Source organism: Pseudomonas sp. GW456-E7, from assembly GCF_059424105.1.
The window spans coordinates 230,340-283,642 of the sequence record NZ_JBWKZB010000003.1; the positions used below are offsets into that span (position 1 = coordinate 230,340).

The 53,303-nt window shown below is 60.6% G+C and carries 48 protein-coding genes and 1 other RNA gene (1 of these 49 only partly in view); 20 read left to right on the top strand and 29 right to left on the bottom strand.

Features of this window, described 5'->3' with window-relative positions; translation table 11 throughout:
* The 8 genes from AC07YV_RS03920 to AC07YV_RS03955 all read left to right on the top strand — a co-directional run.
* Positions 1 to 692, top strand: the 3' portion of a protein-coding gene (locus AC07YV_RS03920) for a mannuronate-specific alginate lyase (protein ID WP_102698501.1). 430 nt of this gene lie to the left of the window's left edge; the window shows 692 of its 1,122 coding nt (coding positions 431–1,122); its start codon lies off the left edge, out of view; its stop codon occupies positions 690 to 692.
* Between the two features lie 209 nt (positions 693 to 901).
* Positions 902 to 2,467, top strand: coding sequence for an MBOAT family O-acyltransferase (locus tag AC07YV_RS03925; RefSeq protein ID WP_102698502.1), 1,566 nt, complete (start codon positions 902 to 904; stop codon positions 2,465 to 2,467).
* Between the two features lie 11 nt (positions 2,468 to 2,478).
* Positions 2,479 to 3,654: an alginate O-acetyltransferase gene (locus AC07YV_RS03930; protein ID WP_102698503.1), complete on the top strand. Its 1,176-nt coding sequence runs from the start codon at positions 2,479 to 2,481 to the stop codon at positions 3,652 to 3,654.
* A 14-nt stretch (positions 3,655 to 3,668) separates the two neighbouring features.
* On the top strand, positions 3,669 to 4,325 hold the full coding sequence (locus AC07YV_RS03935; RefSeq protein ID WP_102698504.1) for an alginate O-acetyltransferase AlgF: 657 nt from the start codon (positions 3,669 to 3,671) through the stop codon (positions 4,323 to 4,325).
* A gap of 212 nt (positions 4,326 to 4,537) precedes the next feature.
* On the top strand, positions 4,538 to 5,989 hold the full coding sequence (locus tag AC07YV_RS03940) for a mannose-1-phosphate guanylyltransferase/mannose-6-phosphate isomerase (RefSeq protein ID WP_102698506.1): 1,452 nt from the start codon (positions 4,538 to 4,540) through the stop codon (positions 5,987 to 5,989).
* Between the two features lie 293 nt (positions 5,990 to 6,282).
* Positions 6,283 to 6,747, top strand: coding sequence for a multidrug transporter (locus tag AC07YV_RS03945; RefSeq protein WP_102698507.1), 465 nt, complete (start codon positions 6,283 to 6,285; stop codon positions 6,745 to 6,747).
* A gap of 33 nt (positions 6,748 to 6,780) precedes the next feature.
* A complete protein-coding gene (locus tag AC07YV_RS03950) occupies positions 6,781 to 7,605 on the top strand; it encodes an SDR family oxidoreductase (protein ID WP_102698508.1) in 825 nt (274 codons plus the stop codon).
* Positions 7,606 to 7,740: 135 nt separating this feature from the next.
* Positions 7,741 to 8,130 (top strand): DUF4440 domain-containing protein, encoded by a 390-nt coding sequence (locus tag AC07YV_RS03955; protein WP_102698509.1) that lies wholly within the window; start codon positions 7,741 to 7,743, stop codon positions 8,128 to 8,130.
* A gap of 121 nt (positions 8,131 to 8,251) precedes the next feature.
* Here the strand turns inward: AC07YV_RS03955 and AC07YV_RS03960 are convergent, their stop codons facing one another.
* From AC07YV_RS03960 to AC07YV_RS03975, 4 genes are all read right to left on the bottom strand, one after another.
* Positions 8,252 to 9,115, bottom strand: coding sequence for an efflux RND transporter periplasmic adaptor subunit (locus tag AC07YV_RS03960; protein ID WP_102698510.1), 864 nt, complete (start codon positions 9,113 to 9,115; stop codon positions 8,252 to 8,254).
* Positions 9,116 to 9,139: 24 nt separating this feature from the next.
* Positions 9,140 to 9,340, bottom strand: a complete 201-nt coding sequence (locus AC07YV_RS03965; RefSeq protein WP_015096751.1) for a DUF1656 domain-containing protein — start codon at positions 9,338 to 9,340, stop codon at positions 9,140 to 9,142.
* A complete protein-coding gene (locus tag AC07YV_RS03970; RefSeq protein ID WP_102698511.1) occupies positions 9,330 to 11,522 on the bottom strand; it encodes an FUSC family protein in 2,193 nt (730 codons plus the stop codon). Before AC07YV_RS03970 ends, AC07YV_RS03965 begins: the two co-directional genes overlap by 11 nt.
* A gap of 140 nt (positions 11,523 to 11,662) precedes the next feature.
* Positions 11,663 to 13,162 carry an efflux transporter outer membrane subunit gene (locus AC07YV_RS03975; protein WP_102698512.1) on the bottom strand — a complete coding sequence of 500 codons (1,500 nt, stop codon included), beginning with the start codon at positions 13,160 to 13,162 and terminating at the stop codon, positions 11,663 to 11,665.
* Positions 13,163 to 13,455: 293 nt separating this feature from the next.
* Between AC07YV_RS03975 and AC07YV_RS03980 the strand changes: the two genes are divergently transcribed.
* From AC07YV_RS03980 to AC07YV_RS04010, 7 genes are all read left to right on the top strand, one after another.
* Positions 13,456 to 14,424 (top strand): LysR family transcriptional regulator, encoded by a 969-nt coding sequence (locus AC07YV_RS03980; protein ID WP_102698513.1) that lies wholly within the window; start codon positions 13,456 to 13,458, stop codon positions 14,422 to 14,424.
* A gap of 625 nt (positions 14,425 to 15,049) precedes the next feature.
* Positions 15,050 to 16,210, top strand: a complete 1,161-nt coding sequence (locus tag AC07YV_RS03985; protein WP_102698514.1) for an efflux RND transporter periplasmic adaptor subunit — start codon at positions 15,050 to 15,052, stop codon at positions 16,208 to 16,210.
* Entirely contained in the window at positions 16,207 to 19,308 is a 3,102-nt protein-coding gene (locus AC07YV_RS03990) for a multidrug efflux RND transporter permease subunit (protein WP_102698515.1), read from the top strand. Before AC07YV_RS03985 ends, AC07YV_RS03990 begins: the two co-directional genes overlap by 4 nt.
* 9 nt (positions 19,309 to 19,317) lie before the next feature.
* Positions 19,318 to 19,995: a heavy metal response regulator transcription factor gene (locus AC07YV_RS03995; protein WP_102698516.1), complete on the top strand. Its 678-nt coding sequence runs from the start codon at positions 19,318 to 19,320 to the stop codon at positions 19,993 to 19,995.
* Positions 19,985 to 21,349 (top strand): heavy metal sensor histidine kinase, encoded by a 1,365-nt coding sequence (locus AC07YV_RS04000; protein ID WP_102698517.1) that lies wholly within the window; start codon positions 19,985 to 19,987, stop codon positions 21,347 to 21,349. Before AC07YV_RS03995 ends, AC07YV_RS04000 begins: the two co-directional genes overlap by 11 nt.
* A gap of 249 nt (positions 21,350 to 21,598) precedes the next feature.
* Positions 21,599 to 21,823: a hypothetical protein gene (locus AC07YV_RS04005; protein WP_102698518.1), complete on the top strand. Its 225-nt coding sequence runs from the start codon at positions 21,599 to 21,601 to the stop codon at positions 21,821 to 21,823.
* A 248-nt stretch (positions 21,824 to 22,071) separates the two neighbouring features.
* Positions 22,072 to 23,574, top strand: a complete 1,503-nt coding sequence (locus AC07YV_RS04010) for a sensor domain-containing diguanylate cyclase (protein ID WP_102698519.1) — start codon at positions 22,072 to 22,074, stop codon at positions 23,572 to 23,574.
* A gap of 173 nt (positions 23,575 to 23,747) precedes the next feature.
* Here the strand turns inward: AC07YV_RS04010 and lpxC are convergent, their stop codons facing one another.
* From lpxC to rsmI, 18 genes are all read right to left on the bottom strand, one after another.
* A complete protein-coding gene (gene lpxC / locus AC07YV_RS04015; RefSeq protein WP_007939852.1) occupies positions 23,748 to 24,659 on the bottom strand; it encodes a UDP-3-O-acyl-N-acetylglucosamine deacetylase in 912 nt (303 codons plus the stop codon).
* A gap of 112 nt (positions 24,660 to 24,771) precedes the next feature.
* Positions 24,772 to 25,965 (bottom strand): cell division protein FtsZ, encoded by a 1,194-nt coding sequence (gene ftsZ, locus AC07YV_RS04020; RefSeq protein WP_007972612.1) that lies wholly within the window; start codon positions 25,963 to 25,965, stop codon positions 24,772 to 24,774.
* Between the two features lie 73 nt (positions 25,966 to 26,038).
* Positions 26,039 to 27,298: a cell division protein FtsA gene (gene ftsA, locus AC07YV_RS04025; RefSeq protein ID WP_007972611.1), complete on the bottom strand. Its 1,260-nt coding sequence runs from the start codon at positions 27,296 to 27,298 to the stop codon at positions 26,039 to 26,041.
* 15 nt (positions 27,299 to 27,313) lie between these two features.
* Positions 27,314 to 28,183: a cell division protein FtsQ/DivIB gene (locus AC07YV_RS04030; protein ID WP_102698520.1), complete on the bottom strand. Its 870-nt coding sequence runs from the start codon at positions 28,181 to 28,183 to the stop codon at positions 27,314 to 27,316.
* Between the two features lie 4 nt (positions 28,184 to 28,187).
* Complete coding sequence (locus AC07YV_RS04035) at positions 28,188 to 29,171, bottom strand: D-alanine--D-alanine ligase (protein ID WP_102698521.1); 984 nt, start codon at positions 29,169 to 29,171, stop codon at positions 28,188 to 28,190.
* The gene (gene murC, locus AC07YV_RS04040) at positions 29,168 to 30,628 is read right to left on the bottom strand and encodes a UDP-N-acetylmuramate--L-alanine ligase (protein ID WP_102698522.1); all 1,461 of its coding nucleotides are present in this window, start codon (positions 30,626 to 30,628) and stop codon (positions 29,168 to 29,170) included. Before murC ends, AC07YV_RS04035 begins: the two co-directional genes overlap by 4 nt.
* A complete protein-coding gene (gene murG / locus AC07YV_RS04045) occupies positions 30,621 to 31,691 on the bottom strand; it encodes an undecaprenyldiphospho-muramoylpentapeptide beta-N-acetylglucosaminyltransferase (RefSeq protein ID WP_046041926.1) in 1,071 nt (356 codons plus the stop codon). Before murG ends, murC begins: the two co-directional genes overlap by 8 nt.
* Positions 31,681 to 32,898: a putative lipid II flippase FtsW gene (ftsW, locus tag AC07YV_RS04050; protein ID WP_007972603.1), complete on the bottom strand. Its 1,218-nt coding sequence runs from the start codon at positions 32,896 to 32,898 to the stop codon at positions 31,681 to 31,683. The genes murG and ftsW overlap by 11 nt, the downstream gene beginning before the upstream one ends.
* On the bottom strand, positions 32,895 to 34,241 hold the full coding sequence (murD, locus tag AC07YV_RS04055; RefSeq protein ID WP_102698523.1) for a UDP-N-acetylmuramoyl-L-alanine--D-glutamate ligase: 1,347 nt from the start codon (positions 34,239 to 34,241) through the stop codon (positions 32,895 to 32,897). Before murD ends, ftsW begins: the two co-directional genes overlap by 4 nt.
* A 6-nt stretch (positions 34,242 to 34,247) precedes the next feature.
* Positions 34,248 to 35,330 carry a phospho-N-acetylmuramoyl-pentapeptide-transferase gene (gene mraY / locus AC07YV_RS04060; RefSeq protein ID WP_008016698.1) on the bottom strand — a complete coding sequence of 361 codons (1,083 nt, stop codon included), beginning with the start codon at positions 35,328 to 35,330 and terminating at the stop codon, positions 34,248 to 34,250.
* A complete protein-coding gene (locus AC07YV_RS04065) occupies positions 35,330 to 36,697 on the bottom strand; it encodes a UDP-N-acetylmuramoyl-tripeptide--D-alanyl-D-alanine ligase (protein WP_102698524.1) in 1,368 nt (455 codons plus the stop codon). Before AC07YV_RS04065 ends, mraY begins: the two co-directional genes overlap by 1 nt.
* A complete protein-coding gene (locus tag AC07YV_RS04070) occupies positions 36,690 to 38,153 on the bottom strand; it encodes a UDP-N-acetylmuramoyl-L-alanyl-D-glutamate--2,6-diaminopimelate ligase (RefSeq protein ID WP_102698525.1) in 1,464 nt (487 codons plus the stop codon). The genes AC07YV_RS04065 and AC07YV_RS04070 overlap by 8 nt, the downstream gene beginning before the upstream one ends.
* Positions 38,153 to 39,892, bottom strand: a complete 1,740-nt coding sequence (locus AC07YV_RS04075; protein WP_173900782.1) for a peptidoglycan D,D-transpeptidase FtsI family protein — start codon at positions 39,890 to 39,892, stop codon at positions 38,153 to 38,155. The genes AC07YV_RS04070 and AC07YV_RS04075 overlap by 1 nt, the downstream gene beginning before the upstream one ends.
* Entirely contained in the window at positions 39,892 to 40,185 is a 294-nt protein-coding gene (ftsL, locus tag AC07YV_RS04080) for a cell division protein FtsL (RefSeq protein ID WP_007998257.1), read from the bottom strand. Before ftsL ends, AC07YV_RS04075 begins: the two co-directional genes overlap by 1 nt.
* Positions 40,182 to 41,129, bottom strand: a complete 948-nt coding sequence (gene rsmH / locus AC07YV_RS04085; protein WP_007972589.1) for a 16S rRNA (cytosine(1402)-N(4))-methyltransferase RsmH — start codon at positions 41,127 to 41,129, stop codon at positions 40,182 to 40,184. Before rsmH ends, ftsL begins: the two co-directional genes overlap by 4 nt.
* A complete protein-coding gene (gene mraZ / locus AC07YV_RS04090) occupies positions 41,126 to 41,581 on the bottom strand; it encodes a division/cell wall cluster transcriptional repressor MraZ (RefSeq protein ID WP_007917012.1) in 456 nt (151 codons plus the stop codon). Before mraZ ends, rsmH begins: the two co-directional genes overlap by 4 nt.
* A 356-nt stretch (positions 41,582 to 41,937) precedes the next feature.
* Positions 41,938 to 42,291, bottom strand: an RNA gene (gene rnpB, locus AC07YV_RS04095) — RNase P RNA component class A.
* Between the two features lie 75 nt (positions 42,292 to 42,366).
* Positions 42,367 to 43,272, bottom strand: a complete 906-nt coding sequence (gene rsmI / locus AC07YV_RS04100) for a 16S rRNA (cytidine(1402)-2'-O)-methyltransferase (protein ID WP_173900780.1) — start codon at positions 43,270 to 43,272, stop codon at positions 42,367 to 42,369.
* 177 nt (positions 43,273 to 43,449) lie between these two features.
* Between rsmI and AC07YV_RS04105 the strand changes: the two genes are divergently transcribed.
* The 4 genes from AC07YV_RS04105 to AC07YV_RS04120 all read left to right on the top strand — a co-directional run bounded on the left by AC07YV_RS04105 (position 43,450) and on the right by AC07YV_RS04120 (position 46,896).
* On the top strand, positions 43,450 to 45,261 hold the full coding sequence (locus AC07YV_RS04105; RefSeq protein ID WP_102698527.1) for a penicillin-binding protein activator: 1,812 nt from the start codon (positions 43,450 to 43,452) through the stop codon (positions 45,259 to 45,261).
* Positions 45,261 to 45,623 (top strand): YraN family protein, encoded by a 363-nt coding sequence (locus tag AC07YV_RS04110; RefSeq protein ID WP_095965538.1) that lies wholly within the window; start codon positions 45,261 to 45,263, stop codon positions 45,621 to 45,623. Before AC07YV_RS04105 ends, AC07YV_RS04110 begins: the two co-directional genes overlap by 1 nt.
* 104 nt (positions 45,624 to 45,727) lie before the next feature.
* Positions 45,728 to 46,321, top strand: coding sequence for a phosphoheptose isomerase (locus tag AC07YV_RS04115; protein ID WP_007972584.1), 594 nt, complete (start codon positions 45,728 to 45,730; stop codon positions 46,319 to 46,321).
* Positions 46,318 to 46,896, top strand: coding sequence for a BON domain-containing protein (locus AC07YV_RS04120; RefSeq protein ID WP_102698528.1), 579 nt, complete (start codon positions 46,318 to 46,320; stop codon positions 46,894 to 46,896). The genes AC07YV_RS04115 and AC07YV_RS04120 overlap by 4 nt, the downstream gene beginning before the upstream one ends.
* 165 nt (positions 46,897 to 47,061) lie before the next feature.
* Here the strand turns inward: AC07YV_RS04120 and AC07YV_RS04125 are convergent, their stop codons facing one another.
* The 7 genes from AC07YV_RS04125 to rplM all read right to left on the bottom strand — a co-directional run bounded on the left by AC07YV_RS04125 (position 47,062) and on the right by rplM (position 51,950).
* A complete protein-coding gene (locus AC07YV_RS04125; RefSeq protein WP_007972582.1) occupies positions 47,062 to 47,475 on the bottom strand; it encodes a ClpXP protease specificity-enhancing factor in 414 nt (137 codons plus the stop codon).
* 16 nt (positions 47,476 to 47,491) lie between these two features.
* Entirely contained in the window at positions 47,492 to 48,109 is a 618-nt protein-coding gene (locus AC07YV_RS04130; protein ID WP_007972581.1) for a glutathione S-transferase N-terminal domain-containing protein, read from the bottom strand.
* Positions 48,110 to 48,259: 150 nt separating this feature from the next.
* Positions 48,260 to 49,042 (bottom strand): cytochrome c1, encoded by a 783-nt coding sequence (locus tag AC07YV_RS04135; RefSeq protein ID WP_102698529.1) that lies wholly within the window; start codon positions 49,040 to 49,042, stop codon positions 48,260 to 48,262.
* Positions 49,042 to 50,253, bottom strand: coding sequence for a cytochrome b (locus AC07YV_RS04140; protein WP_034149536.1), 1,212 nt, complete (start codon positions 50,251 to 50,253; stop codon positions 49,042 to 49,044). The genes AC07YV_RS04135 and AC07YV_RS04140 overlap by 1 nt, the downstream gene beginning before the upstream one ends.
* The gene (gene petA, locus AC07YV_RS04145; RefSeq protein WP_007972576.1) at positions 50,253 to 50,846 is read right to left on the bottom strand and encodes a ubiquinol-cytochrome c reductase iron-sulfur subunit; all 594 of its coding nucleotides are present in this window, start codon (positions 50,844 to 50,846) and stop codon (positions 50,253 to 50,255) included. Before petA ends, AC07YV_RS04140 begins: the two co-directional genes overlap by 1 nt.
* Positions 50,847 to 51,114: 268 nt before the next feature.
* On the bottom strand, positions 51,115 to 51,507 hold the full coding sequence (rpsI, locus tag AC07YV_RS04150; RefSeq protein WP_003228056.1) for a 30S ribosomal protein S9: 393 nt from the start codon (positions 51,505 to 51,507) through the stop codon (positions 51,115 to 51,117).
* 14 nt (positions 51,508 to 51,521) lie between these two features.
* On the bottom strand, positions 51,522 to 51,950 hold the full coding sequence (gene rplM / locus AC07YV_RS04155; protein WP_007917032.1) for a 50S ribosomal protein L13: 429 nt from the start codon (positions 51,948 to 51,950) through the stop codon (positions 51,522 to 51,524).
* A gap of 246 nt (positions 51,951 to 52,196) precedes the next feature.
* On the opposite strand from rplM, the gene AC07YV_RS04160 reads away from it, so the two are divergent.
* Complete coding sequence (locus AC07YV_RS04160) at positions 52,197 to 53,237, top strand: NADP(H)-dependent aldo-keto reductase (protein ID WP_102698530.1); 1,041 nt, start codon at positions 52,197 to 52,199, stop codon at positions 53,235 to 53,237.
* Positions 53,238 to 53,303 lie beyond the last annotated feature (66 nt).

The window sequence follows — 53,303 nt, forward strand, 5'->3', positions numbered from 1 at the left end:
CGATGCGTAAATGGGCGTTGGGCAGCATGGCGTCTTCATACATTCGCCTGAAGTTTTCCGACTCCCGTCCGCTGGCCAACCATCAGCAAGAGTCGCAGTTGATCGAAGCCTGGTTCAGCAAGATGGCCGACCAGGTGGTCAGCGACTGGGACAACCTGCCGCTCGAGCAGACCAACAATCACTCGTACTGGGCCGCCTGGTCGGTGATGGCCACTTCCGTCGCCACCAACCGCCGCGACCTGTTCGACTGGGCCGTGAAGGAATTCAAGGTCGGCGCCAACCAGGTCGACGCCAACGGTTATCTGCCCAACGAACTCAAGCGTGAACAACGGGCGCTGGCGTACCACAACTACGCCCTGCCGCCGCTGGCGATGATCGCCAGTTTCGCCCAGGTCAACGGAGTGGACTTGCGTCAGGAAAACAATGGCGCACTCAAACGCCTGGGTGACCGGGTGCTGTCCGGGGTGAAAGACCCGGATGAGTTCGAGAAAAAGAACGGCAAGGAACAGGACATGACCGACCTTAAGGTCGACTCGAAATTTGCCTGGCTCGAACCGTACTGCTCGCTCTACACCTGCTCGCCCGAGGTGCTGGCGAAGAAACACAAGATGCAACCGTTCAAGACCTTCCGCCTCGGCGGTGACCTGACCAAGGTCTACGACCCGGCCAATGAAAAGGGCAAGGGTTCCTAGACCAGACACAACCCCCTGTAGGAGCTGCCGAAGGCTGCGATCTTTTGATCTTGCTTTTAAAGATCAAGATCAAAAGATCGCAGCCTTCGGCAGCTCCTACAGAGTCAGCGTCTGGTGTGAGTTTTTTGTGTGTTGCCCTCCAGGTTTTCTTGGGGGGTTTGGGGGGGCCGTTGGCCCTTGACTGTTGGTTCAAACAAGGAGAGATCGGGATGGTTTTTTCGTCCAACGTGTTCCTGTTTTTGTTCTTGCCGATCTTCCTCGGCTTGTACTACCTGAGCGGGCAACGCTATCGCAATCTGCTGCTGCTGATTGCCAGTTACGTGTTCTACGCCTGGTGGCGTGTGGACTTCCTCGCGCTGTTCGCCGGCGTCACGCTGTGGAACTACTGGATCGGCCTGAAAGTCGGTGCCGCCGGAGTCAAGACCAAACCGGCGCAGCGCTGGCTGCTGCTCGGCGTGGCCGTCGACCTGTGCATCCTCGGCTACTTCAAATACGCCAACTTCGGCGTCGACAGCATCAACGCGATGATGACGTCGGTGGGCCTGGAGCCTTTCATCCTGACCCACGTGCTGCTGCCGATCGGGATCTCGTTCTACGTCTTCGAGTCCATCAGCTACATCATCGACGTCTACCGTGGTGACACTCCAGCGACCCGCAACCTGATCGACTTCGCGGCGTTCGTGGCGATCTTCCCGCACTTGATCGCCGGTCCCGTGTTGCGTTTTCGCGACCTGGCCGACCAGTTCAACAACCGCACCCACACCCTCGACAAGTTCTCCGAGGGCTGCACGCGGTTCATGCAGGGTTTCATCAAGAAAGTCTTCATCGCCGACACCCTCGCGGTGGTGGCCGACCACTGCTTCGCCCTGCAAAACCCGACCACGGGCGATGCCTGGCTCGGCGCCCTGGCGTACACCGCACAGCTGTATTTCGACTTCTCCGGTTACAGCGACATGGCCATCGGCCTGGGCCTGATGATGGGTTTCCGTTTCATGGAAAACTTCAAGCAGCCGTATATCAGCCAGTCGATCACCGAGTTCTGGCGGCGCTGGCACATCAGCCTCTCGACCTGGCTGCGTGACTATCTGTACATCACCCTGGGCGGCAACCGCAAAGGCACGCTGATGACCTATCGCAACCTGTTCCTGACCATGCTGCTCGGTGGTCTGTGGCACGGCGCGAACATCACCTACATCGTCTGGGGTGCATGGCACGGCATGTGGCTGGCGATTGAAAAAGCCATCGGCCTGAATACTTCACCACGCAGCTTCAACCCGATCCGCTGGGTGCTGACCTTCCTGCTGGTGGTGATGGGCTGGGTGATCTTCCGTGCGGAAAACCTGCACGTCGCCGGGCGCATGTACGGCGCGATGTTCAGCTTCAGCGACTGGTCGCTGTCGGAACTCAACCAGGCCAGCCTCACCGGCCTGCAAGTGGCAACGCTGATCGTGGCCTACGTGACCCTGGCGTTCTTCGGCCTGCGGGATTTCTACACCAATCAGCCGCCGGTGAAGACCAAGCCTGCAGTGAACGTCGACGCCGACGGCCCGGCCGCGGCGACACCGGGAACGATCAAGGCCGTGCCTGGGGAGAACCCGGCGAGCATCCACCAGCCTGGCTACACCGTCGGCGTCGAAGCCCAGGTGCAACCAGCCTACTGGACCGCTGACTGGTCACGCTACGTGATGCGTGCGCTGGTGCTGCTGCTGTTCATCGCCTCGATTCTCAAACTCTCGGCGCAAAGCTTCTCGCCGTTCCTTTACTTCCAGTTCTGAGGGATCTGACCATGACCCGCTCATTACGCATTTTCTACATCGCGCTGTTCCTGGTGACCTTGCTGGTGCTCGGTCTGTGGTCGGTGCGCAGCTTCTTCGGCTTCAGCACCAACGCCGATGCGACGGTGCTCAACGGTCGCTGGTCCAAGGCCGTGGAAACCCACTACGACGACGAGTTCCCGATCAAGCGCCTGGGCACCAATCTCTGGGCCGCGCTGGATTTCAAACTGTTCAACGAAGGTCGTCCGGGCGTGGTGCTCGGTCGCGACCAATGGCTGTACAGCGATGAAGAATTCCACCCGGTGGTCAACGAAGAGCTGAACCTGCAAGGCAACTACGCGCTGGTCGAAGGCGTGCGCCAGACCTTGAAAGAGAAAGGCGTGCAACTGGTGATGGCAGTGGTGCCGGCCAAGGTGCGCCTGTACCCGGAACACCTCGGTGAGGTGAAACCGGCGAGCATCCACGCCAACCTCTACAAGGACTTCCACCAGCGCTTGGCCGCCGACCGGATTCCGGCCCCTGACCTGCTCGGCCCGCTGCAACAGGCCAAGCAGAACGGCCAGCAAGTGTTCCTGCGCACCGACACCCACTGGACCCCGGAAGGCGCCGAGATCGCCGCCAACCGTCTGGCCAGGACCATCGCCGACAAATACCCGCTGAGCGGCGAACCGCAGCGCTTTGTCACCGAACCTGCCGAAACCGTCACCCACAAGGGCGACCTGCGTCTGTTCCTGCCACTGGACCCGCTGTTCGAAAACCTGATGCCCAAGCAGGAAACCTTGCACAAGCGCAATACGGTCGCTGCTGAAGATCAGCCCGCCGGCGACGACGCCCTGTTCGCCAACACCGAAGTGCCGGTGGCCCTGATCGGCACCAGCTACAGCGCCAACCCCAGCTGGAATTTTGTGGGAGCGCTCAAGCAGGCGCTGCACAGCGACGTAGTCAATTACGCCGAAGACGGTCACGGCCCGATTCTGCCGATGCTCAGCTACCTGAAAAGCGATGCCTTCAAGAACAGCCCGCCACAGGTGCTGATCTGGGAGTTCCCTGAACGATATCTGCCTGTGAACAACGAAATCGGCGACGCCGACCCGCAGTGGGTCGCAGAGCTTAAACAAGCCGGCGCCCGCCAACAAAACGTAGCTGCAAACACTAAATCCGAGACGCCCGACCGGGCGCAAAACTGAAAGAGAGGTACACCATGACTTTCACTACTACTCCTCGTCGTCTCGCCAAACGCCTTGCCCTGGTTGCCGGCCTCAGCGTGCTGTCGGTACAGGCTTTCGCCGCTGGCGACGCCGCCCTGTACGGCCCGACCGCACCGAAAGGCTCGACCTTCGTGCGTATCTACAACGCCAGCAACGCCGAAGTCAGCGCCACCGTCGGCAGCACCAACCTGAGCGATGTCGCGCCACTGTCGAGCAGTGACTTCAGCTTCATGCCGGGCGGCGACTACAGCGCCAAGGTCGGTAGCCAGTCCCTGCCGGTGAAACTGGCCGGCGACCACTATTACACCCTGGTCAACAACGCCAGCGGCGCACCGCAACTGATCGAAGAGCCGCCGTTCAAGAACAAGCAGAAGTCCCTGGTCCGAGTGCAAAACCTCAGCGACAAGGCGCTGACCCTGAAAACCGCCGATGGCAAGACCGACGTGGTCCCGAACGTTGCACCCAAGGGTCGCGGCGAGCGTGAAATCAACCCGGTGAAGGTCAGCCTGGCGCTCTATGACGGCACCACCAAAGTCGGCGACGTGAAACCGGTCGCCCTGGAACGCGGTGAAGCCGCGGTGCTGTACGTCACCGGCAGCGGCAGCAGCCTGTCGCCGGTCTGGGTGAAACGCCCGGTATCGACGCGCTAATGAATTAACCGAAAGGCCGGCATTGATCCGTGTAGGAGCTGCCGCAGGCTGCGATCTTTTGATCTTGATTTTTTGCGCTCTTCAGGACGCCAAAGATCAAAAGATCGCAGCCTTCGGCAGCTCCTACAGCAGCCTTTCGGCACGGAACAAAAACAAGAGTGAAACGACAGAACGCAGTAGCTCTAACCAATCGATATTCAAGGAGTAACAACATGATTCCGGTGATCTTGTCAGGTGGTAGTGGCTCACGTCTTTGGCCGCTTTCCCGCAAACAATTCCCTAAACAGTTCCTGGCCCTGACCGGCGAACACACCCTGTTCCAGCAAACCCTGGAACGCCTGGTGTTCGAAGGCATGGACACGCCCATCGTGGTCTGCAACAAGGACCACCGCTTCATCGTCAACGAGCAATTAGCGGCACGCAAACTGGAGTCCCAGCGCATCCTGATGGAGCCGTTCGGTCGCAACACTGCGCCGGCCGTGGCCCTGACCGCGATGATGCTGGTCAATGAAGGTCGCGACGAACTGATGCTGGTATTGCCGGCCGACCACGTCCTGGAAGACCAGAAAGCCCTGCAACGCGCCCTGGCCCTGGCCACAGTGGCCGCCGAAAACGGTGAAATGGTGCTGTTCGGCGTACCGGCGACCAAGCCGGAAACCGGTTATGGCTACATCAAGTCGACCAACGACTCGCTGCTGCCAGAAGGCGTCAGCCGCGTCTCGCACTTCGTCGAAAAACCCGACGTGAAACGTGCCACCGAGTTCGTCCAGTCCGGCGGTTACTTCTGGAACAGCGGCATGTTCCTGTTCCGCGCCAGCCGCTTCCTCGAAGAGCTGAAAAAGCACGATCCGGACATCTACGACACCTGCCTGCTGACCCTGGAACGCAGCCAACAGGACGCCGACACCATCACCTTCGACGAAGCCACCTTCGCCTGCTGCCCGGACAATTCCATCGACTACTCGGTGATGGAAAAAACCCAACGCGCCTGCGTCGTGCCGCTGACCGCCGGCTGGAGCGATGTCGGTTGCTGGTCGTCGCTGTGGGAAGTGAATGCGAAAGACGCCAACGGCAACGTCACCAAAGGCGACGTGGTGATCCAGGACAGCAAAAACTGCATGATCCACGGCAACGGCAAACTGGTGTCGGTGATCGGCCTGGAAAACATCGTCGTGGTCGAAACCAAAGACGCCATGATGATCGCCCACAAGGACAAGGTCCAAGGCGTCAAACAGATGGTCAACACCCTCAACGAACAGGGCCGTAGCGAAACCCAGAACCACTGCGAAGTCTACCGTCCGTGGGGTTCCTACGACTCGGTGGACATGGGCGGCCGCTTCCAGGTCAAGCACATCTCGGTCAAACCGGGCGCCTGCCTGTCGCTGCAAATGCACCACCACCGCGCTGAGCACTGGATCGTGGTCAGCGGCACGGCGGAAGTGACCTGTGACGAGAACGTGTTCCTGCTGACCGAGAACCAGTCGACCTACATTCCGATTGCTTCGGTGCATCGTTTGCGTAATCCGGGGAAGATTCCGCTTGAGATCATCGAGGTGCAATCGGGGAGTTATCTGGGCGAGGACGATATCGAGCGGTTTGAAGATATCTACGGGCGCTCGACGCCGGTTGAGCGTGGGGTTGCGGTGAAGACGATCGCGCAGTAAGCCTCTGTAAACCTTGAGCCCCCGATCCACCTGCTGCGTTCCCTATCCGCAGCGGGTGGTTCGGGGGCTTTTTTTGTACTGGTTTTTTGTAGTGCCTCGACTGGCCTCTTCGCGGGCAAGCCCGCTCCCACAGTGGACCGGGTGGAACACAACATTCGTGAACAACCAGAAAACCTGTGGGAGCGGGCTTGCCCGCGAAGGGGCCCCCACAGTCACCGCGAAAATCTCTCCCATCGCCAATCGCACCTACCCTTAGGTAGGATGCACTTCTCTGCTCCCGAGGTTTGCGCGTCATGTTCATCGGCGTCCTGCTGGTCATCACCTGGCTGATCCTGCTGCTGCGCTACCCGGCCAAGGCTTTGCCCGTATCCGTGGCCGCCGCCGTGGGGCTGGGCATCGTCGCGACCTGGGTCATCTGGATGGACCACCGCGAACTCAAGCAACTGCAACGCCTGGAGTTGCGTATCAGCTATGCGCCCGGGCACTGCCCGACCGACCGACCGCTGAAACTGACGATGAACAATGGCAATGACGTGCCGCTGACCGAGTTGCGCTGGCGGGTTGCGGCCTATGCGCCGGGCGATACGGTGAACCTCGCCGACAACCAATACTCCGCCCCGCGTTATCGCGGTCCCGGCGAATTGCAGGCCGGTGGCAATTGGGAAGATTGCTTGCCCCTGCCGCCATTGCGCCCTGGCTACCGGCCGGAAACCCTGGAGTTTCGCGCCGAGCGATTGCAGGGTAGTTTTTCCGACTGATCCCTCCCCCATTTTTTGCACAAGGAATGCGCCATGCCCGTTGCGTTGATTACCGGTTGCTCCAGCGGCATTGGCCGTGCCCTTGCCGATGCGTTCAAGGTCGCCGGCTATGAAGTCTGGGCCAGTGCCCGCAAGGCCGAAGATGTCGCGGCACTCACTGCTGCGGGTTTCACCGCCGTGCAACTGGATGTCAACGACGCCGTGGCGCTCGAAACCTTGAGCGAGCGAATCAACCAGCAAACCGGCGGCCTCGATGTGCTGATCAACAACGCGGGTTATGGCGCCATGGGGCCGTTGCTCGATGGTGGCGTACCGGCCATGCAGCGCCAGTTCGAAACCAATGTGTTCGCCATCGTCGGCGTCACCCGCGCCTTGTTCCCGGTGCTGCGTCGGGCCAAGGGGCTGGTGGTGAATATCGGTAGCGTGTCCGGCGTACTGGTCACGCCATTCGCCGGTGCCTACTGCGCCTCGAAAGCCGCCGTGCATGCCTTGAGCGATGCCTTGCGCATGGAACTGGCGCCGTTCGGCGTGCGGGTCATGGAGGTGCAGCCGGGGGCCATCGCTTCCAGCTTCGCCAAGAATGCCGGGCATGAAGCCGAGCAATTGATCAGCGAGCAATCGCCGTGGTTTCCGCTGCGTGAAGGCATACGCGCCCGGGCCAGGGCTTCCCAGGACAGACCGACCCCGGCCAGTGAGTTTGCTGCCGGATTGCTCAAGGCCGCGCAGCAAGCCAAACCGCCACGGCTGATCCGCCTGGGCAATGGCAGCCGCGCGTTGCCGCTGATGGCCAGTTTGCTGCCCAAGGGTTTGCTCGAATCCGGGCTGATGAAGCGGTTCGGGTTGCGTGGGCAGCTCTGACACCGCGTCATCGTTCTTCGCGGGCAAGCCCGCTCCCACAGGTCATGCGCAGATTTTGAAATAGCGCTAATCCTGTGGGAGCGGGCTTGCCCGCGAAGGCGTCAGAACAGACACCACAGAATTTCAGGAAACACCATGACCGACTACACCGAATACTTCGACGAAGTGATCCAGGCCCACGTGGCCATCGAACAATGGCTGGCCGAGGAGCGCGACGCGTCCGAGCTGGAAAAACTGCTGACGCGCTTTTCGCCGCAGTTCTCCATGGTCTCTCCGCTCGGCCGGGTACTGGACTTTGACGCGCTGAACGAACTGTTCACGCTGGCGGGTGGCAAGAAACTCGGGTTCCGCATCGAGCTCAGCGAGTTGCGTGGCATTGCGTTATACGACGGTGGCGCCACCGTGAGTTACCGCGAGCAACAGACCGATGCGACCGGGCTGCACTCGGATCGTCGTTCCACGGTTGTGTTCGAGAAGGTAGATGACAGGATTCTTTGGCGGCATTTGCAAGAGACCTTCTGCTGAACACGACGACGATCGACTGTAGGAGCGAGCCCGCTCGCGATGGACGTCAACGATAACGCGTGCATTCTGAATACACGCGGCGCGCTCTGGTTCATCGCGAGCAAGCTCGCTCCTACAAGTGTTAAGCACCATCGCCTTGCTTCACCACCACCGTACAGGTAATCCCCGCCGCCAACACCACCCCCTCCGGCACTTCATCGATGTGAATGCGTACCGGCACTCGTTGCGCCAGGCGTACCCAGTTGAAGGTCGGGTTGACGTCGGCGATCAGTTCGCGACTCTCCGGGTTGTCGCGGTCGTAGATGCCGCGCGAAATGCTTTCCACATGGCCCTTGAGCACTTCGCCGCTCATCAGTTGCATGTCGGCCTTATCACCGACGCGTACTCGGGGCAGCTTGGTTTCTTCGAAGAAGCCGTAGACCCAGAACGAGTTCATGTCGACCACGGCCATTTTCGCCTCGCCGATGCGCGCGTAGTCGCCGCGATGCACATTGAGGTTGGTGACGTAGCCGTCCACCGCGGCGCGCACTTCAGTGCGTTTGAGGTTGAGTTCGGCGGCCTCCAGTTGCGCCTGCGCCTGCTGGTAATCAGCCAGGGCCGAGTCGGCGAGGTTACTGGCGTCGTCGCGGTTTTCCCGGGAGATCACCAGGTTGTCCATATCGGCTCGACGATGGGCGTTGACCTTGCGCATCTCCCAGGTCGCCTTGCGTGATGCCACCAGACTCTGCGCTTGCTTGACCGCCAGGCGGTAGTGCTCGGGGTCGATCTGCATCAGCAAATCGCCTTTTTTCACCAGCTGGTTGTCACGCACCGGCACGTCCATCACTTCGCCGGTGACGTCGGCGGCGACGTTGATGATGTCGGCGCGCACGCGGCCGTCGCGGGTCCACGGCGTGTTCATGTAGTGCTCCCACAGGGTGCGGCCGACCCACAGCGCGAGGGCCAGCACCAGCAGGGTCGCGAGCAGGCTGAAAAACTTTTTCATCAGGGCATTCTCAGTGATAGAGAGTCAACGGTAGACAGTCAGCGCCATGGCACCGAACAGACAGGTAAACAGACTCAGGCGCAGCAACGCCGGGTGCCAGAAAAAACGGTACAGGTCGAACCCGGACAGGAACCGGTCCAGCGCCCAGGCCAGGGCCGCCGCGATGAAAAACATCAGGGTCATGGTCGGCATGTACACGCCGTGGAAGGCGATTTCACGAGGCATGTTCTAGTCCTTTTGGCTGGCTGCTTGTGAAGGCCGCGAGCGGTGATTGCGGATCGAGCAGCGAGGTGCGGATGAAGTGCAGGTAGCTCTTCACCCGGCGCAACGCCGAGGTATCGAAATGCGGGGCGAAAGGTTCGTCGGTGGACTGCACACGACTGATCGCGTGATCGACCGCGATCAGCGCGCGTTCGAGGTTGCTGCTGTTCGGTTGCAAAAACAGCCGCACCAGCGCACGCCCCATCACCCGGATCGCCTGGCGCCATGGCTGGGATTCGGCATAGGCCGGGTGCACCGGCAGAATCGCCTGTTCCTTGCGCAATTCGATGATCGCGTGGCCGACTTCCAGCACCACGAACATCCAGCGCAGCAAGTCCCGCTGCACCTGCGGTTGGCCCGCCGCGAAGCCGTAGGCCTGATGCACCAGGTCGCGAGTGCGGCTTTCGAAACTCGACGCCAGGCCCTTGAGCTTGCCGCTGATGGCGTATACCACCTGACCGCGCAGGTCCTGCTCCAGGCGACGCCACAACCAGCGGCTGTTGGGCGGCAGAATGATCGCTCCGGCCGCTGCGCACACCAGCATGCCCAGCACCATGGCGATGTAGTCGTTGATGAAGGTGTAGGGGTTGTAGACCGTGAGGTTGTCCGGCACTGAACCTGTGCTGAAGAAGATCAGCAAGCCCAGGCCGACGCCCACGTATTGCGGCCGCGAGGTCAGGAACGAGCCGAGTACGATCACCGGTGCGAGCATCACGCACAGCAACGGAAATCCGTCGATCCACGGGAAAATGAAAAACATCTCGACAAAGCCGATCAGCGCCCCGAGCAATGTCCCGCACGCCATCTGAAAGGCCATGCGTTTCGGGTTCGGGGTGGCGGCGGACAGGCCCACGGTCGCGGCGGCAATCAGGGTCATGGTCGCGCCGCTCGGCCAGGCGGTTGCCACCCAATAGCTGCCCAATACCACCAGAATGAATGCCGCGCGTATCCCCGATGCCGCCGCTGCCATCCAGTTGGTTTGCGGGGTGAACGGCTCGTCCCAGCGCTCCCGTTCGTGACTGTGATCAGCCAGCGACGCGTGGGTCTGTGCATAACTGTGCAAGTCGTCGACAAAGCGATAGAGCAGTTCGTAGGCGGTGTGGAAATCCAGTTGCCCGGCATCGCTCGGATTGCTCTGCTGGAACGTCGCCCGCAGACAGCGCACCCGCGCCGGCAACCCTTCCTTGTAGGCGCTCAGCACCGTGACCAGACGCGCTGCATCGGCGCTGGTCAGGGCACGCCCGCTGAAGCCGTCGAGCAGCTCGGCGAGGTCCTGCAAGCCGGGTTTGATCGCCTCCACCACCTGGTCCGCCGCGCTGCTGCGCAGGCGTTCGAGCAACTGGTGCAAGGCGTTGAAGCGCGTGGTGATGCCCATGAATTCGCTGTTCAGGCGACTGAGCCGGCCATTGCGTCGACGCATGTGCGAGTCTTCGAAAACAGTGACGCTGCGCAAGCCTTCCAGACCCACGGCTTCGGCGATGAAACGCACGTTGCCGGCCTCGAACGCCTCGCGCTGACTGCGACCGCGCAAGCCGTCGGTGACGAACAGGGCGAACACGCCGAAGCGCTGGTACAAGGCATTGCGCATCGCCGCGCTGGCCGATTGCGGCAGGATCGCCGCACTGACCAGGGTCGAACAGAGAATGCCCAACGAGATCTCCAGCACCCGCCAGACCGCCGCCATGAACGCGCCATCCGGATGGGCCAGCGCGGGCAAACCGACCATCGCGGCGGTGTATCCGGCGAGGACAAATCCATAGGCGCGGAAATTGCGGCAGCGCGCGGCACCGGCCGTGCAGATACCAACCCAGATCGCCAGCGAACCGAGGAACAGTTCAGTGTTCTGGGCAAACAGGGCGATCAGGGCAACCATCACCGCCGACCCGGCCAGGGTGCCGAGAAAACGATAGAAGCTCTTGGCGAACACCTGGCCGCTCTGCGGCTGCATGACGATGAACACGGTGATCATCGCCGTGCGCGGTTGCGGCAGTTCCAGGCGCATGGCCAGCCAAAGCGTCAGGAATGCCGCGAACAGCACCTTGAAGATGTAGACCCAGGTCACGCCGTCGCTGCGTGCCCAGTCGAAGAAACCCCGGCGCCATTCAAGGGAGTACAGCCAGCGCAAGGGTGCGGGCAAGGGAGTCATCAAATCCTGCTCAGTGAAAATTCAGCCAAAACTCGGAACCTGTGGGAGCGGGCTTGCTCGCGAAGAGGGAGTGTCAGGCAACAACAGTGTCATCAGACACACCGCCTTCGCGAGCAAGCCCGCTCCCACAGGTTTTGTGTTCAACGCAAAAGGCTCGGGGTTTTCGGCGCCTGGGTCTGACTGTCGTTCGGCACGTCGTTACCGGCACCGAGACCACCGCCCAACGCCGTCACCAATTGCGCATGGGCACTCAATCGCGCCGCCTGGACCTGCTGCTGCACTTGCTGCTGCTTGAACAGCAGAGTCTGGGCGTTGAGCACGTTGAGGTAGTCGGTCAGTCCACGCTGATAAGCGATCATCGCGATGTCGTAGGTCTTCTGCGCGGTGGCCACCGACTCGGCGGCGAACGCCTGCTGCTTGTCCATGGACTCGCGGCGGATCAACTGGTCGGAGATATTCTTCAGGGCATTGACCAGGGTCTGGTTGTACTTGGCCACGGCGATGTCATACCCGGCCGAGGCTTCGCCCAACTCGGCACGCAAACGCCCGCCATCAAAAATCGGCAACGAAATCGCCGGCCCCACGCTGTAGTTGAGCTTCTTGCCGGTCAGGAACTCCAGGGCCCCGCCGCCGGTAGCCATATAGCCGAGGCTGCCGACCAGATCGACGTTGGGATAAAACCCGGCATGGGCGACATCGATGCCCCGCGCCTGCGCCGCCACTTGCCAGCGACTGGCGACCACGTCCGGGCGCTGGCCGAGCAATTGCGCCGGCAGCGTCGACGGCAGTTTCAGTGGCGCCTCCAGCGACAGCGTTGGCCGCTGCAGCTGCGCGCCTGCACCCGGCCCCTTGCCGGCGAGGGCGGCGAGCTGGTTGCGGCTCAAGGCGATTTCTTCGTCGAGGGCATCGAGCTGGCGATGGGTTTCCGGCAACGGCGTCTCGGCCTGGCTGACTTCGAAATGGGTGCCGATGCCGCCCTTCAAACGCTTCTGCGCCAGCTCAAGGATCTGCTGTTGCTGCTTCAAGGTTGCATCCACGATGTCCCGTTGCGCGTAATGCAGCGAGAGTTCGATGTAGACGCGCACGATGTTGTCCTGCAATTCGAGCTGGGCCTGACGCGCTTCAGCGACCGTCATGTGCGCCATGTCCACGGCGCGCTCGGTGGCATTGCTTTCACGGCCCCAGAGGTCGAGGGCATAACTGAAACCCAGCGCCGCGTTGTTGTCCCAGGTGGTGCTGTTGGCCAGCTCGCCGGGGCCATAGAACTGATCGGTAGGCCAGTTGTGACGCTTGAGGGTCGAGTCCCCATTGATTTGCAGCGACTCGGCCGCTTGCGCCACGCCAGCCATGGACCTGGCCTGACGCACCCGGGCGGCGGCCATTGCCAGGCTCGGGCTGCCTTGCAGTGCGAGGTCGATCCAGCGGTTCAGTTGCGGGTCGCCATAGGCTTGCCACCATTGCGCGGTGGGCCAATTCGCGTCTTGCGCGGCGCTCTGGATGGCTTCGTCGGTGGCCAGTGAATTGGCCTCCAGCGCCTTGCCCTGCGGGGCAATACCTCCGGTTCCGATGCAGCCGCTGATTGCCAGGGTTAAAGCCAAAACACTGAGCGGCTGAAGCGCTCTGCTGATGCGACGCGGCACTGCTGAAAATTCCTGAGGTGAGGGAGATCCCATGTCTGGACCGTAAATACGGTCCCCTATAGGAGCTGCCGAAGGCTGCGATCTTTTCAGATGGTTACTGTTTTTCCAGCAGCCACTTCGGCAGCTCCTACAGAGGTGGGCGCAATTCTAGGGGGGGGCTTTGACGGCGATAAGCTGGGATTCCTGTGAATCTTTGTTACCGTTAACGCGATAATCCGTAAGTCGATCTTTAGTCGCCTGTAAATAAACAGAAACTTCGTGTCACAATTTGTCATTCGACGAGAGAGCACCCCATGGACACTTTGCAAAACATGCGCGCCTTCAGTTACGTGGCCGAAGCCGGCAGCTTCACCGCCGCCGCCGTGCAACTGGACACCACCACGGCCAACGTCTCGCGCGCGGTCTCCAACCTGGAAGCCCACCTGCAAACCCGCCTGCTCAACCGAACGACCCGCCGCATCGCCCTGACCGAAGCCGGCAAGCGTTACCTGTTGCGCTGCGAACAGATCCTGGCCTACGTCGAAGAAGCCGAAGCCGAGGCCAGCGACGCCCACGCACGCCCGGCCGGGCAACTTAAAGTGCACACCATGACCGGCATCGGCCAGCACTTCGTGATCGACGCCATCGCCCGCTACCGCAAGACCCACCCGGACGTGACCTTCGACCTGACCATGGCCAACCGCGTGCCGGACCTGCTCGACGAGGGTTACGACGTGTCCATCGTCCTCGCCCGCGAACTGCCGGACTCGGGTTTCGTCTCCCAGCGCCTGGGCATCACCTACAGCATCGTTTGCGCCTCGCCGGCCTACGTCAAAGCCAACGGCTGCGCACAAAAACCCAGCGACCTGCTCAACCACGCCTGCCTGCGCCTGGTCAGCCCGGTGATCCCGCTGGAAAAATGGGCCTTCGACGGCCCTGATGGCCAGGAAATGGTCACCATCAACAGCTCACCGTTCCTGGTGAACTCCGCCGACGCGATGAAATCCGCGATCATCAGTGGCATGGGCGTTGGCGTCCTGCCGCTGTACGCCGCCATTGAAGGCCTGCGCAACGGCACGCTGGTGAGGGTGATGCCCAAATACCGCTCGCAGGAACTGAACCTGTATGCGATCTACCCTTCGCGCCAGTACCTGGATGCGAAGATCAAGACCTGGGTCGAGTATTTGCGTGGATCGCTGCCGGAGTTGCTGGCGGCGCATCAGGCGGAATTGGCGGCTTATGAATTGAGCGGGAGTCTGGGTGGAGTTCGGCTGGCGAATTGAGCCAAATCCTGACCCTGTAGGAGCTGCCGAAGGCTGCGATCTTTTGACTTTGATTTTTAAGAGCGGAAGATCAAGATCAAAAGATCGCAGCCTTCGGCAGCTCCTACAGGGGGCGTGCGTTTAGCCGAACGGTGTACACAAACGCTCTTCACCACTCAACAGGCCGAGCGTTAGCTCGCCTGCAGCTTTTGATCTACCCGCCCCCTCGGAAGGCTGAGCGCAGGCGTTCATCCGGGGATTGGCGCGCAGCGCCGTTCGACGCAGTCGAACTCATTGCATGTAGGTCGAAGCGAAGCCGACCGGAGGGCAATGCCCCCGGATGAATGCCGGAGCGAAGGAACCCCGAGCCTCAGCGAGGGGCCGTACGTAAGGGGCGAGCGTTTTTTTGCTTACTTTTTTTAGGCGTTTGTAAAAAAAGTGAGTCGCCGTAAGGGCGAAACCATAAGCCGCCGTTACCCAAAAAACGGATATGTACTCCATCACCCCAAAGCCTGGTCGGCCCAAAGGCCGCCAAGACACACAAACTGACAGCGCCGTCAGTTAGCCGTCACCCTCCTGACCGCCAAACAGGTTTATAAAGGAAACTCCCCTTCGACCAAAAACCCAGCCCCGGCGCCCCACTCGCATGCGAACCCAGAAAAAACCCGCCCTGCTCGTCGCCCTTCTGATCGTCCTGGCAGCGCTGGGCCTGTGGTACGCCACCCAACCGGTCAAGACCAAACTCACCACCCCCACCGCCATCCCGGTGCGCGTGGTCGCCGTCGCCGAAAAAGACGTGCCGCGCTACGTCAGCGGCATCGGTTCGGTGCTGTCCCTGCACAGCGTCGTGGTCCGCCCGCAAATCGACGGCATCCTCACCAAAATCATGGTCAAGGAAGGCCAACTGGTGAAAAAAGACGACCTGCTGGCCACCATCGACGACCGCTCGATCCGCGCCAGCCTCGACCAGGCCCGGGCACAGCTGGGCGAAAGCCAGGCGCAGCTGCAAGTGGCGCTGGTCAACCTTAAACGCTACAAATTGCTGAGCGTTGACGACGGCGTTTCCAAGCAGACCTACGACCAGCAACAGGCGCTGGTGAACCAACTCAAAGCCACCGCCCAAGGCAATCAGGCTTCAATCGACGCAGCTCAGGTACAACTTTCCTACACACAGATTCGCTCCCCAGTGACCGGTCGCGTCGGCATTCGCACCGTGGATGAAGGCAACTTCCTGCGCATGACCGACACCCAAGGCCTGTTCACCGTCACCCAGATCGACCCGATCGCCGTGGAGTTCTCCCTGCCGCAGCAAATGCTGCCGACCTTGCAGGGCCTGATCAACGATCCACAGCACGCCCGGGTCAAGGCCTACATCGGAGCTGACACCGACGGCGAAACCGGCAACCTGCTCGGCGAAGGTCACCTGACCCTGATCGACAACCAGATCAATGCCAACACTGGCACCATCCGCGCCAAGGCCGAGTTCGACAATCCAGGGCAGAAGCTGTGGCCGGGTCTGTTGGTAACGGTAAAGATTCAGACAGCCCTGGATAAAGATGCGCTGGTGGTGCCGCCGACAGTCGTACAACGCGGTCTGGACCAACACTTCGTGTACCGGGTCAATGGCGATAAGGTCGAAGCCGTTCAGGTGCAAATGGTCTATCAAGGCAGCGGCCAGGACATCATCAAGGGCGTGAAACCGGGTGATGTACTGGTCAGCGATGGTCAATCGCGGCTCAAGCCAGGGTCGACGGTGCAGGTGATGACCGAGCCGCCGCAAGTGGTGCAATCGGAGGCCGCACAATGAAGGGCCACGGTTCGGTATCCGCCTGGTGCATCGACCACCCGGTGGCCACGATCCTGCTGACGTTCGCCCTGGTGCTGCTGGGCGTCATCGCGTTTCCGCGCCTGCCGGTAGCGCCGTTGCCGGAGGCAGAATTCCCGACCATCCAGGTGGCCGCGCAATTGCCCGGCGCCAGCCCGGAAACCATGGCTTCCTCGGTGGCCACCCCCCTTGAAGTGCAATTCAGTGCCATTCCCGGCGTGACCCAGATGACCTCGAGCAGCGCTCTGGGCTCGACTATCCTGACCCTGCAATTCACCCTCGACAAGAGCATCGACACTGCCGCCCAGGAAGTACAGGCGGCGATCAATACGGCCGCGGGCAAGCTGCCCAAGGACATGCCGAACCTGCCGACCTGGCGCAAGGTCAACCCGGCCGACAGCCCGGTGCTGATCCTCAGCGTCAACTCCTCGCTGATGCCCGGTCCGGAGCTCAGCGACCTGACGGAAACCCTGTTGTCCCGTCAGCTCAGTCAGGTCGACGGTGTAGGCCAGGTCGCCATCACCGGTCAGCAGCGGCCGGCGATCCGCGTCCAGGTTTCGGCGGACAAACTCGCCGCCATCGGCCTGACCCTCGCCGACATCCGCCTGGCGATCCAGCAGACCAGCCTCAACCTGGCCAAGGGTGCGCTGTACGGGGAGTCGAACATCTCGACCCTGTCCACCAACGACCAGTTGTTCCACCCGGAGGACTACAGCCAACTGATTGTCTCCTACAAGGATGGCGCGCCGGTTCATCTGCGCGATGTCGCCAAAGTCGTCAACGGTTCGGAAGATGCCTACGTCCAGGCTTGGGCGGGCTCGCAACCGGGGGTGAACCTGGTGATCTTCCGCCAACCGGGGGCCAACATCGTCGAAACCGTGGACCGCATCCAGGCCGCCTTGCCGGCGCTGGAAGCGATGCTCCCCGCCTCGGTGCAGGTCAAGGTGCTGATCGACCGGACCCAGACCATTCGCGCGTCCCTGCATGAAGTGGAAATCACCCTGCTGATCGCGATCATGCTGGTGGTGGCGGTGATGGCGCTGTTCCTGCGCCAGTTGTCGGCGACCCTGATTGTGTCGGCGGTGCTGGGGGTTTCGCTGGTCGCCAGTTTTGCGCTGATGTACGTCATGGGCTTCAGCCTGAACAACCTGACGCTGGTAGCGATCGTGGTGGCCGTGGGCTTTGTGGTCGACGATGCGATCGTGGTGGTGGAAAACATTCACCGGCACCTGGAGGCCGGCGACGGCATGCGCGAAGCGGCGATCAAGGGCGCGGGCGAGATTGGTTTCACCGTGGTGTCGATCAGCTTTTCACTGGTGGCGGCGTTCATTCCGCTGCTGTTCATGGGGGGCGTGGTCGGGCGACTGTTCAAGGAGTTCGCCCTGACCGCCACCTCGACCATCTTGATTTCGGTGGTGGTGTCGCTGACCCTGGCGCCAACCCTGGCCGCGCTGTTCATGCGCGCGCCGGTGCATCATGCCCACGACAAACCGGGCTTTGGTGAGCGTCTGTTGGCCTGGTACGAAAAAGGCCTGCGCCACGCCCTCGCCCATCAGCGCTTGATGATCGGCGTATTCTGCCTGTCACTGGGTCTGGCCGTGGCCGGTTACATCTTCATTCCTAAAGGCTTCTTCCCGATCCAGGACACTGGCTTCGTCCTCGGCACCACCGAAGCCGCTGCTGACATTTCCTACGGCGACATGGTGAAAAAACATCTCGCCATGGCGGAAATCGTCGCCGCCGACCCTGCCGTGGAAACGTTCTCTCACTCGGTCGGTGTCTCCGGCAGCAACCAGACCATCGCCAACGGCCGCTTCTGGATCACCCTGAAAAAACGCAGCGACCGCGATGTCTCGGCCAGTCAGTTCATCGACCGGATTCGTCCGCAACTGATGAAAGTGCCGGGCATCGTCCTGTACCTGCGCGCCGGCCAGGACATCAACCTCAGTTCCGGCCCGAGCCGCGCCCAGTATCAATATGTGCTCAAGAGCAACGATGGCCCGACCCTGAGCACCTGGACCCAGCGTCTGACGGAAAAACTGCGCGCCAACCCGGCCTTCCGCGATATTTCCAACGACTTGCAACTGGGCGGCAGCATCACCCACATCAGCATCGACCGCAGCGCCGCGGCGCGTTTCGGCCTGACCGCCAGCGACGTCGACGAAGCCCTGTACGATGCCTTCGGCCAGCGCCAGATCAATGAATTCCAGACCCAGGTCAACCAGTACAACGTGATCCTGGAGCTGGACACCCAGCAACGCGGCAAAGCCGAAAGCCTCAACTATTTCTACCTGCGCTCCCCCCTGAGCGGGGAAATGGTACCGCTGTCGGCCCTGGCCAGGTTCGATGCGCCCACCATCGGCCCACTGTCCATCGCCCATGACGGCATGTTCCCGGCCGCCAACCTGTCGTTCAACCTGGCACCCGGCGTGGCGTTGGGCGATGCGGTGATCATGCTCGACCAGGCCAAGGCCGACATCGGCATGCCAACCGCCATCAGCGGTAATTTCCAGGGCGCGGCCCAGGCGTTCCAGAGTTCGCTGGCCAGCCAGCCGTGGCTGATCCTCGCGGCGCTGGTGGCGGTGTACATCATTCTCGGCGTGCTCTACGAGAGCTTCGTGCATCCACTAACGATCATTTCGACCTTGCCTTCGGCGGGCCTCGGCGCAGTGATCATGCTGTGGATCTGCGGTCAGGACTTTTCGATCATGGCCTTGATCGGCCTGGTGCTGCTGATCGGTATCGTCAAGAAAAACGGCATCCTGATGATCGACTTCGCCCTCGAAGCGCAGCGCAATGGCGGACTGTCGCCTGAGGAAGCGATCTTCAAGGCCTGCATCACGCGGTTCCGTCCGATCATCATGACCACCCTCGCCGCCCTGCTTGGCGCGCTGCCACTGATGCTCGGCTACGGCACCGGCGCCGAGTTGCGCCAACCCCTGGGGATCGCGGTAGTCGGCGGCTTGCTGGTGAGCCAGGCGCTGACGCTGTTCACCACGCCGGTCATATACTTGTGGCTGGAGCGGTTATTTCATAGGCCCAAACCTTCGCCAGTACCGACGCTGGCGACCACAGACTGAGGCGGGGTCATGCGCGTCCTGATTATCGAAGACGAAGAAAAAACCGCGGACTATCTGCACCGTGGCCTGACGGAACAGGGTTACACCGTGGACCTGGCGCGGGATGGGGTCGAAGGCCTGCACCTGGCGCTGGAGAGCGACTACGCGGTGATCGTCCTCGACGTGATGTTGCCGGGCCTCGACGGCTTCGGCGTGTTGCGCGCCTTGCGTGCGCGCAAGCAGACCCCGGTGATCATGCTCACTGCCCGCGAACGTGTGGAAGATCGCATCAGGGGCCTGCGTGACGGCGCCGATGATTACCTGGGCAAACCGTTTTCCTTCCTTGAGCTGGTGGCACGCCTGCAAGCACTGACCCGGCGCAGCGGCGGTCATGAACCGGTGCAAGTGAGCATTGCCGACCTGTGGATAGATTTGATCAGCCGCAAGGCTACTCGCGGCGGCGCACGACTGGACCTGACCGCCAAGGAGTTCTCGCTGCTCAGCGTCTTGGCCCGGCGCCAGGGTGAAATCCTCTCGAAAACCGCCATTGCCGAGATGGTCTGGGACATCAATTTCGACAGCGACGCCAACGTCGTCGAAGTCGCGATCAAACGCCTGCGGGCCAAGCTTGACGGGCCGTTCGAAGAGAAACTGCTGCACACCATTCGCGGCATGGGTTATGTGCTGGAGAGCCGTGGTGTCCAGTAACAGCATCGCCTTGCGCCTGAGCGGGATGTTCACGCTGGTGGCGCTGCTGGTGTTCCTGTTGATCGGCGGGGCGTTGTACCAGCAGGTCGACAAAGGCCTGGGCCTGTTGCCCGAAGCCGAGCTGGATGCGCGCTACAGCGTGCTCGAATCCACGGTCGGCCGTTACGGCACGCCTGAGCATTGGGTGAAGATCAACAACAAGCTCAACCTGCTGAGCGAAGAAGACAAGCGCATCAGCTTCTGGATCATCAGCGGCGATCCCCATTACGAATACGGCAACCTGACCCCGCATATCCGCACCTTTGCCCAAGGGCCACTGGGCATGCGCGACATGCATCTGCCGGATCACCCCTATCCGCTGAAAGTGCTGGTCAGCGAATTCCCGGCCAAGGACCAGCGCCCACCGCTGCGCTTCATGATCGCCATCGACACCGAGACGTTTTTCCAGACCCAGCATCAACTGTTGATTGCGCTGATCAGCCTGGCGATTGTCGGCGTGCTGCTGGCCTCGGCACTCGGTTACTGGGTGGCGCGGATCGGCCTCAAGCCGCTGATCAAACTGTCCCAGGAAGCCCGGCGCCTGGCTCCGCCGTTGCGCTCAGGACGCTTGCGATTGTCACCGTTGCCGCCGGAACTCGATCAGTTCGTCAGCTCGTTCAACTCGACCCTGGAACGGGTCGAGCAGGCTTACTCACGCCTTGAATCGTTCAATGCCGACGTCGCCCACGAACTGCGCTCGCCACTGACCAACCTGATCGGCCAGACCCAGGTCGCATTGACCCGCGGACGCTCCGCCGAGCATTACTTTGAAGTGCTGCAATCGAATCTCGAAGAGCTTGAGCGACTGCGTTCGATCATCAACGACATGCTGTTCCTGGCCAGTGCCGATCAGGGCAGCAAGGCAACCAAACTGACGTCCACGTCACTGGCCGATGAGGTGGCCACGACCCTGGAATACCTGGACTTCATTCTCGAGGACGCTCAGGTCCAGGTGGAGGTCAGTGGTGACGCGCAAGTGAGCATCGAGATCGCCCATCTGCGCCGGGCGTTGATCAATCTGCTGAACAACGCGGTGCAGCACACCGCGCCCGGTCAGGTGATTGAAGTGCACATTGAAGCCGCAGAACATCAGGTCAGCATCGGCGTTGCCAACCCCGGCTCGCCGATTGCCCGCGAACATCTGCCACGGCTGTTCGAGCGTTTCTACCGGGTTGATGCATCGCGCAGCAACAGCGGACACAACCATGGCCTTGGGCTGGCCATCGTCAAGGCGATTGCGTTGATGCATGGCGGGGATGTGTTCGTGCGCAGTGACCATGGGATGAATACGTTCGGGATTCATCTTCCTGTCTGACCCCCTCTTCCTTTGTGGGAGCGAGCTTGCTCGCGATGCAAGCGACTCGGTGCAACTTCTGAACCGAGGTGATGCTATCGCGAGCAAGCTCGCTCCCACATTGGTTCCGGGTTGAACGCAAGTGTGCGACCAACCAACTGTTGCCATAACAGCAACAGTCCTTTCATGAATCCGCTCTTTTTCCCCTCGCCCCATATCCTTATCTTTGCCCGCACCAAACAGCACTTGCCAAGCAAGAAGGTTTTAAAGATGTCCAACAGTATGGGTATTGCCAGCGCTTTCGTTTTGTCCTCTTTGTTCCTGTCGCCATTGGCGATGGCGGAAGAATCGCAGACTTTCGTCGCACATAACGCCGCACGCGCTGCAGCGTTCGAAGAGCATCAGATCGAGATGACGGCCAAGGCTGCGCAAGACGCCCAAGCCCCGCAAGCCTCGACCACTCAGGCCCTGCCACAGGTCGAGAAGGACAGCTGATCTGCACCGGTCACTCCCGCTTCCCACGACACTTTTCATCGGCTCTTCCCTTTGAAAAGTTGTCTGCAAAGCCGCTGCTTTCAGCGGCTTTTTTTATCGTGGCGATTCAACTTTCATTGCAATTTTCGCAACGACAAGCGCTGATGGCCCACGCCATTGATCAATCGTTCGAGCAACAGGCACGATTCACCCGGCTGCGACGTTAATGCAACTACGCTTACAGCGTCCCTTTAGCAGACGTCAGCCCTATGACCGCAAGCCACACCCCACATTTTCAAGGCCCGTCCGGGCGACCCGAGATCATGGTGATCTTCGGCAGCACCATGACGGTTATCTCGATCCTGTGCATCGTCACTTTTCTGCTGATCCGCGAACACGCCAACGCCCAGCAGACCGCCACACGCAGCGCGACCACCATTGCGCAACTGATCGATGCCGATGTCCTGCGTACGGTCGAGCTCTATGACCTGACCTTGCAGGGCCTGATCGCCGCCGCCCAACGGGACGACCTGAAACAGGTTTCGCCGCAGATTCGTCATCTGGCGCTGTTCGACCGCTCCACCACCGCGCGCTACAAGGGCGACATCCTGCTGCTGGACAAGCACGGCGACGTGCTGGCCGACTCATCGTTGGTCGAACCGAAACCGGGTAACTTCGCCGACCGCGATTATTTCCTGGCCCATGTCTTCAATCGTGACACCGGTATGTTTATCAGCCGACCGTTCAAGCCGCGCTGTGACTGCGATGACAGCGACCAATGGCGCATCAGTTTCAGCCGGCGCATTTCCTCGCCCACGGGTGAGTTTCTGGGGGTCGCGGTCGCCTCGATGCGCATGAGCTACTTCGATCAGTTGTTCAACAGCCTCGACATCGGCACCGGCAGCACGCTGGGCATCATCGACAATGACGGGATCCTCCTGGCGCAGAAGCCGTACCGGGAACCGAACTCCATCGGCAAGAGCTTCTCCAGCCGCCCCAACGTCGTACGCATGCTGCAGGAGCGCAATGGCACCTTTGAAAGTGTGTCGAGTGTCGACCATCAACGGCGCTTGTACACCTTTACCCGGGTCGGCAACCTGCCACTGACTGTCATCGTGGCGCTTTCTGTGGATGAGGTGTTCGCCACCTGGAACCGTACGGCCTATGTGATCAGCGGTGCTACCGGGGTTTTGTGCATCGGTTTGCTGTGGTTGACCTGGCTGCTCTGCCGCGAGTTGCGCCTGCGCCAGAGTGCCGAGCAGGAATTGTCGCAACTGGCGGCCACCGATGCCTTGACCGGCGTGGCCAACCGCCGATCCCTTGATCAGACCCTGCGCCATGAATGGTTTCGCGCGCAGCGCAGTGGCAAGCCGTTGTCGTTGCTGATGATCGATGCCGATCACTTCAAGGCCTTCAATGACCGGCACGGGCATCAGGCCGGCGACGAAGCGTTACGGGCATTGGCCAAGGTCATCAGTGCCAATGTCCATCGCCCCACAGACCTGGTGGCGCGCTACGGAGGCGAAGAGTTTTCGGTGGTCCTGGCCGAAACAGGCAGTGACGGTGCACGGCAGATTGCCGAACATATTCGTGAGGCGGTGCAAAAACTGCCACTGGTCGACGCCGGTGAGCGACCGATGAGCGTGAGTATCGGTATTGCCACCTGGACGGCGGCCAGCGACTTCAACCTGGAGCAATTGCTGTTCAGTGCGGACAAGGCGCTGTATCAGGCCAAGGAGAGGGGGCGTAACCGGGTTGTTTGTGCCGAATAGGATTTTCATTGGATGGGAGGACGCCATCGCGAGCAAGCTCGCTCCCACAGGGGAATGCAATCAACTGTGGGAGCGAGCTTGCTCGCGATGAGGCCAGCCCAGGCACTACAAACTTCGGGCATAAAAAAAGGCCACCCGAAGGTAGCCTTTAAAAAACTAGAGAGGTTTTTTGCTTACACGGCCGCAACCGGGCGCATGTAAGAGATCGGTGCAGTGCTGGCGTCTTCGAACGTCACGACTTCCCAGGCATCTGTCTGCTCAATCAACTTGCGCAGCAGCTGGTTGTTCAGTGCGTGGCCGGACTTGAAGCCCTTGAACTCACCAATCAGGCTATTGCCCAGCAGGTAGAGGTCACCAATTGCATCGAGAATCTTGTGCTTCACGAATTCGTCTTCATAGCGAAGGCCGTCTTCGTTCAGTACGCCATCGGCGTCGACCACAATAGCGTTTTCAACACTGCCGCCGAGTGCGAGGTTGTGCTTGCGCAGGTACTCGATGTCACTCATGAAACCAAAGGTACGGGCGCGGCTGACTTCTTTTACGAACGAAGTGCTGGAAAAATCCACGCTTGCACTTTGAGTGCGGTCACGGAAAACCGGGTGATCGAAATCGATCTCGAAGCTCACTTTGAACCCTTCGAAAGGGACGAAAGTAGCGCGCTTGTCGCCATCTTCCACTGTCACTTCACGCAGGATGCGGATGAACTTCTTGGCGGCGTCCTGTTCTTCCAGGCCAGCCGATTGAATCAGGAATACGAAAGGTCCGGCGCTACCATCCATGATCGGGACTTCGGACGCGGAGAGCTCGACGTAGGCGTTATCGATGCCCAGGCCTGCCATGGCCGAGAGCAAGTGCTCTACCGTGTCCACTTTGACGTCACCGTTAACGAGCGTGGTCGACATAGTGGTTTCACCGACGTTTTCCGCGCGGGCAGGAATCTGCACCACGGGATCGAGGTCGGCGCGACAAAACACAATGCCAGTGTCGACAGGCGCTGGCTTGAGGGTCAGATAGACCTTCTCCCCGGAGTGCAGGCCGACACCTGTGGCACGGATAATATTCTTCAGGGTGCGTTGTTTAATCATGGCATGGGCCGCTTCAGCGCAAATTGCGAACTGGTATCAACAAAGGCTGGCGATGATAGCAGACCACGCCTTTGCTGAACACCAATCACCTTCATAGCCCTGATACATTTCATCAATCGGCCTGACGACGCAGGAAAGCCGGGATGTCCAGGTAGTCCAGGTCATCTTGCGGATTCATCTTCGCGGCAGTCGCAGCACCGGCCTGGGCCTGGTTGCGCATGACGGTCGGACGGTCCAGGTCACGGTAGTTCACCGCTGGAGCTTCCTGACGAACAGGGGCCTGTTGTTGTGGCTGTGCAGCCATCGACGTGTGAACGGTATTGTCGATGACCTTCACAGGCTTCTCGATTTTAGCGCCCAGACCGGTTGCAACGACAGTCACGTGCAGCTCGTCGCGCATGTCCGGATCGATAACGGTACCGACCTTGACCATCGCGTGTTCGGAAGCGAACGCCTCGATGATGCTACCCACGTCGGAGTATTCGCCCAGGGACAGATCCGGACCGGCGGTAATGTTTACCAGGATGCCGCGAGCGCCTTGCAGGTTCACGTCTTCCAGCAGCGGGTTGCGAATGGCCGCTTCGGTGGCCTCGCGTGCACGGTTCGGACCGCTGGCGCAGCCAGTGCCCATCATCGCCATGCCCATTTCGCTCATCACGGTACGCACGTCGGCGAAGTCGACGTTGATCATGCCCGGACGCTTGATGATGTCGGAGATACCGCGAACGGCACCGGCCAGTACATCGTCAGCCTTGGCGAAAGCCGACAGCAGGCTGGCGTCTTTACCGAGGATGGTCAGCAGCTTCTCGTTCGGAATGGTGATCAACGAGTCGACGCTTTCGGAGAGCATGCGGATGCCTTCGTCGGCGATCTGCATACGCTTGCGGCCTTCGAACGGGAACGGACGGGTCACCACCGCAACGGTGAGGATGCCCATTTCCTTGGCCACTTCGGCGATGATCGGCGCAGCACCGGTACCGGTACCGCCGCCCATGCCAGTGGTGATGAACACCATGTTGGTGCCCTGCAGGACTTCGGCAATGCGCTCACGGTCTTCCAGAGCGGCTTGACGGCCGACTTCAGGGTTGGCGCCAGCGCCCAGGCCCTTGGTCACGCCGGTGCCCAGTTGCAGGATGGTACGCGCGCCGATGTTTTTCAGCGCTTGAGCATCGGTGTTGGCGCAGATGAACTCGACGCCTTCGATGTTGCTCTTGACCATGTGGTTGACAGCGTTGCCGCCGCCACCGCCGACACCGATAACTTTGATTACCGGGCTTGCGGGGATGTTGTCTACGAGTTCGAACATTTTCCCTCTCCTTTACATTCTCTAGTTTTTTCGCCTACTGCGTGCTTCGGTGTAACGGTGTTGCGGTAAATCTTCAGAAATTGCCCTGGACCCACTTCTTCAGGCGGTCCAGCAGCGGAGCCTGTGGCTCTTCGTTGCTGTAGCTGTCGCGGCTGCCGATGCCCGAGAACGAGATGCCGTCGGACTGCTTCTGCAGGCCGTACATCAACAGGCCGACGCCGGTGGAATAGATCGGATTGCGTACCACGTCATCCAGACCTTTCACGCCATGCGGCACGCCCAGGCGCACCGGCATGTGGAAGATTTCCTCGGCCAGTTCAGTGGCACCTTCCATCTTCGCGGTACCGCCGGTCAGCACGATGCCGGCCGGGATCAGGTCTTCGTAGCCGCTGCGGCGCAGTTCGGCCTGGATCAGCGTGAACAGTTCGTCGTAGCGCGGCTCGACCACTTCGGCCAGGGCCTGGCGGGACAATTCGCGCGGTGGACGATCGCCAACGCTTGGCACCTTGATGGTTTCACCGGCACCGGCCAGCTTGGCCAGGGCGCAGGCGTAGCGAATCTTGATTTCTTCGGCGTACTGGGTCGGAGTGCGCAACGCCATGGCGATGTCGTTGGTCACCTGGTCGCCGGCAATCGGGATGACCGCGGTGTGACGGATCGCACCTTCGGTGAAGATCGCGATGTCGGTGGTACCGCCACCGATGTCCACCAGGCACACGCCCAGCTCTTTCTCGTCATCGGTCAGTACCGAATAAGCGGAAGCCAGCTGCTCGAGAATGATGTCGTCGATTTCCAGGCCGCAGCGACGCACGCATTTTTCAATGTTCTGTGCGGCGTTGACGGCGCAGGTGACCACGTGGACCTTGGCTTCCAGACGCACGCCGGACATGCCCAGCGGCTCGCGGACGCCTTCCTGGTTATCGATCACGTAGTCTTGCGGCAAGGTGTGCAATACGCGCTGGTCAGCCGGGATCGCCACGGCCTGGGCAGCGTCGAGCACGCGCTCGAGGTCGGCCGAGCTGACTTCGCGATCACGAATCGCCACGATTCCGTGGGAGTTCAGGCTGCGGATGTGATTGCCGGCCACGCCGACGAATGCCGAGTGAATGCGGCAACCGGCCATCAACTGCGCTTCTTCGATGGCGCGCTGGATCGATTGCACGGTGGATTCGATATTCACCACCACGCCTTTTTTCAGGCCACGGGACGGATGGGTACCGATCCCGACGATTTCCAGCGTGCCGTCGTCCGCGACCTCGCCTACCAGCGCCACCACCTTGGAGGTGCCGATATCGAGACCGACGATCATTTTGCCGCTTTGCACGTTTGCCATGGGTCCTGCCTCTTCTTAATTCTTCGCGACAGCGGGTTGGGCTGCCGTGGGCGCTACAGGTTCCCGCCAGCCAACAGCGAGGCCGTTGGCGTAGCGCAGATCGATGCGCGCAATGTTCGTAATCTGTTCTTTGAGCGTCTTGTCATAGATGGCGATGAAGCGGCGCATCTTTTCCACCTGGTTGCCGCGTCCCAGCAGCAGTTCGATCCCGGGACCCGCACTGCCGGGGCCGGTGGTCAGGAACCAGCTGCCGCGTTCACGCAACTCCAGGCGTGCAATCGAGAAGCCCAGAGGCCGGAGCATCTGACTCAACACCTGGTACTGCTGCATCACCTGCTGCTGGGCCCGCTGTGGGCCGAACAGCTGGGGCAAGTGTTCGTAGTTCGCCAGCTCGCGCGGGGTGAAGGCCTGGCCCTGGTTGTTCAACAGCGATTCGTCACCCCAACGGGCCACCGGCAGTTGTTCTTCCAGGCGGATCACCACTTGATCCGGCCACACCCTGCGCACTTCGGCGTGGGCAATCCATGGCATCGTTTCAAGCTCGGTACGCATGCTCGCCAGGTCGATGGTGAAGAAGCTCGACGCCACGTACGGGGCGATCCGCTGCTGCACCGCTTGCTGGCTGATGTAACTCAGGTCGCCCTGCACGTTGATTTTGGTGATCGGCCGGTCGGCATACGGCAACAAGCGTGTCGCGCCTTCGTAAGTACCGAACCCCAACGCCACCAGCAGTACCGGCCAGAACAACGCTTTGATAAAACCGAAGTTGGCTTTCGGCAGGCGCGCGGACATCGGCTCTTTGGCCACCATTCGGCTGGCACCCCGCGGTACCGGCTTGCGGCCGGTCGGTGCGGTGGGCTGATGTCTGAGCTGGGCGCCTTGCATGGCCTTAACCTCTCGTCGACTCTTGGTGACCGGCAGCATTGCCGGCAACGCTCTCGGCCAGAATGGCCAGGACCAGTTGCTGGAAATCCAGACCGGCGGCACGGGCCGCCATCGGCACCAGGCTGTGATCGGTCATGCCCGGTGCGGTGTTGACTTCCAGGAACCAGAACTGCCCTTCGGCGTCCTGCATCACGTCTGCCCTGCCCCAACCGGCGATACCCAGCGCTTCACAGGCTTTCGCCGTGAGGTCCATGAGCTCCTGTTCCTTGGCGCGGTCCAGACCGCATGGAATGCGGTACTGGGTATCGTTGGCGATGTACTTGGCGTCGTAGTCGTAGAAGCTGTGCGTCGTGCCCAGGGCAATCGGAGGCAACACCTGGTCACGCAGGGTGGCGATGGTGAACTCCGGACCGTGAATCCATTGCTCGACCAACACTTGCGAATCGTAGGTACTGGCCGCTTTCCATGCGTCGATCAATTCGGACGCGGAACTCACTTTGGCCATACCGATACTTGAACCTTCATGGGCCGGTTTGACGATCAAAGGGAAGCCCAGTTCCGTCGCTGCCGAAATACAATCGGCCTCGCTGCAAAGGACTGCGTGACGTGGCGTCGGAATGCCCAGGCTGTGCCAGACCTGCTTGGTGCGCAGTTTGTCCATGGCCAGGGCTGACGCCAGGATGCCGCTGCCGGTGTAAGGAATGCCCAGGCATTCGAGCAGGCCCTGCATGCTGCCGTCTTCACCGCCACGACCGTGGAGGATGATGAAGGCGCGGTCGATCTTTTCGCTCTGCAGACGCTGCAGCAGGTCATCGCCCACGTCGAGGCCGAACGCGTCGACACCGGCGCTTAGCAGCGCGTCGAGAACCGCGTTGCCCGACTTCAGGGACACTTCGCGCTCGGCACTCTTGCCGCCGAACAGCACGGCGACGCGGCCGAAGTCTTTCGGCGCGATCGTGGAGAACAGGTTGGCGTAGGCAGCAGTCATTTCAACTTCCCCTTCTCCGGTGCGGCAACGGCACCGGCGAACAACTCGCTTTTCAACAGTTTCGGTGCGAGACCGCCGATATCACCGGCGCCCTGGCACAGCAGGATGTCGCCGGCACGCAGCAGCGGCTTGACCACTGGCGCGAGGTCGACACCACGCTCGATGTAGATCGGGTCGAGCTGGCCACGCTGACGGATGCTGTTGCACAGTTTGCGGCTGTCGGCCCCCGGGATCGGCTCTTCGCCGGCCGGATAGACCTCCATCAGCAGCAGTACGTTGGCGTCGGCCAGCACATTGACGAAATCGTCGTACAGGTCACGGGTGCGGCTGTAACGGTGCGGCTGGTAGACCATCACCAGGCGGCGCTCCGGCCAGCCACCGCGTACGGCCTTGATCACCGCCGCGACTTCGGTCGGGTGGTGACCGTAGTCATCGACCAGCATCACGTTGCCGCCGTCCACCGGCAGTTCGCCATAGACCTGGAAGCGTCGGCCGACACCCTGGAAGCCGGACAGGCCCTGGACGATGGCTTCATCGCTGACACCTTCGTCGGTGGCGATGCAGATGGTTGCCAGTGCGTTCAGTACGTTGTGGTTGCCCGGCATGTTCACCGACACATCCAGCGGCTCGCGGTCAGGGCGCAGCACGGTGAAGAAAGTCTGCATGCCTTGCTGGCGCACGTTGATGGCGCGCACGTCGCAGTCTTCGCCGAAGCCGTAGGTCACGGTCGGACGCTTGACCTGCGGGAGGATTTCACGCACCACCGGATCGTCCAGGCACACCACCGCCAGACCGTAGAACGGCAGGTTGTGCAGGAACTCGACGAAGGTTTTCTTCAGCTTGTTGAAGTCACCGTCGTAGGTCGCCATATGATCGGCGTCGATGTTGGTGACCACGGCCACCAGCGGCTGCAAGTGCAGGAAGCTGGCGTCGCTTTCATCGGCCTCGGCGATCAGGTAGCGGCTGGTGCCAAGCTGGGCATTGGTGCCCGCGGCATTCAGGCGGCCACCGATGACGAACGTCGGGTCCAGGCCACCGGCGGCGAACACCGAAGCGATCAGGCTGGTAGTAGTGGTTTTGCCGTGGGTACCGGCAACGGCGATACCGTGGCGATAACGCATCAGCTCAGCCAGCATTTCGGCACGCGGCACCACTGGGATACGGCGTTCCAGCGCGGTAGCGACTTCCGGGTTGGACGTGTTCACGGCACTCGACACCACCAGCACGTCGGCGGCCGCGGCGTTCTCGGCACGGTGGCCGATGAAGATCTGCGCGCCGAAGGACTCCAGGCGTTCGGTCACCGGCGAAGCCTTCAGGTCGGAACCGGATACGGAATAACCCAGGTTCAGCAACACTTCGGCGATCCCGCACATACCCACACCGCCGATACCGACGAAGTGGATGCGACGGATGCGGCGCATTTCCGGTTGTGGCATGGCTTTCTGACTCTCAACCATGGGCCACCTCCAGGCAGCTATCGACGACGTTACGGGTGGCATCGGGTTTGGCGAGGCGGCGTGCCGCGGTAGCCATTTCGTTGAGTCGTTGTGGTTGCATCAGGACCTCTGTCAGGCGAGCGGCAAGATCCGCTGCGCCAGTCGTTCTTTGTGGCATCAGGAAGGCTGCGCCTTCACGGGCCAAATATTCGGCGTTGCGGGTCTGGTGATCGTCGATGGCATGGGGCAAGGGCACCAGCATCGAGGGCAGACCGGCGGCGGCCAGTTCACTGATGGTCAGCGCGCCTGCGCGACAGACCACCAGGTCGGCCCAGCTGTAGGCTTGGGCCATGTCTTTGATGAAGGGCTGCACCTGCGCCTCGACGCCAGCCGCGCGATAGCGCTCTGCAGTCACTTCATCGTGGTTTTTGCCGGCCTGATGGAACACTTCCGGACGCAAGTCGGCAGCGACTTGCGACAGGGCTTCAGGCAGCAACTTGTTCAACGGCTCTGCGCCAAGGCTTCCGCCCAGGATCAGCAAACGCGCCTTGCGACCGGCAAGGGCAGGTCGCGATGTCTCGAGGAACAGCTCGGTGCGCACCGGGTTACCGGTGGTCCGGCGGCTGTCCGACAGGGTAAAGGTGTCGGGGAACGCTTCACAGACTCGGGCGGCCAACGGCACCAGCAACCGATTGGCGGTACCGGCCACGGCGTTCTGCTCATGAACGATCACCGGTACGCCAGCCAGTTTGGCTGCGACACCGCCAGGGCCGGTCACAAAGCCACCAAAGCCCACGACGCAGACCGGTTGCAGACGGCGAATGATCGCCCGCGCCTGCCAGACCGACTTGAACAACATGAACGGTGCCTTGAGCAGGGACAATTTGCCCTTGCCCCGCAGACCGCTGGCGTTGATCCGATGCAGCTCAATACCGGCGGCTGGCACCAGATCGTTTTCGATACCGCGCGGGGTACCGAGCCAGTGCACGGTATAGCCGCGCGCCTGGAATTCGCGGGCACAGGCCAGCGCCGGGAACACGTGGCCACCGGTGCCGCCAGCCATGATCATCACGTTAGCGCCCATGGTGCGGCTCCTCGGCGAAGTCGCTCTCATGGAACTCCATCTCCTCGCTGCCCAGGTGGGTTCGACTTTCCCACTCGATGCGCAGCAACAAGCCGAGACAGGCACAGCAGATCACCAACGAACTGCCGCCATAACTGAGGAATGGCAGGGTCAGGCCCTTGGTCGGCAGCAGGCCGACGTTCACGCCGATGTTGATCAGGAACTGGCCGATCCACAGGAACGACAGGCCGTATGCCACGTAAGCGGCAAAAAACTGCTTGGCCTTCTCGGCCCACAATCCGATGTACATGCCGCGAATACACACGAAGACGAACAGTGCCACGGTGCACAACGAACCCACCGCCCCCAGCTCTTCGGCCAGGACCGAGAACACGAAGTCAGTGTGGGCTTCCGGCAGATAGAACTGTTTCTGCACGCTGTTGCCCAGGCCAACGCCCAGCCATTCGCCGCGACCGAAAGCAATCAATGCCTGGGACAACTGATAACCGGCACCGAACTGGTCGGCCCACGGATCGGCAAAGTTGGTCAGGCGCGCCATTCGATAGGGCTGCATTTGAATCAGCAGCACCACCGCGCCGACAGCCAGCACCACCATCAGGGAAAAACGGAACAGCCCCACGCCGCCAAGGAACAACATCGCCGCCGCAGCGCCCATCATCACGACGGTGGCACCGAAGTCCGGCTCCATCAGCAGCAGGCCCGCCATCGGCAGCAGTACGATGAACGGCTTGAAGAAGCCCATCCAGCTTTCGCGCACTTCTTTCTGGCGGCGCACCAGGTAACCGGCGAGGTAGATCACCACGAACACCTTGGCGATCTCGGAAGGCTGGACGTTGAAGAAACTGAAGCCGATCCAGCGCATCGAGCCGTTAACCTCACGGCCGATCCCTGGAATGATCACCATAACCAGCAAGCCGAACGCCCCCAGCAGCATCAGCCAGCCGAGGCGTTGCCAAGTAGCAATCGGGATCATCATGGTCACGATGCAGGCACCCAGGCCCAGCACCACGTAAATAAGGTGGCGGATCATGTAATACAGGGCGCTGCCCGACTGCACGGCTGCCACTTCGGTGGATGCCGAGGCAATCATGATCAGTCCCAGGCCGAGCAGCGTCAGGCAACCGGCGAGCATCGGGAAGTCGAGGTCGATACCGCGCCCGGTGATGAGCGGCGACGGATATGGCTTGATGATGCCTTTGAGGCTCATGCCAGATCCTCCACGGCTTGGACGAACTGGTGACCACGGTCTTCGTAGTTCTTGAACATGTCGAAGCTGGCGCAGGCTGGTGACAGCAGCACCACGTCGCCCGGCTGGGCGGCGGCGCGACATTGTTCGACGGCTTCGACCAGGGAAGCGACGCGGATCAGCGGAACGGCGTCGCCAATGGCCTCGCCGATCTTGTCCGAGTCGCGGCCCATCAACACCACGGCGCGGCAGTTGGCCGCTACCGGATCGCGCAGGTCCTTGAACTCGGCACCCTTGCCATCACCGCCGGCGATCAGCACGACCTTGCCGTCGATGTCCGCGCCCAGGCCTTCGATGGCGGCCAGTGCAGCACCGACGTTGGTGGCTTTTGAATCGTTGTAGTAGCCCACGCCGTCGAGGTCGCGGACCCATTGGCAGCGATGCTCTAGACCGGCGAAGGTGCGCAGGCTCGACAACATGGCATCGAACGGCAGGCCGACCGCATGGCCCAGGGCCAGGGCCGCCAGGGCGTTGGACTGGTTGTGGGCGCCACGAATCTTCAACTCACGCACCGGCATCAGGTTCTGGAATTCGAAGGCCAGGTATTTTTCGCCGTCTTCTTCACGGATGCCGAAGGCTTTGAAATCCGGTTTGCTCAGGCCGAAGGTCCAGCACGGCTGGCCCTCGCCCATCAACGGACGGCTCAGGGCATCCTGGCGATTGACCACGAACTGCCGGGCACCACGGAAGATCCGGTGCTTGGCCAGGTGATAAGCCGGCAGACCGCTGTAACGGTCCATGTGGTCTTCGCTGACGTTGAGCACGGTCGCCACTTCGGCGTTGAGTTGATCGGTGGTTTCCAGCTGGAAACTCGACAACTCCATCACGTACAGCTCGACGTCGTCGCGCAGCAGATCCAGCGCCGGTGTACCGAGGTTGCCGCCGACGGCCACACGCTTACCCGCCGCCGCCGCCATTTCGCCGACCAGGGTGGTGACGGTGCTTTTCGCGTTGGAACCGCTGATGGCCACGATCGGCGCCTTCGCGTTACGCGCGAACAGCTCGATGTCACCGGACAATTTCACGCCACGAGCGGCTGCGGCCTGCAGGGCCGGGGTCGCCAGCGCCAGGCCGGGACTCACGTAGAGCTCGTCGGCGCGGCACAGGAATTCGACGTCCAGCTCGCCACAACGCACTTCCACGTGCGGATAGTCACGCTTGAGCGTGGCCAGTTCCGGTGGATTTTCCCGCGTATCGGCCACAGCAAACGCCACGCCCCGGTTCGCCAGGAAGCGAACCAGGGACATGCCGCTCTTGCCGAGGCCGACAACGATGCGGAAGTGGTCAGAAGCGATCAGAGACACGAGTTTCTACCTCAGCTTCAGGGTGGCAAGGCCGATCAGCACGAGAATCACGGTGATGATCCAGAAACGGACGATCACACGTGGCTCGGGCCAACCCTTGAGTTCAAAGTGGTGGTGAATGGGCGCCATGCGGAATACGCGGCGACCGGTCAGCTTAAAGGAGGCAACCTGAATGACCACTGACAGGGTTTCCATCACGAACACGCCGCCCATGATGAACAGGACGATTTCCTGACGGACGATCACCGCGATGGTGCCCAGGGCCGCGCCCAGCGCCAGTGCGCCGACGTCGCCCATGAAGACTTGTGCCGGATAGGTGTTGAACCACAGGAAGCCCAGGCCGGCTCCGATCAGTGCGCCGCAGAACACGATCAGTTCGCCCGCGCCCGGTACATAAGGAATCAGCAGGTATTCGGCGAATTTCACGTTACCCGACAGGTAGCAGAAGATACCCAGGCCGCCGCCCACCATCACCGTCGGCATGATCGCCAGGCCGTCGAGGCCGTCGGTCAGGTTGACCGCGTTGCTCGAACCGACAATCACGAAATAGGTCAGGACGATGAAGCCTGCGCCCAGTGGAATGCTGTAGTCCTTGAGCATCGGCAGGATCAGGGTGGTCTCCACCGGCGTGGCGGCAGTCATATAAAGGAAGATCGCCGCACCCAGGCCGAACACCGACTGCCAGAAGTATTTCCACCGGCTCGGCAAGCCACGGGAGTTTTTCTCGATCACCTTGCGGTAGTCATCAACCCAGCCGATGGCGCCAAACAGCAAGGTCACCAGCAGTACGACCCAGACGTAACGGTTGGTCAGGTCAGCCCAAAGCAGGGTACTGACACCGATGGACGACAGGATCAGCGCGCCGCCCATGGTCGGTGTGCCCGACTTGGACAGGTGCGACTGCGGGCCGTCATTGCGAACGGATTGACCGATCTGACGGTTCTGCAAAGTGCGGATCATCCACGGGCCATAGCACAGCGACAAGACCAGCGCGGTCAGTACACCGAGAATCCCGCGCAGGGTCAGGTACTGGAAGACCGCGAAGCCTTTGTAGAACTGTTGCAGATACTCCGCTAGCAGCAGCAGCATTAATGTTTCTCCGGACTGGACCCGCACAAAGCGGCGACGACGTTTTCCATCGCAGCGCTGCGCGACCCCTTGATCAAAATGGTGGTGTTTGTATCTTGCTCGGCGCCCAGGGCTTTGATCAGTTCAGCCTGCGTGCTGAAGTGAAAAGCCTCTGGACCGAATGCGTTCACGGCGTGAGCCATCATTGGCCCGACGGCGTACAGCGCAGAAACCTTGCCACGGGCGTACTCGCCCACGTCGCGGTGCCCCTGCTCCGCCCATTCGCCCAACTCGCCGATATCCCCGAGCACCAGGACGGTGCGACCGGAAAAGCCGGCCAGTATATCAACGGCAGCGCACATGGAGGTGGGGTTGGCGTTGTAAGTGTCATCGATCACGCGCATGCCATTGCTGGCCAATTGCGCGACGGTGCGTCCCTTGACCGGTTGCACCGCGCCAAGGCCGGTGGCAATACCGAACAGCGACACACCCAGGGCATGGGCGGCAGCGGCGGCGGCCATGGCATTGGCGACGTTATGGGTGCCGAGCAGGTTCAGTTGAACGCGCTCTACACCTTCAGGGCTGTGCAGATTGAAGGCCGGGCAGCCACGGGCATCGGTGGCCAGGTCACTGGCGTAGAAATCGGCGCTGGTATTGCTCAACGCAAACGTCAGCACTTTGCGATCACCGGCACGCGTCTTCCAGATACCGAAAGCCTTGTCGTCGAGATTGAGCACTGCGACGCCATCGGCCTCCAGCCCTTCGATGATCTCACCCTTGGCTTCGACGATTTTTTCCGGGCCACCGAACTCGCCGACGTGGGCGGTCCCGGCATTGTTGAGAATGGCCACGTGTGGTTTGGTCAGGCCAACGGTGTAAGCAATTTCACCGAGGCGCGATGCACCGAGTTCGATCACTGCCGCCGTATGCTCCGGCGCCAGTTCGAGCAGGGTCAGCGGCACACCGAGATCGTTGTTCAGGTTGCCACGGGTCGCCAGTACCGGGCCACGGGTGCGCAGGATGCTCGCCAGCATTTCCTTGACCGTGGTCTTGCCGCTCGAACCGGTGACAGCCGCGACCGGATGGGTGTAGGCGGCGCGATTGAGCGCACCCAACTGCCCGAGGGCCTGCCGAGTATCGCTGACCAGTAACTGCGGCAGTGTGCTGTCGGCGACTTCGCGCTCGACCAGCGCGGCCACGGCGCCCTTGGCAGCGACTTCATTCAGATAATCATGACCATCGAAGCGCGGACCGGTCAGGGCAATAAACAGCTGACCCGGCTTGATGGCGCGGCTGTCGATGCTGACGCCGTCGAAACCGGCATCGGTCGACACAAGGCGAGCATTCAGCGCGCCGGTCAGTTCGCTCAGTTGCAAGGCCTTAAGCATGGGCCACCTCCCACGCGGTCAAGGCATGATCGGCCTCGACCAGATCGGAAAAGGCATGACGCTCGCCGTTGATTTCCTGATAGTCCTCGTGACCTTTGCCGGCCAGGACAATCACGTCGTCCACCGAGGCACTGGCAATCAGCCGGGCAATCGCCTGACCGCGACCGGCAACGAACTCCACTTTATCCACAGCCGTGAAACCGGCGCGGATGTCATCGAAAATCACCGATGGATCTTCAGTGCGCGGGTTGTCGTCGGTCACCAGCACGCCATCGGCCAGGCGCTCGACCACTTCGGCCATCAACGGACGCTTGCCGCGATCACGGTCGCCGCCACAGCCGAACAGGCACAGCAACCGACCCTTGGCGTGTGGACGCAGGGCCAGCAGTACTTTTTCCAGGGCATCCGGGGTGTGGGCGTAATCGACCACCACCAGCGGCTGCGAACCACCGCCCAGACGCTGCATGCGACCGGCCGGGCCTTCGAGTTTCGGCAGCACCTTGAGGATTTCGTCCAGTGCGTAATCCAGGCCGAGCAACGCGCCGACCGCCGCCAGGACGTTGCTCAGGTTGAAGCGACCGAGCAAGGTGCTGCGCAAGTGGTGCTCGCCCTGTGGCGTGACCAACGTGGCGCGCACGCCTTCGTCGTCGAATTGCGCCTGGCGGCAATACAGGTAGGCGCTGGAATCTTCCAGGCTGTAGGTGATCAACCGCGACTCGCGCTTGTCGGCGGCCAGTTGCCGACCAAACTCGTCGTCGAGGTTGACCACGCGGCATTTCAAGTCATTCCAGTCAAACAGCCTGGCCTTGGCTTCGCCGTAAGCCTGCATGGTGCCGTGGTAATCCAGGTGATCGCGTGACAGATTGGTCATCACCGCCACATCGAACGCCAGTGCAGTCACACGGCCCTGATCCAGGCCATGGGAAGAAACTTCCATGGCGACGGCTTTGGCGCCGGCCTTTTTCAAGTCCGCCAGGGTCGCTTGCACGGCAATCGGATTCGGCGTGGTGTGCAGGCCGCTTTCCAGCGCGCCGTAGAAACCGCAACCGAGCGTGCCGACCAGGCCGCAGTGCTGGCCAAGCAGATCCAGCGCCTGGGCAACCAGTTGAGTGACACTGGTCTTGCCGTTGGTGCCGGTTACGCCGATCAGGTTCAGGTGATGGCTCGGCTCGCCATAAAAACGCCCGGCGATGTCCGACAGCTGAGCCGCCAGACCTTTGACCGGAATCAGCGGCACTTCAGTGATTGGCAGGACCGTGGCACCTTCTACTTCATAGGCCACCGCGGCAGCACCGCGCTGCAAGGCGTCGGCAATATGCGCACGCCCATCGAACTTCCCGCCCGGCACGGCGAGGAACAGATCACCCGCGCGCACGTTGCGGCTGTCCAGGGCGAGTTCACGAATCAGTAAATCGTGGCCGGCGTGAGGGAAAATCTTGTTCAGGCTCAGAGACATCAGCCGCGCCCTCCATTGGCTTTCAGCGGAACGACCGGTGTTGCGTTCGCTTGTTGAGTAGGTGGCAGGTTGTCCGGGGTGATGTTCATCAGGCGCAGGGTGCCCGACATCACGCGGCTGAACACAGGCGCGGATACCAGGCCGCCGAAGTAACCAGCCTTGGTCGGTTCATCGATGACGACCACGATGGCGTAGCGTGGATCGCTCATCGGGCCGAAACCGGCGAACAGCGAACGATAGGAGTTCTCGGCGTAACCCTTGGTGCCGACCGAGGTTTTACGCGCAGTACCGGACTTGCCGCCCACGTGATACGCCGGCACCTGCGCGCGGAACACACCGCGCGGGGCTTCGATCACTTGCTGCAGCATGCCTTGCATGGTTTTCGCGACGGCCTCCGGCAGCACCTGGGTGGTTTGCGGTGCCTTGTCGGTCTTGATCAGGGTGAGCGGTGCAAGGCGACCATTGTTGGCCAGGGCCGAGAAGGCGTGGACCAACTGGATCGCGGTCACTGAAACACCGTATCCATAGGACAGCGTCGCGGTCTCGGCCTTGCGCCACTCGCGGTAGTTCGGCAAGTTGCCGACGCGCTCGCCCGGGAAGCCCAGGCCGGTGTCCTGGCCGAGGCCGACTTTCTGTGCCAGACGGAAAATGGTTTCGCCGCCGATATCGAACGCGACCTTGCTCATCCCGACGTTACTGGAGTTGATCAGGATGCCGGTCAGGTCGAGCACCGGGCCTTCGGTCTTGGAGACGTCCTTGATGGTGTACTTGCCAATCTGCAAGGAGCCCGGATACACCTCGACGGTATCGCTCGGTTTCCAGCGGCCGGTTTCGATGGCGGCACTCATCGAGATCGCTTTCATGGTCGAGCCCGGCTCGAACACGTCGATCATCGCGCGGTTACGCATCATCGCCGGTTGCAGGTTGCGACGGTTGTTCGGGTTGTAGGTCGGCTGGTTGACCATCGCGAGAATCTCGCCGGTCTTCACGTCCATGATCACCAGGCTGCCGGCCTTGGCGCCGTTCTCGATGATCGCGTTGCGCAATTCGCGGTTGGCCAGGTATTGCAGGCGCAGGTCAATGGACAACGCCAAGGGCTTGCCGGCCTTGGCGTTTTTGGTGACCTGGACATCCTTGATCAGCCGGCCGCGCCGGTCCTTGATGACTTGTCGTTTACCCGGCACCCCGGCCAGCCATTCGTCATAGGCCAGCTCGATACCTTCCTTCCCATGGTCATCGATGTCGGTAAAGCCAACCATATGCGCGGTCACTTCACCGGCCGGATAGAAACGGCGGAACTCTTCAATGCCATAAACACCCGGCACTTTCAGGTCGAGCACAGCCTGCCCCTGCTCCGGGGTCAGCCCGCGCACCAGATAAATGAATTCTTTGTTGGCCTGGGCTTCGAGACGTTCGGCCAAGGCTTTCGGGTCCTGCCCCAAGGCAGCCGCCAGTGCCGGCCATTTCTCCTTGGCTGTTTGCATTTCCTTGGCATTGGCCCAAAGGGTGGTGACCGGTGTACTCACGGCCAAAGGCTCGCCGTTACGGTCGGTGATCAGGCCACGGTGAGCCGGAATCGGAATATGACGAACACTGCGGGCATCGCCCTGACCTTTAAGGAAGGCACGGTCGACCACTTGCAAATCGATGATGCGCCAGGCAATCGCGGCCACCATGATGCCGAGCAAACCCAGCACCACGCGGAACCGCCAAGGAAAGAGTGCACCTTCGAGTTTCATCATGGCGCCACCATCTTCACGTCAGCGGCACCGGGGATGTGCATTTTCAATTGTTCGGTGGCCAGCACTTCGATTCGGCTGTGGGCGGTCCAGGTGCTCTGCTCCAGAATCAACCGCCCCCACTCCGCCTGCGCCTTGTCGCGCACGCTCAATTCGTTGTACAGCGAATTCAATAGCTGACGGTTCCAGTGCGCGCTGTAGGACACGCCGATGGCCGAAACGAGCACGCCGACAAACAGCAGCAGCATGAAGAAGCTTCCGCCGGGCAATGGCTTGGCGAAAAGCTTGCTCACCGCAGCTTCTCCGCCACACGCATGACAGCGCTTCGCGAACGTGGGTTGGCTTTGAGTTCGGCGTCGGAGGCCGTCTGCGCTTTGCCATGGACTTTGATTTTCGGTTCGAAGGCAACATGCCGAACCGGCAGGTTGCGCGGCAGGTTGTCGGCTTCGCCTTTCACCAGCTTGCGCATGAACAGTTTGACGATACGGTCTTCCAGCGAGTGGAAGCTGATCACCACCAGGCGACCGCCCACTTCCAGGCACTCCAGCGCGGCTTCGAGACCGGTTTCCAGATCACCCAGTTCGTTGTTGACGTGAATGCGCAGCCCCTGGAATGCGCGGGTTGCGGGGTTCTTGCCCTTTTCCCATGCCGGGTTGGCGACCTTCAGGACTTCTGCCAGGTCACCGGTGCGCTCGAATGGCTTGATGTCACGGCGCTCGGCCACGGCCCGGGCCATGCGACCGGAGAAACGCTCTTCGCCGTATTCCTTGAACACCCGGGCGATTTCTTCCACGGGCGCGGTGTTGACGAATTCGGCGGCACTGATGCCACGGGACGGATCCATGCGCATGTCCAGCGGGCCGTCGTTGAGGAAGCTGAAACCGCGCTCAGGGTCGTCGAGCTGTGGCGAAGACACGCCCAGATCCAGCAGAACGCCGCTGACCTTGCCGGCCAGACCGCGTTCGGCGACTTCCGAACCCAGCTCGGCAAAGCTGCGCTGCACAACGACAAAGCGGCCGTCTTCGGCCGCTAGCGTCTGCCCGGTGGCAATCGCTTGTGGATCTTTGTCGAATCCGAGCAAGCGACCATCAGGACCGAGCTGACTGAGGATCAGCCGGCTGTGCCCGCCGCGCCCGAACGTACCGTCCAGATAGCAGCCATCAGGACGTACGGCGAGAGCCTCGACGGCTTCGTCAAGCAGTACGGTGATGTGGTTAAAGCCGCTATCAATAGTCACAGGATTAAATCACGCAGTTCATCAGGCATCGCGCCCGGTTGTTGAATAGCAGCCAGGTCAGCGGCAGAAACCGCGTTCCAGGCATCCTCGTCCCACAATTGGAACTTGTTCAGTTGGCCTACCAACATCGCGCGCTTATCCAACTTGGCATATTCACGAAGACGCGGTGGAACCAGAAAACGACCACTGCCATCGAGCTCGAGATCGACGGCATTACCAATCAGTAAACGTTGCAGGCGGCGGTTCTCTTCGCGAAGCGAAGGCAGTGCGCGCAGTTTGGTTTCAATAATTTCCCACTCATCGAGGGGGTAAACACACAAACAAGGATCAACGGCATCAATTGTTACGATCAATTGACCGGAGCTACGCGAATCGAGCTCGTCACGGTACCGGCTCGGCATTGCGAGACGGCCCTTTGCATCGAGACTGATAGCGTTAGCTCCGCGAAACACGTCAGCGTTTCTCCAAATTCTAGCGTTTTTAGCTCAAAAAACCCACTTCATGCCACTTTCCGCCACTTGCGCACACTATAGGAATGCGCCCACCACACCGTCAAGGCGCGGATTAAAGGAAAACCCTTACAGAACTGAGATTTAGGAGCATTAACGGAGGGGCAACGAGAATCCGGCACATGAAACTGCCCGATAACTTGAATCAGCACAGGAGGCTGCGTTCGGAAGTTAAAGTAATTTATTAAGAGTAAGATTTTTTTGGTATTACAAAAGAGGTTCTGCGGATGAATGTGCAAGGAGGGAAATTGCTATCACCAATCCCCTTGCTCAATGATTTAAGCAGAGGGGAGAAAAAGGTGGAGAGTCGATCTGTAAGCCGGGTTCTGTCTTGAACAGTCATTCGTCTACGATGGCCATCACTGGACATCTTTAGCAACCTACCCGGTCCCAGCGCGGGCCACGCCTTGGGACCCTATTTGGTCTTGCTCCAAGTGGGGTTTACCTAGCCACGAACTGTTGCCAGACGTGCGGTGCGCTCTTACCGCACCTTTTCACCCTTACCGGCGCCGAAGCGCTTAGGCGGTTATTTTCTGTGGCACTTTCCGTAGGCTCACGCCTCCCAGGCATTACCTGGCACTTCGCCCTATGGAGCCCGGACTTTCCTCCCCCCCCTAATTTTCATAGAGGGCAGCGACTGTCCGATCGACTCTCCGCCGCGAAGGTTACCGGCAGAGCGCCCGAAGAACAAGCGTTAAGCGCCGGTGCGCACGCCTGCGCGTCGGGTTTTACTCGCCCTTCTGCTTATCCAGCGCGATCTGATACAGCACATTCTTTCGTTCGCCGGTGATTTGCGCCGCCAAAGCCGCCGCACGCTTGAGCGGCATTTCTTCGAGCAACAGATTGAGGATGCGCATCGCCTCGCTGCTGACAGCACCCTCCTCCTCGGGGGCGGACCAGCCCGCCACCAACACGACGCACTCGCCGCGCTGCTGATTGCTGTCCGACTCGACAAACTCGCGCAGCTCGGCCAGAGGCAGCCCCTTGAGGGTTTCAAAGGTCTTGGTCAGCTCACGGGCAAGCAGTGCCGGGCGCTCGGGGCCGAACACCAGCTCCATGTCTTGCAGGCACTCCAGTATGCGATGTGGGGCCTCATAGAAGATCAATGTACGAGGTTCTTCCTTTACCTGCTCGAGGCGTGCTCGCCGCCCCACCGCCTTGGCCGGGAGAAAGCCCTCGAAAATGAAACGGTCGGAAGGCAACCCCGCCGCCGACAACGCCGCAATCAAGGCGCAGGCACCCGGAACCGGCACCACATTGATGCCTGCCGCTCGAGCCTGTCGCACCAAGTGATAACCCGGATCGGAAATCAGCGGCGTCCCGGCGTCAGAGATCAATGCCACGTTGTCACCGGCAAGCAGACGCGTGATAAAGCGACTACCTTCATCCCGCTCGTTGTGTTCATGACAGGCGGCCAATGGCGTCGAAATGCCGAAGTGTTGCATCAAGCGCTGGGAATGACGGGTGTCTTCCGCGGCGATCAAGGCAACTTCACGTAGAATCTTCAGCGCCCGCGCACTGATGTCATCCAGGTTGCCGATGGGCGTCGCCACCACATAAAGCGAGCCAGCAGCAGAATTCAAAGCACCTGGAGCAGTCAAAGCGCACACCTCATGATCGGTAAAAGTCGCCATTGTAGCGCGTAGCGAGGCTCACGATACCCGCAAGCAAACGAGGCATCGGCGACCGTTTGTGCGCTGGCGCAACATTTACACCAGCTAAATTGATCGATTCACGCCAGTAACATCGCGCCCCGGCCAGTGCTTGGGTACAATTCCACGCTAATTTGATCGAGTATCAGGAACGCTTACATGATCGCTTGCCTGCGGCTGTTATCTGCCCTCTGCCTCGCTGCCTTGCTGGCGGCTTGCGCCAGCTCGCCCTCGTCCAGCCTTGGCGAACTTCCACGGACACCGGACGCCAGTATCGAGCAACTGCTTGAGAAGGCCGCCCAAAGCAAATCTGCGGAAGATGCCGCCCTTCTGCGCTTGAGCGCTGCCGACCTGGCCTATCGCCAGGGCAATGCCGGCCAGTCCGCGCAAATCCTGCAACAGGTCCCGGTCGAGCAGCTCAAGCCGGGCCCACAGATTTTCGCCAACACCCTGGCGGCCGAACTGGCCATGACCCGCAATCAGCCCAAGGCCGCACTGGCCGCCTTGAGCCACCCAAGCATGCAATACTTGAGCGAACTGCCCGTCGAGCAACAGGTCCGCACCGGCACTGTTCACGCCCGCGCCCTGGAAGCCGATGGCCAGACCCTCGCCGCCGCTCGCGAGCGCATTTTCATTGCCCCGATGCTTAAAGGTGAAGCCGCGAGCAAAAACCACGAAGCGATCTGGACCCTGATCGCTTCGCTGCCGACCGCGCAATTGCAGCCGAACTCCACCGACGATCTCGGCGGCTGGATGGCCCTGGCCCTGGCCGTGAAATCCGCCGGCACCCTGGAGCAGCAACAGGCCGCCATCGACAACTGGCGCGCGCAGAACCCGAAACACCCGGCCGCCCTTCAATTGCCGCAGCCACTGACCCAACTCAAGGAACTGGCCAGCCAGCCCTTGAGCAAGATTGGCCTGCTGCTGCCCCAGGATGGCCAGCTGGCCTCGGTTGGCAAAGCACTGCGCGACGGTTTCATGGCTGCCCACTACCAGGCACAACAGGCCGGGCAGAAACCACCTGCCATCGAGTTTTATGACAGCTCGCGCCTGACGTCCATGGACGAGTTCTACCGCAAGGCCCAGGCCGATGGCGTGCAACTGGTCGTCGGCCCGCTGGAGAAACCACTGGTCAAACAGCTGAGCACTCGCCCGCAACTCCCGATCACCACCCTGGCGCTGAACTACAGCGAAGGCGATCAAGGCCCGGCGCAGCTGTTCCAGTTCGGTCTTGCCGCAGAAGACGAAGCCCGCGAAGTGTCGCGCCGCGCTCGCGCCGACGGCCTGCATCGCGCAGCCATCATGGTGCCGAAAGGCGAATGGGGCGATCGCGTGCTCAAGGCGTTCAGCCAGGATTGGCAAGCCAATGGCGGCACCATCGTCGCCACCGAACGCGTCGACCAACCAGTCCAGCTGGCCCAGCAGATTGCCGACATGTTCCAGCTGCGCCAGAGCGAAGGTCGCGCCAAGAGCCTGCAAAGCACTGTTGGCTCGCAAGTAGCGGCCCAGCCGTCGCGCCGCCAGGACATCGAATTCATCTTCCTCGCCGCAACGCCGCAACAGGCCCAACAGATCAAACCGACCCTGAACTTCCAGTACGCAGGCGATGTACCGGTCTACGCCACCTCTCACGTATTCAGCGCCAGCGGCGACGTCAACCAGTACAACGACATGAACGGCATTCGCTTCTGCGAAACACCCTGGCTGCTGGACGCCAACGACCCACTGCGCCGCCAGGTCACCGCCCAATGGCCACAAGCCGCCGGTAGCCTGGGGCGTCTGTACGCCATGGGCGTGGACGCCTATCGACTGGCGCCGCGCCTCGGCCAGCTGAAGTCTCTGCCGGACAGCCGCATCGACGGTGAGTCGGGCAGCCTCGGCATGACTCAGAGCCAGCGGGTCGTGCGCCAGTTGCCATGGGCCCAGTTCGCCAATGGCCAGATCCAGCGCCTGCCGGATACCGCCCGCTGATGCCTGACAGGTCACGCCAGCAAAGCGGCATGGATGCCGAGCGCCACGCGCTCGAGCATCTTCAACAACAGGGTCTGCGCCTGCTGGCGCAGAACTGGTTGTGTAAACGCGGCGAGCTTGATCTGGTCATGCTAGATGGCGATACAGTAGTATTCGTTGAAGTCCGCTACCGAAAAGACACTCAATGGGGTGGCGCGCTCGATAGCATCGATGAGCGCAAACGGCAAAAGCTGATTTTCGCCGCGCAATATTTTCTTCAGCGCGAGTCGCGCTGGGCCAATTCCCCTTGCCGCTTCGACGTGATTGCCATCGACAGCCACCTTGATCAGCTGAACTGGCTGCAGAATGCCTTCGACGGCTGATCACCGGCATCACGAACCGGACACTATCACCCAACACTTTTGCTCTTTGCTTTGCGGGCTGCACATTCACGTGCCGAACAGCCGCGCTAATTAAGGTCACACAGATGGACATGCAATCCCGAATTCGCCAGCTTTTTCAGGCCAGTATCGACACCAAGCAACAGGCGATGGAAGTTCTTGCACCGCACATCGAGCAAGCCAGCCAGGTCATGGTCAACGCCCTGCTCAACGAAGGCAAAATGCTTTCCTGTGGCAACGGCGGCTCAGCCGGCGATGCCCAGCACTTTTCGTCCGAGCTGCTCAATCGCTTTGAGCGCGAGCGCCCGAGCCTGCCGGCCATCGCCTTGACGACCGACAGCTCGACGATCACCTCGATCGCCAATGACTACAGCTACAACGAAATCTTCTCCAAGCAGATCCGCGCACTGGGCCAACCGGGTGATGTGTTGCTGGCTATCTCCACCAGCGGCAACTCGGCCAACATAATTCAAGCGATCCAGGCCGCACATGATCGCGAAATGATTGTCGTAGCATTGACGGGACGTGATGGTGGCGGCATGGCGTCGCTGCTGTTGCCCGAGGACGTGGAGATTCGCGTACCGGCCAACGTCACCGCTCGTATTCAAGAAGTCCACCTGCTGGCGATCCATTGCCTTTGCGACTTGATCGACAGCCAATTGTTCGGGAGTGAAGAATGACCCCTAATCGCCTTGGCCTACTGGCCTTGACTCTGTGCCTCGGCATCAGCGGTTGCACCTCGGTGGTGACTGCCAGCCGTGAAGCACCCATTGAAGATGACCGCGGCACTCGCACACTGGGCAGCAAGATCGACGACTCCCTGATCGACACCAAGGTTGGCGTGAACATCGCCAAGGCCGACCCGGCCCTGGACAAGGACTCGCACATCGTCGTCACCAGCTACAACGGTGTCGTGCTGCTCGCCGGGCAAACGCCACGCGCAGACCTCAAGGCCAAGGCCGAACAGGCCGCCGCCGCAGTCCAGCGCGTGAAGCAGGTGCACAACGAGCTGCAAATCATGGCCCCCTCTTCGCTGCTGGCGCGCCAGAATGACACCTGGCTGACCACCAAGATCAAGACCCAGATGCTCGCTGACGCGAACATCCCTGGTTCGCGCATCAAGGTTGTCACTGAAAACGGCATCGTCTACTTGCTGGGCCTGCTGACCAAACAGGAAGCTGCGCAGGCGACCAACCTGGTGCAAGGCGTATCCGGCGTGCAGAAGATTGTGAAGCTGTTCGAGTACATCGACTGATCCACATCCTGTAGGAGCGAGCTTGCTCGCGAAAAACGTCCGGTGAATGCGCTCATTCAGACAGCCCGCGTCATCGTTCACGCCCATCGCGAGCAGGCTCGCTCCTACATCGTTTGAAGGTGGTGAAGTAATAAAAAAGGCGATCCATCCGGATCGCCTTTTTTATTACTTCACCACCTTCAAACTGGGGCGACCGCTTGGCCGCGGTGGCTCGCTGTCCGGTGGCGGAAGGTCGTCATCCGGCTCGATGTCGTCGTCCTCGCCCATCGGCGATTCCAGATCAAACACCATGCCCTGGCCGTTCTCCCGGGCGTAGATACCCAGGATCGATGCGATAGGCACGTACAAGGTGTGCGGCACGCCACCGAAGCGCCCCTCGAAACTGACCGCCTCGTTGTCCATGTGCAAGTGGCGCACGGCTTGTGGCGATACGTTCAGGACGATCTGCCCGTCACTGGCAAAGCCTTGAGGTACCTGCACCGACGGATACTCGGAATTGACCAGCATATGCGGGGTGCAATCGTTGTCCACAATCCACTCATAGAGCGCGCGGACCAGATAAGGTCGACTGGAGTTCATAGCGGCTCCTTAAGCCTTAGCGCATGTCGCGTTCGACACCAGACAGACTCGCCTGGAAAGCCTCACGCGCAAACTGGCGCTCCATATAATCAAGCAGCGGCTTGGCCGGCCGCGGCAGTTCTATACCCAGAATCGGCAATCGCCAGAGTATTGGCAATAGGCAGCAGTCCACCAGGCTTTGTTCCTCACTGAGGAAAAACGGCTTGTCGGCAAACAGTGGCGACACACCCGTCAGGCTTTCGCGCAACTCCTTGCGAGCCACGGCACGGGCCGCCTCCTTGGTCCGCGAATCCAGAATCAGATCCACCAGACCACACCAGTCCCGCTGAATGCGGTGTATCAGCAGGCGACTGTTGGCACGCGCCACGGGATAAACCGGCAGTAGCGGCGGGTGCGGGTAACGCTCATCCAGATATTCCATCACCACAGTCGACTCCCACAACGCCAGGTCGCGATCGACCAGGGTGGGCAAGCTGCCGTAAGGGTTCACTTCAATCAGTTTAGGCGGCTGGCGTCCAGCTTCCACGTAAATGATCTCGGCGCTGACACCCTTCTCTGCCAGTACGATGCGCACTCGGTGGGAATAGTGGTCGGCGGGGTCGGAGTAACAGGCCAACCGATTGGTCACGCCCATGGCGATCCTCCTCGCTTGTAGAAATTATCGAAAGCGGAAAAACGAGCGCGCCCAGAGGGCGCCTCCCGTAACGACTGGATCACCAGTATCGCTACCTATTCAGAGGCGCCCTTGGGCGCGCGCGATTAACAGCAATAGCTTGAAGCTTTATCAGTGCACGTCTTTCCAGTATTCGCGCTTGAGCAGGTAAGCGAATACGAAGAAGAACGCCAGGTACAACAATACGTACGTACCGATGCGCTGATGTTGCAGCTTAACCGGGTTAGCCGAGTAAGCCAGGAAGGTTACCAGATTCTTGACCTTCTCATCGAACTGCTCTTCAGTCAGAGCACCGCTTTTCGGCACGATGGTCAGCTGATCGCACGCTTCATGAGTCAACGGCGTGCCGGTCAGCGGATCATATTGCTTCTTGCCGTCTTCGACGATCGGAACCTGTTTGCATCCCACTATCTGGCGACCTTGCAGGCCGGCCAGGACGTTAGGCATGCCCACGTTCGGGAAGACCTTGTTGTTCACACCCCATGGGCGCGAAGGATCTTCATAGAACGACTTCAGGTAACCGTAGAGCCAGTCAGTGCCACGCACACGGGCAACCAGGGTCAGGTCTGGCGGTGCAGCACCAAACCAGGCCTTGGCGTCCGCAGGCTGCATGCCGATGCTCATGTGGTCACCGATCTTGGCACCTGTGAACACCAGCTTCTCCAGCATCAACTCATGGGGAATACCCAGGTCGTCGGCAACACGCTCATAGCGCTGGAACTTGGCACTGTGGCAACCCATGCAATAGTTGGCGAACGTACGCGCACCGTCCTGCATGGCTGCCTTATCGGAAACGTCAATGTCGACTTTTTCCAGCTCAGGACCACCGTGTTCGGCTGCGAAAGCGAACACTGGCAGCGCAGCAAGCATCAATACAGCAAATAGTTTTTTCATCAGCCAGTCACCCTTTCCGGAACCGGTTTGGTCTTCTCGAGCCTGGTGTAGAACGGCATCAGAATGAAGTAGGCGAAGTACAGGAACGTGCATACCTGCGACAGCAGCGTACGGCCTGGAGTCGGAGCCAGCACGCCCAACACACCCAGGATCACGAACGAGATGCAGAACACCCAGAGCCAGATCTTGCTCAGCCAGCCCTTGTAGCGCATGGACTTGACGGGGCTACGATCGAGCCACGGCAGCACGAACAGCACAGCGATGGCCGCGCCCATGGCGATTACACCCAGGAGCTTGTCCGGAACCGCACGCAAGATCGCGTAGAACGGGGTGAAGTACCAGACCGGAGCGATGTGCTCTGGGGTCTTGAAGGCGTTCGCCACTTCGAAGTTCGGCTTCTCGAGGAAGTAACCACCCATTTCCGGGAAGAAGAACACGATCGAGCAGAAGATGAACAGGAACACCACCACGCCGACGATATCTTTCACGGTGTAGTACGGGTGGAAGGCGATGCCGTCCAGCGGTATGCCGTTTTCGTCCTTGTGCTTCTTGATGTCCACGCCGTCCGGGTTGTTCGAACCGACTTCGTGCAACGCCAGGATGTGCAGTACCACCAGACCGAGGATGACGATCGGCAGGGCAACCACGTGCAGGGCGAAGAAGCGGTTCAGGGTAATGCCGGAAATCAGGTAGTCACCACGAATCCACTGGGTCAGGTCGTTGCCGATGACCGGGATCGCACCGAACAGCGAGATGATCACCTGGGCACCCCAGTAGGACATCTGGCCCCACGGCAGCAGGTAACCCATGAAGGCTTCGGCCATCAGCGCCAGGTAGATCAGCATGCCGAAGACCCACACCAGCTCGCGCGGCTTCTGGTACGAACCGTAGAGCAGACCACGGAACATGTGCAGATAGACCACGATGAAGAACGCCGAAGCGCCGGTGGAGTGCAGCAGACGCAGGATCGAGCCGTACTCGACGTCGCGCATGATGTATTCGACAGAGGCAAACGCCTCTTCCGCCGACGGGGTGTAGCTCATGGTCAGCCAGACACCGGTAACGATCTGGTTGACCAGAACGAGCAATGCCAGGGAACCAAAGAAGTAGAAAAAGTTGAAGTTTTTCGGAGCGTAATACTTGCTGAGATGGTCTTCCCACATCTTGGTCGCGGGAAAGCGCGCATCAACCCAATCCATGAACTTGCTCATCACGCTTTCTCCGTATCGACGCCAATGACAATGATCTCATCGGTCTCATAGGAATGCGGGGGAACTGGCAGGTTCAAAGGCGCAGGTTGCGACTTGTAGACGCGGCCAGCCAGATCGTAATGGGAGCCGTGGCACGGGCAGAAATATCCACCTACCCATTTCGGACCAAGATCCGCAGGTGCCACTTCCGGACGGAAAGTAGGCGAACAACCCAAGTGCGTGCAAATGCCGATCAGCAGCAGAACTTCTGGCTTGATCGAACGTGTTTCCGGGTTGACATAAGCCGGTTGCGTCGATTGTTTGGAATCAGGATCGGCGAGATCGCCTTCGATCTTTTTCAGATTCCCCAGGATTTCCGGTGTACGGCGGACGATGAACACCGGCTGACCGCGCCACTCAGCAATCATCTGCTGGCCTGGCTCGATTTTGCTGACATTCACTTTCACCGGTGCACCAGCGGCTTTCGCCTTGGCACTGGGAAACCATGACCCCACGAACGGGACCGCAGCCCCCACCGCTCCTGCAGCACCCACCACGGATGTGGCTGCTACCAAGAAGCGACGCCGGCCTGTATTCACGCCGTCATTGCTCATTCAGTCCTCTCCCATCAGCTTTGTGGCCTGTTAAATCAGGCATCTACTAAGTAAAACTATGTACTTATAAAAATTTTGCCGAATGGTAATGAAAAGCCCCAATTCTGACAAGGTAATTACCGGAGCCCACCACCCTCAAGCCTTGGAGTATAGGGCGTCTACGGATGTGGCAAGTTGTCACAGCGCAATTCTTTGATAAATCTCAGGCATAAAAAAACGCCCAGCTCCGTGAGGAAACTGGGCGTTCTTTTTTGAACGTGAAAGCGAATTAACGCTTCGAGTACTGCGGACGCTTACGCGCTTTACGCAGACCGACTTTCTTACGTTCAACTTCACGAGCATCGCGGGTTACGAAGCCGGCTTTACGCAGGGCGCTGCGCAGAGTCTCGTCGTAGTCCATCAGAGCACGAGTGATGCCGTGGCGGATTGCGCCAGCTTGACCACTCACACCACCGCCGATCACGGTGACGTAGATGTCGAACTTCTCGACAGTCTCAGTCAATTCCAGCGGCTGACGAACTACCATGCGGGCAGTTTCGCGGCCGAAGAAATTATCCAGCGAACGGTTGTTGATGGAGATGTTACCAGTACCCGGACGCAGGAAAACGCGTGCGGTTGCGGTCTTGCGACGGCCAGTGCCGTAATTTTGAGTCGCCGACATAATGTACTATTCCGTTAAAACTTCAGTTCTTGGGGCTGCTGAGCAGTATGTGGGTGTGCAGCGCCCGCATAGACTTTCAGCTTACGGTACATGTCGCGACCCAGCGGGTTCTTAGGCAGCATGCCTTTTACCGCGGTCTCGATCACGCGCTCAGGGGCCTTGGCGATCAGCTTTTCAAAGTTGATCGACTTGATGCCGCCCGGGAAACCGGAGTGGGAGTAGTACATTTTGTCAGTGGTTTTAGCACCGGTAACACGGATCTGCTCAGCGTTGATTACGACGATGTAGTCGCCAGTGTCAACGTGAGGAGTGTACTCAGGCTTGTGCTTGCCACGCAGACGGCTCGCGATTTCGGTGGCCAGACGACCCAGGGTCTGACCAGCAGCGTCGACGACAAACCAGTCGCGCTTTACTGTTTCCGGTTTAGCAGTAAAAGTCTTCATTCTTTATAGCCTCAGGGGCCGCCCTGTAAATTAGACGGCGGATCTTACTGAATAGTGCGTACTTTGACAAGTCAAAGGCAGCCGGATACAGACGCTTTCGGGGGCTCGGGTCGGCGCGTCCGTTCAACGGCAAGATTCTTCGGCGGCGGCGCATCACTTCCACTGCAGAAAGAGGTGCGCAATTATGCAGATTGCGAAAAATAATTCAACCTGCTTTTATGATTGTTTTGCCCAAGGAGCACCCCGATGGACTATCGCCAGCTAGGCCGAACCAATCTGAACGTGAGTGCCCTCTGCCTCGGAACCATGACCTGGGGCGAGCAAAACAGCGAGGCAGACGCCTTCGCCCAGATTGAACGAGCCAAGAGCGCCGGGATCAACTTCATCGATACCGCCGAAATGTACCCGGTGCCGCCCAAGGCCGAAACCTACGCCACCACCGAACGCTACATCGGTAACTACTTCAAAAGCCGCGGCGATCGCGCCGACTGGATCCTGGCCAGCAAGATCGCCGGCCCCGGCAACACCATCGATTACATCCGCGACAAGAACCTGCGGCACAATCGGCAGCACATCACCGAAGCCGTGGACGCCAGCCTCAAGCGCCTGCAAACCGACTACATCGACCTGTACCAGCTGCACTGGCCGGAGCGCAGCACCAACTTCTTCGGCGTACTCGGCTACAAGCACAAGATCGAGGCCAACCTGACGCCACTGGAGGACACCCTCGAAGCGCTGGACGAACAGGTCCGCGCCGGCAAGATCCGCCACATCGGCCTGTCCAACGAGACGCCGTGGGGCACCATGCGCTTCCTGGCCCTGGCCGAAGCCCGAGGCTGGCCGCGCGCCGTATCGATCCAGAACCCGTACAACCTGCTCAATCGCAGCTTCGAAGTCGGCCTGGCGGAGATCGCCATCCGCGAGCAGTGCGGCCTGCTCGCCTATTCGCCGCTGGCGTTCGGTTTCCTGTCAGGCAAGTACGAAGGTGGCGCCCGTCCGCCAAAAGCTCGCCTGAGCCTCTACAGCCGCTTCAGCCGCTATTTCAACCCACAGTCGGAAGCGGCCTGCAGCCGGTACGTGGCCCTGGCTCGCGAACACGGCCTGGACCCGGCGCAAATGGCCCTGGCGTTCGTGACGCAGCAGCCGTTCGTGACCAGCAACATCATTGGCGCGACCACCATGGAGCAACTGGAAAGCAACATCGCCAGTTTCGACTTGAAGCTGTCGGAGGAAGTGCTGGAAGGGATCGAGGCGATTCACCAGGATCATCCGAATCCTGCGCCATAATTTTAAAAGATCGCAGCCTGCGGCAGCTCCTACAGGGTTTACGCCAAACCCATGTAGGAGCTGCCG

Coding starts and splice junctions, on each gene's coding strand:
- AC07YV_RS03925 (WP_102698502.1), top strand. CDS start 902: ATGGTTTTTTCGTCCAACGTGTTCCTGTTTTTGTTCTTGCCGATCTTC.
- AC07YV_RS03930 (WP_102698503.1), top strand. CDS start 2,479: ATGACCCGCTCATTACGCATTTTCTACATCGCGCTGTTCCTGGTGACC.
- AC07YV_RS03935 (WP_102698504.1), top strand. CDS start 3,669: ATGACTTTCACTACTACTCCTCGTCGTCTCGCCAAACGCCTTGCCCTG.
- AC07YV_RS03940 (WP_102698506.1), top strand. CDS start 4,538: ATGATTCCGGTGATCTTGTCAGGTGGTAGTGGCTCACGTCTTTGGCCG.
- AC07YV_RS03945 (WP_102698507.1), top strand. CDS start 6,283: ATGTTCATCGGCGTCCTGCTGGTCATCACCTGGCTGATCCTGCTGCTG.
- AC07YV_RS03950 (WP_102698508.1), top strand. CDS start 6,781: ATGCCCGTTGCGTTGATTACCGGTTGCTCCAGCGGCATTGGCCGTGCC.
- AC07YV_RS03955 (WP_102698509.1), top strand. CDS start 7,741: ATGACCGACTACACCGAATACTTCGACGAAGTGATCCAGGCCCACGTG.
- AC07YV_RS03960 (WP_102698510.1), bottom strand. CDS start 9,115: ATGAAAAAGTTTTTCAGCCTGCTCGCGACCCTGCTGGTGCTGGCCCTC.
- AC07YV_RS03965 (WP_015096751.1), bottom strand. CDS start 9,340: ATGCCTCGTGAAATCGCCTTCCACGGCGTGTACATGCCGACCATGACC.
- AC07YV_RS03970 (WP_102698511.1), bottom strand. CDS start 11,522: ATGACTCCCTTGCCCGCACCCTTGCGCTGGCTGTACTCCCTTGAATGG.
- AC07YV_RS03980 (WP_102698513.1), top strand. CDS start 13,456: ATGGACACTTTGCAAAACATGCGCGCCTTCAGTTACGTGGCCGAAGCC.
- AC07YV_RS03985 (WP_102698514.1), top strand. CDS start 15,050: ATGCGAACCCAGAAAAAACCCGCCCTGCTCGTCGCCCTTCTGATCGTC.
- AC07YV_RS03990 (WP_102698515.1), top strand. CDS start 16,207: ATGAAGGGCCACGGTTCGGTATCCGCCTGGTGCATCGACCACCCGGTG.
- AC07YV_RS03995 (WP_102698516.1), top strand. CDS start 19,318: ATGCGCGTCCTGATTATCGAAGACGAAGAAAAAACCGCGGACTATCTG.
- AC07YV_RS04005 (WP_102698518.1), top strand. CDS start 21,599: ATGTCCAACAGTATGGGTATTGCCAGCGCTTTCGTTTTGTCCTCTTTG.
- AC07YV_RS04010 (WP_102698519.1), top strand. CDS start 22,072: ATGACCGCAAGCCACACCCCACATTTTCAAGGCCCGTCCGGGCGACCC.
- lpxC (WP_007939852.1), bottom strand. CDS start 24,659: ATGATTAAACAACGCACCCTGAAGAATATTATCCGTGCCACAGGTGTC.
- ftsZ (WP_007972612.1), bottom strand. CDS start 25,965: ATGTTCGAACTCGTAGACAACATCCCCGCAAGCCCGGTAATCAAAGTT.
- ftsA (WP_007972611.1), bottom strand. CDS start 27,298: ATGGCAAACGTGCAAAGCGGCAAAATGATCGTCGGTCTCGATATCGGC.
- AC07YV_RS04030 (WP_102698520.1), bottom strand. CDS start 28,183: ATGCAAGGCGCCCAGCTCAGACATCAGCCCACCGCACCGACCGGCCGC.
- AC07YV_RS04035 (WP_102698521.1), bottom strand. CDS start 29,171: ATGACTGCTGCCTACGCCAACCTGTTCTCCACGATCGCGCCGAAAGAC.
- murC (WP_102698522.1), bottom strand. CDS start 30,628: ATGGTTGAGAGTCAGAAAGCCATGCCACAACCGGAAATGCGCCGCATC.
- murG (WP_046041926.1), bottom strand. CDS start 31,691: ATGGGCGCTAACGTGATGATCATGGCTGGCGGCACCGGTGGCCACGTG.
- ftsW (WP_007972603.1), bottom strand. CDS start 32,898: ATGAGCCTCAAAGGCATCATCAAGCCATATCCGTCGCCGCTCATCACC.
- mraY (WP_008016698.1), bottom strand. CDS start 35,330: ATGCTGCTGCTGCTAGCGGAGTATCTGCAACAGTTCTACAAAGGCTTC.
- AC07YV_RS04065 (WP_102698524.1), bottom strand. CDS start 36,697: ATGCTTAAGGCCTTGCAACTGAGCGAACTGACCGGCGCGCTGAATGCT.
- AC07YV_RS04070 (WP_102698525.1), bottom strand. CDS start 38,153: ATGTCTCTGAGCCTGAACAAGATTTTCCCTCACGCCGGCCACGATTTA.
- AC07YV_RS04075 (WP_173900782.1), bottom strand. CDS start 39,892: ATGAAACTCGAAGGTGCACTCTTTCCTTGGCGGTTCCGCGTGGTGCTG.
- rsmI (WP_173900780.1), bottom strand. CDS start 43,272: ATGGCGACTTTTACCGATCATGAGGTGTGCGCTTTGACTGCTCCAGGT.
- AC07YV_RS04105 (WP_102698527.1), top strand. CDS start 43,450: ATGATCGCTTGCCTGCGGCTGTTATCTGCCCTCTGCCTCGCTGCCTTG.
- AC07YV_RS04110 (WP_095965538.1), top strand. CDS start 45,261: ATGCCTGACAGGTCACGCCAGCAAAGCGGCATGGATGCCGAGCGCCAC.
- AC07YV_RS04115 (WP_007972584.1), top strand. CDS start 45,728: ATGGACATGCAATCCCGAATTCGCCAGCTTTTTCAGGCCAGTATCGAC.
- AC07YV_RS04120 (WP_102698528.1), top strand. CDS start 46,318: ATGACCCCTAATCGCCTTGGCCTACTGGCCTTGACTCTGTGCCTCGGC.
- AC07YV_RS04125 (WP_007972582.1), bottom strand. CDS start 47,475: ATGAACTCCAGTCGACCTTATCTGGTCCGCGCGCTCTATGAGTGGATT.
- AC07YV_RS04130 (WP_007972581.1), bottom strand. CDS start 48,109: ATGGGCGTGACCAATCGGTTGGCCTGTTACTCCGACCCCGCCGACCAC.
- AC07YV_RS04135 (WP_102698529.1), bottom strand. CDS start 49,042: ATGAAAAAACTATTTGCTGTATTGATGCTTGCTGCGCTGCCAGTGTTC.
- AC07YV_RS04140 (WP_034149536.1), bottom strand. CDS start 50,253: ATGAGCAAGTTCATGGATTGGGTTGATGCGCGCTTTCCCGCGACCAAG.
- petA (WP_007972576.1), bottom strand. CDS start 50,846: ATGAGCAATGACGGCGTGAATACAGGCCGGCGTCGCTTCTTGGTAGCA.
- rpsI (WP_003228056.1), bottom strand. CDS start 51,507: ATGTCGGCGACTCAAAATTACGGCACTGGCCGTCGCAAGACCGCAACC.
- rplM (WP_007917032.1), bottom strand. CDS start 51,950: ATGAAGACTTTTACTGCTAAACCGGAAACAGTAAAGCGCGACTGGTTT.
- AC07YV_RS04160 (WP_102698530.1), top strand. CDS start 52,197: ATGGACTATCGCCAGCTAGGCCGAACCAATCTGAACGTGAGTGCCCTC.